Raw genomic sequence first — 53,952 nt, 5'->3', positions numbered from 1 at the left:
AAGATTGCCGCCAGGCTCGCGACCGGCCCGACCCGCTCCTATGCCGCGATCAAGGGCGCCATCAATGCGGCGGCCACGAATACGCTGGACCAGCAGCTCGACCTCGAACGCGACCATCAGCGCGAGCTCGGCAAGAGCGAGGACTTCAAGGAAGGCGTCGCGGCCTTCCTCGCCAAGCGCGCCCCCAATTTCACTGGCCGTTGATTGAGAGACAGATGACTTACGAGAAGATCCAGATCGCCAAGGAAGATGGGCTCGCCACACTGACCCTGAACGCGCCGGATCGGCTGAATGCCGTTTCACGTAAGATGATCGGCGAGCTGAAGCAGTGCTGGGAAGAACTTGCCGCCGACACCTCGGTGCGCGCCGTGCTGCTGACCGGCGCGGGCCGCGGCTTCTGCGCCGGCGCCGACTTGGCCGATCCCGACCGCGGCAACACGTCGGACTCGGGCGAGGCGCTCGACAAGTTCTTCAATCCGGTGATCCGCCTGATGCGCAGCGTGCCGAAGCCGATCGTGGCGGCGGTGAACGGACCGGCGGCCGGCGTTGGCATGAGCTTCGCGCTGGCCTCCGACATCGCCGTCGCGGGCAAGTCCGCCTCCTTCCTGCAGGCCTTCGCGCGCATCGGCCTGTTGCCCGATGGCGGCAGCACGTGGTTCCTGCCGCGCCTGGTGGGCGAGCAGCGGGCGCGGGCGCTGGCGATGCTGGCGCCGCAGATCACTGCGCAGCAGGCCAAGGACTGGGGCCTGGTCTGGGACGTGGTCGAGGACGCCGATCTCATGAAGACCGCGGGTGACCTGGCGCGGCGCATGGCCGACGGGCCGACGATGTCGCTCGCCCGCATCAAGGAGGCGATGAACCGCGCCAGCGGCAATACGCTCTCCGAACAGCTCGACGTCGAGCGCGACTTCCAGCGCGAGCTGGGCAAGAGCGAGGATTTCAAGGAAGGCGTCGCGGCCTTCCTCGCCAAGCGCAAGCCCGCCTTCAAGGGCAAGTAACGACAAGAAATACGGGAGAGACGACCATGACGACGCCGTTCAAGGAAATCACCTCGGGCCTCAAGTTCCCCGAAGGCCCGGTGGCCATGCAAGACGGCTCGGTCATCCTGGTCGAGATCGCGCGCGAGACGCTGACCCGCGTCACGCCCGACGGCAAGCAGCACATCGTCGCCAAGCTGGGTGGAGGACCGAACGGCGCGGCAATGGGACCCGGCGGCAAGATCTATGTGACCAACAATGGCGGCTTCAACTGGATCGAGCGGCCCGACGGCCGACTGTTTCCCGGCACGCAGCCCGCTTCGTACAAAGGCGGCTCGATCCAGGTGGTCGATCCCGAGACCGGCAAGTTCGAGACGCTCTACGACAGCTGCGACGGTCGCAAGCTGAACGGGCCGAACGACCTGGTGTTCGACGATGCCGGCGGTTTCTGGTTCACCGACCTCGGCAAGACGCGCGAGTACGACAACGATCGCGGTGCCGTCTACTACGCCAAGGCCGACGGTTCGAAGATCGAGCAGAAGGTGTTCCCGCTGGAGCGGCCCAACGGCTGCGGTCTCTCGCCCGACGGCAAGACGCTCTACGTCGTCGAAACGCCCACCGCGCGCCTCTGGGCCTTCGAGCTTTCCTCGCCCGGCACCATCAAGGATGCCAACGGCCCCTATCGCGGCGAGAAGGGTCGCGTGGTGACCGGTCTCGGCGGCTACCAGATGTTCGACTCGCTGGCCGTCGACTCCGCCGGCCATATCTGCGTCGCGACCCTGATCACCGGCGCCGTCTCCGATATCTCGCCCGACGGCCAGTCGGTGACACAATACAAATTCCCCGACGCGATGGTCACCAACGTCTGCTTCGGCGGAAAGGACCTGCGCACCGCCTACGCGACGCTGTCGATGACCGGCAAGCTCGTCAGCTTCGACTGGCCGCGGCCGGGGTTGAAGCTCGAGTATCTGAACAAATAGGTCGTGCTGGGGGCGCGCGCCCAGCGCTACCCCTTCGCCTGCGCCCGGACCTCGCGGCTGGCGACGACCTTGCCGTTCGAATAGGCCTCGTGGTTGGCGTCGACCTCGGAGAGCTTGTAGCGGTAGTTCACCATCATCGCGTAGGACTGCTTGAAGCCATTGGAGCTGGTGTCGCCCAGCCAGTTCAGCCGCTCGACGATGGCGCCGTTCCCGAGATGGAAGTGCGCCACCCGGTCGAGCGCGCGGCCTTTGTCTGTGGCGGTGAGGTAGACGGCGGCGAGGCGCGTCAGGATCGGGCGTAGCGACTTGTCGATCGCCGGCACCTCCCACCAGATCGGCCGGGCCAGCAGCTTCAGGACGGCCGCGGCACCACGCGCCTCGTCGATCACGGGGACCAGCGAGGCGATCTCGCTCTGGGTGAGGGCGCCATCGCCTTCGGTCTTCAGCCGGTGCTCGACATGCTGGCGCAGGCCGGGGATCGGCGAGAGGGTGGCGAAATCCTTGATGTTGGGCAGGTCGCGCGCAAGCTGGTTGGCCACGCGCTTGATCAGGAAGTTGCCGAAGCTGATGCCGGCAAGGCCCTGCTGGCAGTTCGAGATCGAGTAGAAGATCGCCGTATTGGCGCGCTTGGCGTCGTGCGTCTCGTCGCGCGCGTCGAGCAGGCGCTGGACGTTGCCCGCCATCCCGTCGACCAGCGCCACCTCGACGAAGATCAGCGGTTCGTCGGGCATGCGCGGGTGGAAGAAGGCAAAGCAGCGCCGGTCCGAATCGAGCCGGTTCTTGAGGTCACGCCACGAGCGGATGGCGTGGACGGCCTCGTAGGTCACCAGCTTTTCCAGCAGCGACGCGGGCGACCGCCAGTCGATGCGCACTAGGTCGAGGAAGGCCACGTCGAACCAGGCGCCCAGCAGTGATCGCAGGTCCTCGCTCAAGGCCTTGGCCGAAGCGTCGCTGCGGCCCAGCGCCAGCAGCTCGGCGCGCAGGTCGACGACGAACTTCACGCCCTGCGGCACGCCCACGAACTCGCGCAGCAGACGCACCGCCGGCGGCTCCAGCTCGCGGCGCAGCGACCGCGCGGGATCCTTGCCGGCGCGCCACTTGTCGACGGTCTTCATCGCCGCTTCGCGCGGCAGGCCGTAGTCGCGCGCCAGGGTCAGCAAGAACTTCTTGCGGCCCGCCGCCGACAGCGAGAGGTAGGCCTGTCCCAGCTCCGCCGCGCGCCCGCGTCGCGCCGTCTCGCCGCCCTTGCCTTCGAGGCAGGCGTCGATGCGGCTCTTCAGCCGCGGGATGTCGTCATCGGGAAGATCGGGGCGCAGCGGCGCGCCCACCGCTTCGCGGGCGCCACGGGCCGTGTCGACGAAGGCGGTGCGGAGACGTTCGAGGGTACGGTCGACGGTATTGGAAAAGAGCAGGGCCATGACCGGATTATGTCACAGCAAACGTGTCACTCCAGTGGCGCCTATTCCCCGCGCTGCCGGGCCGCAGCGCCGTCCCGGAAGGCCACTATCAGGTAGCCTATGGATCCGTCATAGGTGGCAAATGCCTTGTAGGCATTCGGTAGATCGCCGGCGCGAGCGAGCGTCGCGCCGATTATCTCCCTGCCGTACCGGGAGGGGGTCCTCGCATGGCTGAGATCGGACTCGGATGCGCGCTGAGGGATGGAAGCGGCAGCGGCGTGCGCCGCCTCGATCCTGCCGCTCATCGCCAGTGCCTCGGCGGCGAGGGCCATGAAAGCGTCGCGCGCGTGTTCGTTCCGGATCCGGTTTGCGATGGGCGAAGGATCGGCCGGTCGATCCGCCTGTAGCTGCGCGAGAAACAGCAGGCCGAGCCGCGCAGCCGCCTTGGCCACGTCGTAACCGGACTTGTCCTCCTCCGGGTCGACCGCGTTGATTTCAGCGACAGTCTGATCGATCAGCCGTTCGATGAGCGGCAGGACGTCAGCCGCCAACCCGGCGCGTACATAGTTGAGAAGCCAGACCGCTGAGCGCGGCTCATGGACATGCTCGGGCTTGTCGGCGGTGAGGTAGGTTTCCTGCAGCAGGGGGAACGCGACCTTGAGGGCCGCCGCGATCCTGTCGCGCGTCGCGGCCCTTCCCGGATCGGGAAGGTGCAGATGTATTTGATAGAGCGCGACCGTTGGATCCTTCAGGGTCGGCAGGAGCGCGGCCAACTCGTCGGCGCGGCCCGTTTCGGTCAATGCCGTGGCAAGGCCGAGCCGCAGGCTCTGTTCGGCGTCGGGCGAGGTAAAGGCTTTTGCCTGCAGCAGCCGATAGACCGAGGACGGTGCATCGAGCAGGGCCAGCATCCGGCCGATCTGCAGGGCCGTTCCTCCCTCGATCGGGCACGAATAGGCAAGATACTCGACATAGTCGAGCGTCGCCTGCTTCGCGCCGGCCTTCATGTAATGTTCCGAAAGCGTGTACGTCGGAAATGCGGGCGGGCAGGGTCTCGTGCCGCGCGGGGGATCGGTCGATTCACGGCCGCGGCCGAGCCGGAAAGAATAGTCGAGGATCACTTTGGCCAACCCGTCCTGGTGCGCCCGCGCAAGCGCGCCGCCGAGCGCCAGGGTCACCATATCGGTGCGCGTGAAGCTGCAGAAATCGTCGGGCGACGTGTACTGGTAGTAGCGGTCGAGCCTGAAGCCCGGGCGGCGCTTGTTCGTGCAAAGGCCGAAATCGCCGGCGGGCAGGTTCGATCCTTCCTTCAGCATAGTGTCGTCGGCCACGAAGAGTTCTGCGGCCCGAACGCCGCTCTCCACGTGCCCGCGCGCGAGACGTCGCAACGCGGTGAAGCCCAGCATCGACGCGCGCGTCTTGTCGTTCTTGACCAGAGCCGCAAGCGCTTCGAAACCGCTTTCATTGCCTTGCTCTTCGAGGCGCTCCACGGCGAGCGCGATTCCGCGATCGAATGCGTCGCGTCCGATCCAGTTCGCTCGCTGCGCCCAAGTCACGACCCCGCCGACGCGGTCGACGGCGACACCGGCCTGCAGGAGAGTCGCCAACACGAATGATGGCGCTATCGGCCAGGCCTGTTCCATGAGCATTGCCGCCAGCCCCTTATGAGGCTTCGCTGCTGCCTCGGCTTCTTGCTTGGCGGTAGCCACCATCTTGGGCAGTTGGTCGGCGGCTTGCATCGCCGCGTCCAGACCGTCGCGCTCGAATATGCCCTCGATGAAGGCCGCGAGGGCGTCGCGCGTGGTCTCGGGCACGACAGACTGCGGCTGTATCAATTCGCTCAGCAACCGATCCCTACCGTGAGCGCGCACCAGCGCGGGAATCGCCCAATAGGCCGTCGGATCCTGCGATGCCAGGCGCAGGACGGAAGCCGTGTCGCCATACTTGTTGTAGCTGTAGGACAAATAGCTCAGGGCGACCCTCTTCTCGATCGCATCGCGGGTCGATGCCAGCCGCTCGGTTTCGGCGTCCTTCAGCGCGCGAATGGCGCTGGGGTTGTCGCCCGCCGAAGCGTAGGCGCTCGCCAGCGCACTGAGCTGATTGGCCTGGTTCCGCGCATCACCGGTTTCACGGCCGGTCTCGCGGACCGCTGCCTCGAGCGTCCTCAGTGCGGGCAGGACGACCGCCGGATCCTGTGCCGAAGCGGTATTGCCGAACGCATTGATCGACAGCAGGCCAAGAAGGCCGAAGACAAAGCGTCTTGGATTTAGCGGAATCATCGGAGAGGAGCTGCGCGGTCAAGTTGCGGCATCGGAGAACGATACTACACTTGCCTGCGCGTGTGTCCGCTTCAGGGCAGGTCCAGCGCGCGCCACAGATACCAGCTTGCGACGGTGCGATAGGGGCGCCACTTCTCGCCGGCTTTCTCCAACGCTTTCGGCGACGGCAGCGCGCGCTTCCTGAACGCCTTCGCATAGGCCTTGCGCAGGCTGTAGTCGTCGAGCGGCAGGATGTCGGGGCGACCCAGGCGAAACATCAGGAACATCTCGGCGCTCCACCGGCCGATGCCGCGGACCTTCACCAGGCGCTCGATCAGCTCGGCGTCGGCGATCGTGTGCGCCGCATCGAGCGTCGGCAGCTCGCCGTTGTCGACGCGGCGCGCAAGGTCCTGCACGGCCAGCACCTTGGCACGCGACAGGCCGCAGCCGCGCAGATGTTCGTCCGGCGTCTTCAGGATGTGGCGCGGCGTGAAGCCGTCGGTCGCGCGCGGATAGAGCGCCTCGACCCGGCCGTAGATCGTGGCCGCTGCCTTGTTGGAGAGCTGCTGATAGACGATGGCTTCGGCCAGCGAGCCGAACAGGCTGCGCGAGACCTTGAGCTGCATGCGGAACGGGCCGACCGTTTCGATGATCGCGGCCAGCGCCGGATCGGCCGCCTTGAGATGTGCGACGGCCTTCGCGGGCTTGAAGGGAAATCCCGTCATCGGGCCGCGAAGAGGGGACCGGCGCCGACCTCAGGCGCGCCCTCGATCTCCAGCATGCGCCGCTTGGTCGAGACGCCGCCATTGGCCGAGAAGCCGCCCATCTTGCCGTCGGCGCCCAGCACGCGATGGCAGGGCACGATGATGGCGATCGGGTTCTTGCCCAATGCCTGGCCGACCTCGCGCGATTCGTGCGGCACGCCGAGGCGCTTGGCGATCTCGCCATAGGTCATGGTGCGACCGGGCGGGATGGTCCGCGCCACCTCATAGACCTTGCGATGGAATTCGGGGGCCGTTTCGAGGTCGAGAGGGATGTCGGCGAGGTCGACCGCGTCACCGGCCAGCAGGGCCTGCACTCTGTCCAGCGCGCGTTGCACACCGGCCGGCACGGATTCCGCCTCGACGACGCCCGGCCAGCGCCGCTTCACGCGGGCGCGCGTGGCGGCCGGATTCGGCTCGGGAAGCTGCAGGCCCGCGATGCCGTGCCCGCTCCAGGCGATGGCGCAGGTACCGATCGGCGTGTCGAACAGGGCAAAACCTTGGGCGCTCATGGGCTCAACCTTTCTACCTAACCTGTCATCCCGTCAAGTCACCGGATGAAGCCTGACCGGGGGACAAGTTGCGCAAGCGATTGTGTCAGTCGTCATCAAACTGGCACCAACCGTGGATAGTTTCAGACGGTCAAGGTTTGAGCCGGAGTCGTTGGTTGATCCATCCGCGGGCTGAGAGCAATTCGCTCCTGAAGCAGGCGGTGCGCCGCCATAAGGTCATGTCCCGGGAAGGGATGCTGGAAAAGCTGTTCGAGCGGCTGTTCCGTGGCCTCGTCTACGCCCAGATCTGGGAAGATCCCGAGGTTGATCTCGAGGCGATGGCGCTGACGCCTGATTGTCATGTCGTGGCCATCGCGTCCGGCGGCTGCAACATCCTGTCCTATCTCACCGCCGATCCCGCGCGCATCACCGCCGTCGATCTCAGCCGCGCCCATGTGGCCCTGAACCGGCTGAAGCTGACGGCGGCCCAGAAGCTGCCGTCCTGGTCGGACTACTACCGCTTCTTCGGCGCTGCCGACTCGGGCGCCAATCCCCGCGCCTACGATCGCGAGATCAAGCCGCATCTCGATGCCGAGAGCCGGGCCTATTGGGAAGGCCGCAGCCTGCACCGCGGCGGCCGCCGCCGCATCTCGATCTTTGCGAAGAACGCCTATCGCCACGGCGTGCTCGGCCGCTTCATCGGCGTGGCGCATGTCGCCGCCCGCGCCTACGGCGTCGACTTCACCAAGCTTCTCGCCGCGCGCACGATCGAGGAGCAGCAGCGCTTCTTCGATACGGTGCTGGCGCCGCTGTTCGACAAGCCGGCCGTGCGCTGGGCCACGTCGAGCCGCCTCTCGCTCTACGGGCTCGGCATCCCACCGGCACAGTATGAAGCGCTGGCCGGGGGCCGCGACATGGGCGCGGTGCTGCGCGACCGGGTCGAGCGGCTGGCCTGCGGCTTCAGCCTGTCCGACAACTACTTCGCCTGGCAGGCCTTCGGACGTGGCTATGCACGCGACGCCAGCGGGCCGTTGCCGCCCTATCTGCGGCAAGAGAACTTTGCCGCGGTGAAGCGCGGCGCCGAGCGGGTCGAGGTGATGAACCGCTCGGTGACCGAGTATCTCGCCTCCTGTCCCGCGGGCTCGCGCGATCGCTATGTGCTGCTCGACGCGCAGGACTGGATGACCGACGCGCAGCTCAACGCGCTGTGGAGCGAGATCACGCGCACCGCGAAGCCGGGCGCCCGCGTGATCTTCCGCACGGCCGCCGAGCCTTCGCTGTTGCCCGGCCGCGTGGCGCCGGAACTGCTGGACCAGTGGCACTACGAGGCCGACGCTTCGCTCGCCTTCACCGCGCGCGACCGGTCGGCGATCTACGGCGGCTTCCATCTCTACGTGCTGAAGCCGTGACGGGAATCTCCGGCGAAAGCGCGTCCGCGGGCAATCATGCCGGCCTGTTGGACGGGATCTATCGCCGCCAGCGCCACATCTACGATCTCAGCCGCAAATACTATCTCCTCGGCCGCGACCGGCTGATCGAGGGACTCGCGCCGCCGCCGGGCGGCCGCGTGCTGGAGATCGGCTGCGGCACCGCGCGCAACCTGATCGCGGTCGCGCATCGCCATCCCGCCGCGCCGCTGTACGGGATCGACCTGTCGCTGGAGATGCTCGACACGGCGCGCCGCCGCGTCGAGCGGGAAGGGCTGGGTAACCGCGTGCGGCTGGCCCATGCCGACGCCACGCACTTCGATCCGGCGCTGCTGTTCGGGGTGCCGGGCTTCTCCCGCATCTTCTTCTCCTACACGCTGTCGATGATCCCGGACTGGGAGAGGGCGCTCGCCCAGGCCGCCGTCTGGCTGCAGCCGGGCGGCGAACTGCATCTCGTCGATTTCGGCGGCCAGGAGCGGCTGCCGCGCTGGTTCCGCGGCGGCTTGCGCCAGTGGCTGACGATGTTCCATGTGACGCCACGCGACGCGCTGGAGGCCGCCCTGGCGCGGCTTCCCGCGGACATCGACGTCCGCACCTTCGAGCGGCCGCATCGCGGCTACGCCCAGTACGCCGTCTGCCGCCGCGCAGCCTGATCCGCCATACCTCCAAAGACATGGCGCCCCTGCCCCAGGGGCATTGGGGCCCCATTGGCAACCGCCCGCAGCCGGTGCTAACCCGACAGGAACGATTGCCTGAGTTGGGAGTACCCAAGATGACCGAAGCGTTCATTTGCGATGCGATCCGCACCCCCGTCGGCCGCTACAATGGTGGCCTGGGCGCCATGAGGGTCGACGATCTCGCCGCCCATCCGATCAAGGCGCTGATGCAGCGCAACGCCAATGTCGACTGGGGCTCGGTCGACGACGTGATCTATGGCTGCGTGAACCAGGCCGGCGAGGACAACCGCAACGTCGCGCGCATGGCGGGGCTTCTCGCCGGCCTGCCGGTCGAGGTGGCGGGCGCCACCGTGAACCGTCTCTGCGGTTCGGGCCTCGAGGCGGCGGGCCATGCTGCCCGTGCCGTGAAGCTCGGCGAGGCCGACCTGATGATCGCCGGCGGCGTCGAGGGCATGACCCGCTCGCCCTACGTGATGGGCAAGCCCGAGGGTGCCTTTGATCGCTCGATGAAGCTCGAGGACACGGTGCTGGGCTGGCGCTTCGTCAATCCGCGCATGAAGGCGGCCTATGGCGTCGACCCGATGGGCCAGACCGCCGAGAACGTCGCGACCGAGCATCAGATCAGCCGCACCGACCAGGACGCCTTCGCCTATCGTAGCCAGCGCCGCTGCAAGGCCGCCCAGGATCGCGGCTTCTTCGAGAAGGAAATCATCAAGGTCAGCGTGAAGAAGGGCAAGACCGAGATCGTCGTCGAGAAGGACGAGCATCCGCGCGGCGACACCACGATGGAAACGCTCTCCAAGCTCTCGGCCGCCTTCCGCGACGGTGGTTCGGTGACGGCCGGCAACTCGTCGGGCCTGAACGATGGCGCCTGCGCCATGATCATCGCCTCGGAAGCCGCCGCCAGGGCCAACGGCCTGACGCCGCGCGCCCGCATCCTGGGCACCGTGTCGGCCGGCGTGCCGCCGCGCGTCATGGGCATCGGCCCGGTGCCGGCGACGCAGAAGCTGCTGGCCAAGCTCGGCATGACCATCGGCGACTTCGACACGATCGAGCTCAACGAGGCGTTTGCCGCCCAGGCGCTGGCCGTGCTGCGCCAGCTGGGCCTGAGCGACGACGCCGAGAACGTGAACCCGAATGGCGGCGCGATCGCGCTCGGCCATCCGCTGGGCGCCTCGGGCGGCCGCCTGATGATCACCGCTCTCAACCAGCTCGAGGCCACCGGCGGCAAGCGCGCGCTCGCCACCATGTGCATCGGCGTCGGCCAGGGAATCGCCTTGGCGCTGGAGCGCGTTTAAGCCTGTCTTTTCTTAAGAGCGCTGCGCGAAGGCGCAGCGCTCAGGCTGTCGCGTTCAAATTGATCCCCGCGCGGCGCATGTCGCTCATCATGCGTTTGCGGCTATCGTCGAGGTCGATGGCGGCGGTCGCCTCGACCACGACGGCGACGTCGAAGCCCGCCTGCCGCGCGTCGATGGCCGACCAGGCGACGCAGTAGTCGAGCGCCAGGCCGCAGAAGATCAGCCGGGTGAAGCCGCGCGCCTTCAGGTAGCCGTCGAGGCCGGTGCGGGTCATGCGGTCGTTCTCGCGGAACGCCGAATAGGAATCGATACCGCTGTGGAAACCCTTGCGCACGATCATCTGCGCCTTGGTGATCTCCAGCTCGGGATGGAAGGCGGCGCCCGGCGTACCCTGCACGCAATGGTCCGGCCACAGGACCTGGTCGCCGTAAGGAAAGCGCACGGTGGAGAAGGGCTCCGCGTCCTGCCAGGAGCTGGCGAACGATGCATGGCCGGGCGGGTGCCAGTCCTGCGTCAGCACGACATGGTCGTGGCGGCCGATCAGGCGATTGACCAGCGGGACGATGGCGTTGGCGCCGGCAACGGCCAGCGCACCGCCCTCGCAGAAATCGTTCTGCATATCGACCACGATCAACGCCTCGTTCGGCATCCGTTACGCTCCGTTCTCTATCGGCGGGATGTCGCCCCGCGCCTGGTCGCTTTCGAACGACGCGATCCAGGAGTCCAGGGTCTTGCTTTCGATGGCGCCGCGCAGGCCGCGCATCACGTCCTGATAATAATGAAGATTGTGCCAGGTCAGCAGCATCGCGCCGAGGATCTCGTCGGCGCGGATGAGGTGATGCAGGTAGGCGCGGCTGTGATGCTTGCAGGCGGGGCAGGCGCAGTGCTCGTCGATCGGCCGCGGATCGTCGCGATGGCGGGCGTTGCGCATGTTGAGTTCGCCGCGCCGCGTGAAGGCCTGTGCCGTGCGGCCCGAACGAGTCGGCATCACGCAGTCGAACATGTCGATGCCGCGCTTCACCGCGCCCACGATGTCGCCGGGACGGCCGACGCCCATCAGGTAGCGCGGCCGGTCGGCCGGCAGCATCGGCACGGTGTAGTCGAGCGTCGAGAACATCAGTTCCTGGCCCTCGCCGACGGCGAGGCCGCCGACCGCGTACCCGTCGAAGCCGATGTCGATCAGCGCCCTGGCGCTCTCTTCGCGCAGGGCCGGGTAGGTGCTGCCCTGCACGATGCCGAACAGGCCGTAGCCCGGGCGCTCGGCGAAGGCCGTGCGGCCGCGCGCGGCCCACTTCATGGACAGCCGCATCGAGAAGGCGGCCTCAGGTTCCTCGACCGGCCAGCTCGTGCATTCGTCGAACGACATGGTGATGTCGGCATCGAGCAGACGCTGGATCTCGATCGAGCTTTCGGGCGTCAGGCGATGCTGCGAGCCGTCCTTCGGCGATCGGAAAGTCACGCCATCGGGATCGAGCTTGCGCAGCTCCTTGAGCGACATCACCTGGAAGCCGCCGGAATCCGTCAGGATCGGGCCCGGCCAGTTCATGAACGTGTGCAGGCCGCCCAGCGCCGCCACGCGCTCCGCGCCCGGCCGCAGCATCAGGTGGAAGGTGTTGCCCAGCACGATCTCGGCACCGGTCTCCGCGACCGACTGCGGCAGCATCGCCTTCACCGTGCCCGCCGTGCCGACCGGCATGAAGGCCGGCGTCTCGATCGTGCCGTGGGCGGTCGAAATCCGGCCGCGGCGGGCCGCGCCGTCGGTACCCAGCAATTCGTAGGAAAGGCTCATCGGCGCAACAGACAACAATCGCCGTAGGAATAGAAGCGGTAACGCTTCTCTATGGCATGGGCATAGGCCTGCTTCATGCGCTCCAGTCCGGCGAAGGCCGAGACCAGCATGAACAGGGTCGAGCGCGGCAGGTGGAAATTGGTCAGCAGCAGGTCGACCGCCCGGAACTGGAAGCCCGGCGTGATGAAGATGTCGGTCTCGCCGCTCCACGGCTTGATCGCGCCATCGTGGAGACGCGCCACCGATTCGAGCAGCCGCAACGAGGTCGTGCCGATCGACACGACCCTGCCGCCCAGGATGCGCGTCGCCTCGACCGCGCGCGCGGTGGCGGCGGAGACTTCGCCCCATTCGGCGTGCATCGTGTGCGCGTCGGTGTCGTCGACCCGCACCGGCTGGAAGGTACCCGCGCCGACATGCAGGGTGACGCCCGCCGTCGTGATGCCGCTGTCGGCAAGCGCTGCCATCAGCTCCGGCGTGAAATGCAGGCCGGCCGTGGGGGCGGCGACGGAGCCGTCGTGCTTGGCAAACAGCGTCTGATAGTCCTTCCGGTCCTGCGCGTCGGCGGTGCCGCCACGAATATAGGGAGGGAGGGGTACCGCGCCTTCCTGTTCAAGCAGTGTGAGAAAGGCGTGACCCTCCTGGTCGAATTCCAGCACCAGCGAGCCGTCTTCGTCCTTCGATTCGACTGTGGCGCCGAGGTCCCTGAAGACCAGCCTGTCGCCGGGCCGCAACCGCTTCCCGGGCCGCATGAAGGACCGCCAGCGACGGTCGCCGAGATCGCGGATCAGTAGCGCCTCGACGGCAACGTCCTGGCGCAAGCCGTTGCCCGGGCGAGTTCCCTTGAGGCGCGCGGGGATCACCTTGGTGTCGTTGAAGACGAGCAGGTCGCCGCGCCGCAGCAGGCCCGGCAGCGAACGCACCGTGCGGTCATGCAGCGCTTCGCCCGTGACGTCGAGCAGGCGCGCGGAGTCGCGCGGAGAGACAGGCCGCTGGGCGATCAGATCGTCCGGCAGCTCGAAATCGAAAAGGTCGACGCGCATTTAGAGGAGGGTAGCCTTCATCACGTCTGGCCGATGTCCATGACCACGCCGTCCGAATCGTCGGCGGGCGGCTGGGCATGCAGGTCGGCAAGGGCCACGAAACGATGCACGCCGTCGATCACGACTCGCTTCACGCGCGCACGGGTCTCGAGACAATGCAGGTGCGCCAGCGTCTCGCCGAAGGCGAAGACGATCTGGTTGTTGTCGAGATGGCGCGGGAACAGGATCGGCACCATGTCCCAGCCGGTCGCGCCTTTGGCGCCCATGCCGGCAATCGCGATCTCCATCTCGTTGAGGCGCGCATCGTGATGGGCCACGAGCTGGTCGAGGCGCGTATGCAGGCCGATGAAGGGGAAGCCGTGGCTCGGCAGGACCAGCGCGTCGGCCGGCAGGCGGCGGAAACGCGAGAAGCCGTCGAGGAACCAGGTGAGCGCATCGGCCAGCGGCTCGTTGGGCCACACGCCGACATTGGTGCTGATCTTGGGCAGCACCTGGTCGCCCGCGATCATCACGTTGAGCTCGGGGCACCACAGCGAGGCATGCTCGGGCGCATGGCCTCGGCCGACGATGACGTCCCAGCGATGGCCGCCGATGGTGATCGGGTGCGCATGGATCATGCGGCGGAAGGCGGTGGGCAGCGGCACCACGCCCTTGGCGTAGCCGCCCTTGTGGCGATGGAAGTTGGCGATGCGGTCGGGCGGCACGCCGTTGCGCGCGACGTGCGCGGCGCGGGTCTCCTCGCTCTCGACGAAATCGTTGCGCGCGGCCTGCGCGCTCATGTACTCGCCCAGCGTCATGTAGAGCGGCGCGTTCCAGCGCTCGCATAGCCAGCCCGCGAGGCCGATATGGTCGGGATGGAGATGCGTGCCGATCACGCGCACCACCGGCTTGCCCTGGAGCTTCTCGACGAAGATCTTTTCCCAGAGGGTTCGCGTGTCCTGCGAATTAATGCCGGTGTCGACGATCGTCCAGCCGTTTTCCTCTTCGATCAGCCACAGGTTGATGTGGTTGAGCTGGAAGGGCAGCGGCATGCGCAGCCAATGGATGCCGGGGGCGACGTTCTTGATGTCGCCGGGCTCCGGCACGTCACCACAGGGAAAGCGAAGCTGCGCCAGCAGGCGCTGGGACTCGGAGAGGGCGTCGGGCATGGGTTTGAAACTAAATGATTCTCCCGCCGCCGTCTCCGGGGGCGGGCGCATGCCAGCTTTACGTGGGTTTTAGCGCCCGCCAGGCGATGTCCTTGCGGTAAAAACCCTCCGGCCAGTCGATCAGGTCGACGGCGCGGTAAGCCCTCGCGCGGGCTTCCTCGACCGTGGGCGCCATGGCGCTCACATTCAGGACTCGGCCGCCGTTGGCCAGGATTTTCCCGTCGGGGCCGGCCTTGGTGCCGGCATGGAAAATCTGCACGCCCTCGACCTTGGCCGCCTCATCGAGGCCCCGGATTTCACTGCCCTTGGGGTAGGAATCGGGATAGCCCTTGGTTGCCATGATCACGGTGATCGCGGCGTCGGGCGACCAGCGCAGGTCGAGATGTTTTAGCCCGCCCTCGGCGCTCGCCAGCAGTGCCGGCACCAGGTCGGACTTCAGCCGCATCATCAGCACCTGCGTCTCGGGATCGCCGAAGCGGCAATTGTATTCGACCAGCCGCGGGCCGTTGGCGTCGATCATCAGGCCGGCATAGAGCACACCCTTGAACGGCGTGCCGGCCTTGGCGAGTGCCCGCACGGTGGGCAGAACGATCTCGTCCATCGTGCGCTGCTGCATGGCGGCGTCGAAGATTGGGGCGGGTGAGTAGGCGCCCATGCCGCCGGTGTTCGGCCCCTTGTCGCCGTCGAAAGCGCGCTTGTGGTCCTGCGCGCCGACCAGCGGCAGGACGTACTCGCCGTCGGTCAGCGCGAAGAAGCTCGCTTCCTCGCCCTGCATGAATTCCTCGATCACCACCGAGGCGCCGGCCGCGCCGAAGCGATTACCCGAAAGCATGTCGCGCACCGCCTCGATCGCCTGGTCGACCGTCTCGGCGATGATCACACCCTTGCCGGCCGCGAGCCCGTCGGCCTTGATCACGATCGGCACGCCCTGCGCCCTGATATAGGCCTCGGCAGGGGCTGCCTCGGTGAAGCGCTCGTAGGCGGCGGTCGGGATGTTGTTGGCGCGGCAGAGCTCCTTGGTGAAGCTCTTGGAGCCTTCTAGGCGGGCGGCCGCCTTGGACGGACCCCAGGCCTTGATGCCGGCCTCGGCGAAGGCGTCGGCCATGCCGGCCACCAGCGGCGCGTCGGGGGCGATCACGACGAAATCGATCTTTTCGCGCTGGGCGAGCGCCACCTGGCCGGGGATGTCCTCGGCGCCGACATCGATGCATTCGGCGACCTGGGCGATGCCGGCATTGCCGGGCGCACAGTAGAGCTTGGTGCAGAGCGGAGAGGCCGAAATCGCCCAGCACAGGGCATGTTCGCGGCCGCCGCCGCCCACCACGAGGATTCGCATGGCGAGGCTTTGACCACAGTTTGCGCCGGGGGCACAAGCCGCTAGGTTCGGCCGGACATGGATAACCTCGACGCCCCGGCCGCCCCCAGCAACGTCCCGGAATTCTCGGTTTCCGAGCTTTCCTTCGCCCTGAAGCGCGAGATCGAGACCGCCTTCCCGCGGGTGCGCGTGCGCGGCGAGATCAGCCAGCCCTCCTTCCCGCGCTCGGGTCACTGCTACTTCCGCCTCAAGGACGAGAACGCGGTGATCGACGGCGTCTGCTGGAAGGGTACGATCCCGCGACTCGGCATCAAGATCGAAGAGGGGCTGGAGGTCATCGCCACCGGCAAGCTCACCACCTACGCCGGATCCTCGCGCTACCAGATCATCGTCGACCGGCTGGAACTGGCAGGCGAAGGCGCGCTGCTCAAGCTGCTGGAGGACCGGCGCAAGAAGCTGCAGGCCGAGGGCCTGTTCGATCCGGACCGCAAGCGCGCGCTGCCCTACCTGCCGCAGACGGTGGGTGTCGTGACCTCGCCGTCGGGCGCCGTGATCCGCGACATCCTGCATCGCCTCAGTGACCGTTTCCCCTGCCACGTGCTGGTCTGGCCGGTGGCGGTGCAGGGCGAGAAGGCGGCGGGCGAGGTGGCCCGCGCCATCGAAGGCTTCAACCGGCTGACCGAGGACGGACCGGTGCCGCGCCCCGACGTGCTGATCGTGGCGCGCGGCGGCGGCTCGCTGGAGGACCTGTGGGCCTTCAACGAGGAGATCGTGGTGCGCGCCGCCGCGAACTCCGAGATCCCGCTGATCTCCGCCGTCGGCCACGAGACCGACACGACCCTGATCGACTTCGCCTCGGATCGCCGCGCCCCGACGCCGACCGCGGCCGCCGAGATGGCGGTGCCGGTGCGCGCCGACCTGATGACCGAGACGCTCGACTATGCCAAGCGCCTGGTCGGCGGCATGACGCGCCTGCTGCGCGAGCAGTCGATGGAGCTGGCTGGCCTCGCCCGCGGCCTGGGCGATCCGCGCCGCCTGATCGAGGAACGCCAGCAGAGGGTCGACGTGAGCGGCGAGCGCCTGGCGCTGGCGACCCGCCAGCTCGTCGAGCGGCGTGCGCATCAACTCTCCGCCGCGCGTCTCGTGAGCCCGCAGGCGGTGATCGCCGCCAAGGAACAGGCGCTGGTCGCCGAGGGCCGGGCGCTGACGCGCGCGATGGACCGCTTCAAGAGCGACGCCTTGCAGAAGTACGCCCGCGCTTTCGATCGCCTCGACCAGCTCGGTGACCGCCTGAAGCGCCACGGCAACGACCTGCTCCTGAATGGCCAGCGCCAGGTAGACCAGGCGTCGAAGCTGCTGGAAAGCTACTCCTTCCACTCCGTCCTGAACCGCGGCTTTGCGTTGGTGCGCGATCAGGAGGGCCAGCCCGTCCTTGCCGCCGAGGGCACGAGCGCGGGCCAGACGATCAGCATCGAATTCAACGACGGCCGCGTCGTTGCGCGTGTCACGGACGGCGCGGGTACGCCCAAGCCTGCTGTTGCGGCTCCAGCACCGCCTCGCCGCCGTGAAGATGGCGGCAGTCAGGGCTCGCTGCTTTAGCTGTCACTGCAAGCCCTATTGTCATCCCGAGCGCAGCGAGGGACCTTTACGGCCACACGAAAGGTCCCTCGGCTTCGCCTCGGGATGACAAGAATGAGGGAAGAAACATGACCAGCGGACCGCTGTCGGCCGAGACGATCAAGAATTTCCTGTACGCGAGCACGGCCACCGTCTCGATGCAGATGTTGAAGCGCGGGTTTCGCAACGTTGCGGTGAACGGCGTGAAGCCGCTTAATCCGGCGGCAGCGCGGATCGTCGGACCGGCCTATACGCTGCGTTACATCCCGAGCCGCGAGGATATCGACAAGGCGCCGAGCCCCAGTGATCCGCCCAACGCGCAGCGCACCGCGATCGAGGAGTCGCCGGCGGGCTCGGTGCTGGTGATCGGCACCGAGGGCAATACACGCTCAGGCACGCTGGGCGACATCCTGGCGCTGCGCCTCAAGGTGCGCGGGCTCGCCGGCGTGCTGAGCGACGGCGCGATGCGCGACTCGGCCGTCATCGGCAAGTTCGATTTCCCCGTCTACTGCTCGGCTGCGGCCGCGCCGCCCAGCATGGCCAACCTGCGGCCCGTCGAGGTGCAGGTGCCGGTCGGCATCTGCGGCGTGCCGGTTTATCCCGGCGACGTGATCGTGGCCGACGAGGACGGCGCCATCGTCGTGCCGCGGCATCTCGCCGACGAGGTGGCGCGCGATTCCTTCGAGCAGGAGCGGCTGGAGAAGTTCGTCGCGATCCGCGTGGGCCAGGGCCATCCGATCAGCGGCACCTATCCGCCGAACGACGAGACCAAGAAGCTTTACCAGGCGTGGATCCAGGCCGGCGAGCCGGCGGGCGGTTGAGGAGGTCGACCATGCGTGTTTCATCGATGGCCGTGCTGCTGATGCTCGGCCTTGCCGCCTGCGAGGGCTCGAACGTGGCGATGGCGCCGCCGGGCCAGGACGTTGCCGGCAAGCAGTTCGCGCCGCCGCCGCCCGGCATGGGCGCGGTCTATTTCTTCAATCCCTCGACGGCCAGCCCGGTGCTGAACGTCACGGCCAACGGCCAGGAGATCGGCCGGCTCGGAACGCAGACCTGGATGCGCACGGAGCTGGCGGCCGGCCCCTACACGATGCGCTGCCGCGGCGGCGGCTCGGCCAACGCCATCAACATGGACATCGCGCCCGGCAACATCCGCTATGTCGACGTCCAGATGCTGCCCGGACAATATGTCTGCACCATCCGCGAGACCGATCCCGGCTCCGGCCAAGCCGCCGTCATGAACGGCAGCCGCGCGGCGCAGTATTAGGCGGAAGCTGCCGGAATGCGGGCGATGACCTTGATCTCGAAATCGAAGCCCGCGAGCCAGGTCACGCCGACCGCCGTCCAGTTCGGGTAGGGCGCCTCGCCGATCTCCTCGCTACGCACTTCCATCACCGTGTCGAATTGCGCCTCGGGATTGGTGTGGAAGGAGGTCACGTCCACGACGTCGTCGAAGGTACAGCCGGCGGCCGCCAGTACCGCGCGCAGGTTGGCGAAAGCGCGCCTGACCTGGTCCTCGAACACAGGCTCCGGCGAGCCGTCGTCACGGCTGCCGACCTGGCCCGATACGAAGAGGAGATCGCCGGAGCGGATGGCCGGCGAATATTTGTGGGCGTCGTACAGCGCATGCCGGTTGTTGGCGGGGAAGACCGCGTCGCGCTTTGCCATGTCAGATTTCCTCTCAATGGAGCGCGCCACTCCAGTGGCGCTCGGACTTCACCGTGCAAGGCATGAGCGCAACTGGAGTTGCGCGCTCCGTTGATCAACCCGGATGCTCGCCGTAGGGCTTGGTGATCAGTTCGAGCAGATGGCCGCTCGGTTCTTCGAAGTAGACGCCGCGGCCGCCATAGAGGTGGTTGATCTCGCCCGGGCCGCTCTTGTTGGGATGGGCGTAGTAGGGGATGCCGGCCTTCCGGATCTTCGCGAACGAGACGTCGAATTCCGCGTCGTCGACGAGGAAGGCGTAGTGCGTCGTGCCGGGATTGGGCGTGCCGATGAAATCGAGGGTGACGCCGTTCGACGTCTGCACCGGGCGGAACGGGCCCCATTGCGGACCGGCCTCGACGCCCAGTATGTCGGCCAGGAATTCGGCCGACTCATCCTTGTCCTTCACATGGACGATCAAGTGATTGAGGGCTGGCATGGAAGTCTCCTGCGGGCTTCTCCTGACGTAGTCAGGCCCTGCGGGACTTCAAGCCGGGTTACCGGCTGGTGATCAGCCGCCGCCCTTCTCGCAGACGAAGGCCTTGAAGGTGATGATGTCGCTGGGGACGCCCTTCTTCTTGCAGTAGGCCTCGAACTCCTCCGGCGTCACCGGCACCATCTTGATGGCGTGCCGGCGGCTGCGCCAGTCGGCCATGCGGCTCATCTCCTTCATGTGCCAGTCGGCATAGGAGCTGAGCGGATAGTGCTTCACGAGACGCTGCAGGGCCTCATGATCGGATGCGGTCACCTTGGCGAAGTACTGAATAGCCATGCCGGTCTGCCCTCAGGAATGCGGACGCCGCATCTACTCTCCCTCGGGGGCCGGCCGCAACCCGAATGCGTGCTTAGGGCGCAGCGGCGTCGGGCACGACGCGATTGCGCATCGGTTGCCAATGGCTGCGCGGAATGACCTGCAGCGTGTCCACGAACTGCTGCGCGCAGCGTTCCCAGGTGAAGGTTTCCGCATGGCGGCGGCAATCCTCGGGATCGCGCGGGAAGGCGGCCAGACAGGCCGCGCGCAGGTCCTGGTCGAGGGCGCCGACCTTGGGATCGGTCACCACGTCGAGCGGTCCCGGCACGGGATAGCCGGCGACCGGCACGCCCGAGGCGAGGGCCTCGACCATGACGAGGCCGAACGTGTCGGTGACGCTCGGGAAGACGAAACAATCGGCCTGTGAATAACGATACGACAGTTCGTCGGTATCGACCGAACCGAAGAAATGCGCATTCGGATAGCGCTTCTGCAATGACTTGAGCTGCGGGCCGCCGCCCACCACCCATTTGCTGCCGGGGAGATCGAGCTCGAGGAAGGCCTTGATGTTCTTCTCGATGGCGACGCGGCCGGCATAGAGCCAGATCGGACGCGGCTCCTTGAACTGCTCGCGCGGCTGCGGCTTGAAGGCCGTGATGTCGACGCCGCGCGACCACGGCACGAGATTCTTGAAGCCGCGTTCCGCCAGCTCGTCGCGGATCGCGGGCGACACGACCAGCACGGCCGCCGACGGTGCATGGAAGCGGCGCACGAAGGCGTAGCTCCACGACAGCGGCGCGAAGATGCGTGCGCGGACATATTCGGGAAAGCGTGTGTGATAGGCGGTCGTGAAGGGAATGCCGCGGCGCCGGCAGAAGCCGCGGGCCGCCCAGCCGAGCGGACCTTCGGTGACGAGATGGATGGCGTCGGGCGCGAACAGCTTCAGCATGTGGCTGAGCCGGGCCGATGGGAACAGCGACAGCCTGATCTCGGGATAGGTTGGGCAGGGCAGGGTCCGGAAGCGGTCGGGGCCGAAGACCTCGACCTCATGACCCTCGGCACGGAGGATGCGCGCTACGGTTTCGAGAGTGCGGACGACGCCGTTGATCTGGGGCCGCCAGGCATCAGTAACGATGGCAATGCGCAAATGGCTACTCCGCGGCCAGCTGAACGTGGGATACGGGAAGACGCGACGAGCGGCGGGCCATTTCGTCGGCCCAGTGGACGATGCGCAGGCGGCCGTCGAAATCCTCGACCAGCGCCGTGCAGCTCTCGACCCAGTCGCCGTCGTTGCAGTAGAGCACGCCGTCGATCATGCGCATCTCGGCATGATGGATGTGGCCGCACACCACGCCGTCGACGCCGCGACGGCGGGCTTCGCTCGCCACCGCATTCTCGAAGTCGGTGATGAACTGCACGGCGTTCTTGACCCGGTGCTTCAGGAAGGCCGAGAGCGACCAGTAGGGCAGGCCGAGCTTGCGGCGTCCCCAGTTGAAGATCGTGTTGAGGCGCAGCGCCGCGGCGTAGGCCCAGTCGCCGAGGATGGCCAGCCAGCGGGCGTAGCGCACGATGCCGTCGAACTGGTCGCCGTGGATGACCAGCATCTTCTTGCCGTCGGGCATCTCGTGGATCACCTCATCCTCGACGCGCACGTCGCCGAAGGTGAGCTGGCAATATTGCCGCGCCGCCTCGTCGTGATTACCGGGGATATAGACCACGTTGGTGCCCTTGCGGGCCTTGCGCATGATCTTCTGCACGACGTCGTTGTGGCTCTGCGGCCAGTACCACCAGCGCTTCAGTCTCCAACCGTCGACGATGTCGCCCACAAGGTAGAGATGCTCGCTCTCATTGTGCTTGAGGAAGTCGAGCAGGATGTCGGCCTGACAGCCGCGCGTGCCGAGATGGATGTCGGACAGGAAGATCGCGCGGTGGCGCGCGGGTTGGTTTCGATCGTGGATTGTCATGATGAGGGCACGGTCATGTGAGTAATGTCGGCCGACACAAAATCTGTTGTGCGAGATTGCACGGTACGCTCTGGATTGTGTATGTGAGCCGTTGCGTGGAGGTGTATTGGTTGTGACAGTCCTATGACATTCGCCCAAGAAACTGACCCGGCTACATCCGTGCTTCTCATCCTCAACCCGACCGCAGGCCGCCGCCGTCGCGGCCTGGTCGATGCCGTCGTGCGCCGGGTGCGTTCCCAGGGCTGGACGGTCGATGTCGTGGAGACCACGGCATCGGGCGACGCGCGTCGCTACGCCGAAGCGTGCGATGCCAAACGTTACGGGGTGATTGCGGTCGCCGGCGGCGACGGCACGATCAACGAGGTGGTGAACGGGTTGGCCGCGCGCGCCGCCACGGCGCCGCCGCTCGCCATCGTGCCGCTGGGAACCGCCAACGTGCTGGCGCACGAGCTGGGGCTCGGCTCGAGCGCCTCGTCGCTCGCCCAGGTGGTGACCGCCGGCCGACAGGTGCTGATGCATCCGGGGCAGGCCAATGCCGCCGGCCGGCCGCGCTGCTTCTCCCTGATGGCCGGCGCCGGCTTCGACGCCAAGGTGGTGGCCGGCGTCAGCGCGCCGCTGAAGCGCCGCTGGGGCAAGGGGGCTTATGTCTGGCGCTCGCTGATCGAGGCGCGCCGCTACCGACCGGTGCGCTACGCCGTGGAAATCGACGGGGCCAGCTACGAGGCGTCGTCGGTCATCGTGACACACGCCCGTCACTATGCCGGCCCCTACGTGGTGGCGCCGGAAGCGTCCCTCGACGCGCCGCTGCTGCATGTCTGCCTGTTCGAGCGCTGGGGCTGGATGCATGCCCTGCGCTTCGGCGCCGCTCTCCTGCGCGGCGCGCTGCCGCGTACGGCCGGCTATCGCGTCGTCTCGGGCCGTGAGGTGAAGATTTCGGTGCTGAACGATGCCGGCGAAAGCCGCCGCCAGCCGGTTCAGATCGATGGCGACGACGCGCTCACCCTGCCGGTGTCGATCGGTCTCTCGACCGAGGCGGTGAGGTTGCTGCGGCCGTCCTAACGCCGGGCGTACAGCGCGGCGACGTCGTCGAACGACAGGCCGAAAATCTGCGCGAGCCTGTCGATCTCTTCGGTCGGCAGGCTGACGAGGTTCGAGGTCGCCTCGAGATCGGCCAGCATGAGTTCTTCCATGGCAACGAACTTGATCGCCCGCCGGGCCCGCGGTGTCTTGGGCCTGGGCGCGGCCTCGACCGTTCGCGCACGTTTAGGGGCGGCATAAGCCGCCGTCACAAAATCGGTAACAGTGGGAGCCGGTTTCTTCGTCATGGCACCACCCCAATGCGCTTCAGGTATATAAGCACAGAGGGGCCGTCAGAAAAGTCCAGTTCTCCCTTCCACTCGGTTCCCATCAACAGATGCTTGCCGAGAGTCTTGTCGCCGATCGGAATGGCGCTGCCGGCGATGGCCCGCAGCGCCAGCGGGTCCGGGGAGGCGAGCAGCTTCTGGACGGCGTCGAGCTCCGCCGGCTTGAGCTGGGAGGCGACGGCCAGCAGTTTCCGCCGCAGCACGCCCGCCAGACGCGCCCATTCCGCGGCGGTTTCCGGCAGGAAGCCGTAGATCGCCCAGACATAGCCGCCATGGGTCAGGCTGGCTGTGAGGCTGATCCGCGTGATGCCGCAATCCCGCAGGACCAGCAGGATATTCTGCAGGATGTGCTTGAAGGCGCCGGTCCGCTGCGTCGCCGGCGTCAGCACGGTCCAGCTCAGGAACGCCCGCTGCTTCTGCGGATCGATGCGGAAGGCGACGTTGGCGATCCGGGTACCCGCCTGGAAGATCTGCATACGGACGAGCAGCCGCTCCCCCGAGATCAGCCGGAGGACCATGTTCGCGCCGTTGAAGCGCATCGTCAGCGTCTGCGCGAAGTGGATCAGGTCGCGCTTGAACCACGTCGTGCACCAGCGATTGACGTGGGCGAACTGGGTACCGCCGAAGCTGCGCAGGCCTCCCCGGCTGCCGATGCCGATGAAGGCGGTCATGGGGAACCGGCCTTTACCGCACGGCCTGCAGGCGCCGTACCGACTCCTGCGTCGGATGGCCGTCAGCGGGCAGGGCCTGCTGCTGCTGGAAGAGGCGCAGCGCCGAGCGCGTCTTGGGGCCCAGGAGCCCGTCGGCTTCGTCCTTGTAGAGGCCGAGGCGGGCGAGGCGGTTCTGCATGTCGATGACGGTGTCGCGCGAGATCGGCGCGTCGTCGGCGGGGGCCTGCTGCTGCACCGGCGGGCCACCCGCGATCTGTCGGGCGAGGATACCGACCGACAGCGCGTAGAGCGTCGAGCGGTTCCAGTTCATCACCGCCTTGAAGTTCGGATAGATGATGAAGGCGGGGCCGCGGAAGCCGGCGGGCAGCAGGATCGAGGCGGCATCGTCGACGGCCGGCAGCGCGCCGCCGTTCATCTTCTTCACGCCCATCGCCGCCCAGGCCTTGACCGGCTTCTCGACCGTCGTGTCGGCCTGGTCGAGCGGGAAGCCGGCCGGCAGCATCACTTCCTCGCTGGACGGCAGGCCGGGCTTGAAGCCGATGCCGCGCAGGAAATTTGCCGCCGAGGCAAAGGCGTCGGGCAGGCTGTTCCAGATGTCGATGCGGCCGTTGCCGTCGCGATCGACCGCCCACTTGGTGAAGGTGGACGGCATGAACTGCATGTTGCCCATGGCGCCGGCCCACGAGCCGCGCATCTGGTCGCTGGTCATGTGGTTGGTGTTGAGGATGCGCAGCGCCTGCACCGTCTCGTTGCTGAAGAATTCGCGGCGCTTGGTCATGCAGGCGAGCGTCGCGACGGAACGCACGACGCGGAAGTCGCCCATGTAGGTGCCGTAGTTGGTCTCGATGCCCCAGAAGGCCATCAGATATTGCGGCGGCACGCCGTATTCGGCCTGCAGCTGGTCGAGCAGGGCGCGATGCTGCGCCATCTTCTGCTGGCCCTTCTGGATGCGGTCGAGCGACACGCTGCCGCCGACATACTTCGCATAGGTCAGGGAGAATTCGGGCTGGCGGTTGTCGAGGTCGATGACCTTCTGGTCGGGCGTCAGGCCCTGGAAGGCGCGATCGGCGACCTGCGCCGGCACGCCCTGCTTCAGCGCGTCGGCCTTGATGCTGTTCAGGCAGTCGCGGAAGCCGCCATCCTGGGCCTGCGCGATATCGGCCCCGAGAAACGCGGAGCTGCAGAGGAGCGCCGTCGTTGCGGCGAGAGTTCTTGCATTGGGCATGAGGGTCATGCCCCGGAGTTTATCACGAGCCGGCGACGGTCAGCCCTTCAATTCTCACGGTCGGGGCGTTGGTCGAACTCTTGAACTGCAGGTCGTTGGCGGCCGTCATGTTGAGGAACATGTCTTTCAGGTTACCGGCGACGGTGATGCCGCTCACGGGCCAGGCCAGTTCGCCGTTCTCGATCCAGAAGCCTGAGGCGCCGCGGCTGTAATCGCCGGTCACGCCGTTGACGCCGAAGCCGATCAGGTCGGTGATGTAGAGGCCGCTCTTGATGTCGCCGATCAGCTCGGCGACCGAGAGCTTGCCCTTCTCGAGATAGAAATTCGACGTGGTGGGCGAGGGCGGGCCCGAGACGCCGCGCGAGGCGTGGCCGGTCGGCGCGAGGTTGAGTTGGCGCGCCGCCGCGAGATCGAGCAGCCACGTCGTGAGCACGCCGTCGTCGATCACCGCGCGGCGCGAGGTCGCGAGGCCCTCGGCGTCGAACGGCCGGCTGCCCAGCCCGCGCTTGCGCAGCGGGTTGTCGAGGATGCGGATGCCCTCGGCGAACACGCGCTCGCCCATCTTGTCCTTGAGGAACGAGGTGCCGCGCGCCACGGCGCGGCCGTTGATGGCGCCCGCAAGATGACCGACCAGGCCGCCCGAGACGCGGCGATCGTAGATCACCGGCACGCGCGCGCTCTGCGCCTTGCGTGGGTTGAGGCGGCGCACCACGAACTTGCCGGCGTTGCGGCCGACCTTGCCGGGCGCCATCAGGTCCTCGAGATGGACGGCGCTGGTCCATTCGTAGTCGCGCTCCATGCCGGTGCCTTCGCCGCCCAGCACCGAACAGGACAGCGAAAAGCCGCTGCGGCGATAGCCGCCGGAGAAGCCGTTGCTGGCCGCCAGCATCACCGAGGTGCGGCCCCAGCCGGCCTCGGCGCCTTCGGAATTGGTGACGCCCTTGACGGCGCGCGCCGCATCCTCGGCCTCGCCCGCCATGGCGAGCAGCTTCTTGGCCGAGGGGCGCGTCTTGTCGTCGAGGTCGAGGTCAGGCCACGTGTGGACCAGCAGTTCCTCCGGTGCGAGGCCGCAGGTCGGGTCTTCCGGCACGGCGCGCGCCATGTCGACGGCACGGCTCGCCAGTTCCCGCAGCGCCTTCGGGTCAAAGTCGGTCGAGGAGACGAAAGCCTGTTGCTTGCCCACGAAGACGCGCAGGCCGAGGTCGCGGCCCTCGCTGCTCTCGAGCTTCTCGCGCTTGCCCAGCCGCTGCGCCACCGAGATCGACTCGCCGTTGACGTAGAGCGCGTCGGCAGCGTCGGCACCGAACCCCTTCGCCCATTTCAGCAGGTCGGACAGGAGGTTCGGGTCGGGTGCGCCGGCGACGCTCTTCTTCGCCGGCTTCTTCGACTTACTTGCGGACTTCTCGGAGGACTTCTTCTTCGATTTGGCCATGCCGCCGTTCTACGGCGAACCGGTCGTGTCGTCGAGATAGTAGGAAAAGAACAACACACCGGTCGCGGCGATGCCGAGTGTCCAGAACAGGGCGCGCACGAGGTCGGCGAGCATCGCCTGGTCGGGCCACAGGCGGGCCACGGCATCGGCGGCGAACTGGTGGCCGAGGATGCCGATCATCGCACCCAGCATGAGAGAGAGCGCGGCGTTCCATATGTGACGAACGCCGCGCCGGATCGGGCCCTCCTGCCGCCGCAATGAAGCTGTCGGTTCAGGAGGCAGCATCTGCTTAGTCGCCAGCGTAGGAGATGCCGGCCTCGGTCTCGTTGATCGCCGCGTTGACCAGGTTGATGGCGCGCTCGCGATGGCCGCCCTTGTTGGGACGCGCCTGGATGAGCTCGGCGCGGGCCGCCTGCAGCGAGCCGAGAGCGGCCTGCATGTTGGGCTGGTTGGCGCCGGCGGCGCAGGCTCCGATGACGCCGCCGATGAGGAGGCTGACGGCGGAAATCTTGACGGACGAACTGATCATCTCTCACTCCAGACGGAAACGGGCGGGAAAATCCCGCCCGCGATGCTAAACGTTCGCAATGCCTGCATGCACCTTATTTCGCGGCAGCAGCCCTTTCTGCAGCCGAGGTGACGCATTACTCGCGCCGACCAAAAGCCTCCGGATCGTAGGCCTTGTAGAAATCGGGAAAGCGGGCGCGAAGATCTGACGGGACCCTTCGGCGCCCTTCAGCAATCTGATTTGCCAAACGAAAGAGAGCAGCGCGGGTCAACAGAGGGTCGATATCGCGAAACAGTGCATACTGTTTGGGTTTCCAGACGCGTTCGTAGTCTCGGCCATAAACATTTTCCAACAAACCGTGGAAGCTCAGCAAGCCTTCGCTCATTGCTTGAAGGCCAGCTGCGAATCTCGGGTCCTTCATGTATTCGGATATTTGAGCTTCCGAGCGGGCGAGCCAGTAATCGAACATAGGCTGCTTGATCTGCCGTTCGGGCGAATACGAACGACGTCAGGCGCAAGGGATGCTCCGTCGCAAAGGACGCCATCGCGGACAGCATCTTTTTCCGCAGATCCAAATTCCTGGGATCACCTATCCGTGTCTCCGGGAAGATGTCGGAGAAATCTGTTTTCAACCGGTCGGCTGAAAGCGAAAAACTGCGGGGATCAGCCGCCGGCAGAGTCCGGCGGTAGGATGCCAACCTGACATAGTCCACCGCTTGCACGTGGGTGGTGATCGGCGAGTTGGTTCTGCGGCGCTCGAAAAAGCAGTGCGCCGCATAGCCCAGACAAATCATTCCGCTCGACACATAACGGGCGACGCTCGCGAGAAAGACCTCTTCTCGCGTCACCTCCTCGAAAACCGAATGATTCAGGTCGCATACGGCATGGATATAGTCGACGAAGTCGAGCAAGGGGCGATCTGGAAGTGCCGCCTGACGTTTCAGGGATTGCTCGGTGTGGCTGTTTTCAAACATGCCGGTCCAGTGCCCCACGGATGCCATCGCGCCGTGGGGCACTTTACCGTTATTTGATCGCCGCTGCGCGGTTGGCGGCGCTGGTCACGGCCTTGAGCGAGGCGGCCACGATGTTCGAGTCCATGCCGACGCCCCACAGGACCTTGCCGCCGGCGGTCTCGGCCTCGATGAAGCTCACGGCCTGGGCGTCGGAGCCGGCGCCGGTCGCGTGCTGGTGGTAGTCGCGGACCCGGATCTGGATGCGGCAGTTCTTGCCCAGCGCATCGACATAGCCCGCGATCGGGCCGTTGCCGCGGCCCGAGATGGTGGCCGGCTTGCCGTTGAAGGTCACCTTGGCATCGAGAAGACGCACGTCGGGATGGTCGGAATCGGGCACCGTGGTGTGGCTGTCGAATTCCACCGGCGAGGTGTTCTCGAGATACTCCTTGCGGAACGTGTCCCAGATCATCGCCGGCTGGATCTCCTTGCCGGTCTCGTCGGCGATCTGCTGGATCACCTTCGAGAACTCGACCTGCAGAAGGCGCGGCATGTCGATGCCGTAGTCGCTCTTCAGGATGTAGGCGATGCCGCCTTTGCCCGACTGGCTGTTGATGCGGATGATCGCCTCGTAGCTGCGGCCGAGATCGGCCGGATCGATCGGCAGGTAGGGCACTTCCCAGACCTTGCTGTTCGACGCTTCGAGCGACTTGAAGCCCTTGTTGATCGCATCCTGGTGCGAGCCCGAGAAGGCGGTGAACACGAGGTCGCCGCCATAGGGATGGCGCGGATGCACCGGCAACTGGTTGCAGTACTCCACGGTCTGGCGGATCTCGTTGATGTTCGAGAAGTCGATCTCGGGATCGACGCCCTGCGTGAACATGTTGAGGCCCAGGGTGACCAGGTCGACGTTGCCGGTGCGCTCGCCGTTGCCGAACAGGCAACCCTCGATGCGGTCGGCGCCGGCCATGTAGCCGAGCTCGGCCGCCGCCACGCCGGTGCCGCGGTCGTTGTGCGGGTGCAGGCTGAGGATCATCGAATCGCGATACTTGAAGTTGCGATGGCACCATTCGATCTGGTCGGCATAGACGTTGGCCGAGGACATCTCGACGGTGGCCGGCAGGTTGATGATCATCTTCTTCTCAGGCGTCGGCTTGTAGACGTCGCCGACGGCGGCACAGATGTCGCGCGCGAATTCGAGTTCGGTGCCGGTGAAGCTCTCGGGCGAATACTCGAACACCCATTCGGTCTTCGGATCGGCGTCGGCCATCTGCTTGACCAGCTTGGCGCCTGAAACCGCGATGTCGATGATGCCGGCGAAGTCGGTGTTGAACACGACCCGTCGCTGCAGGGTCGAGGTCGAGTTGTAGAGATGGACGATGACGCGCTTGGCACCGCGGCAGGCCTCGAAGGTGCGCTCGATCAATTCGGGCCGGCTCTGCGTCAGCACCTGGATGGTGACGTCGTCGGGGATCGTCTTCTTCTCGATGAGCTCGCGCACGAAGTCGAAGTCGGTCTCGGAGGCGGCGGGGAAGCCGATCTCGATCTCCTTGAAGCCCATGTCGCAGAGCAGCTTGAACATCCGGGTCTTGCGGTCGGAGTCCATCGGTTCGATCAGCGCCTGGTTGCCGTCGCGCAGGTCGACCGCGCACCAGATCGGCGGCTTGGTGATGACGGCGTTCGGCCACTTGCGGTCGGGGAGCGGCACGGGCTTGAAGGGCACGTACTTCTCGGCCGCGGACGGCATCATGGGCTTCTGGGGATTCTGGGATGACATGACGTAGCTCCTCGCGCCGCGCACGGCCGTATGGCTCAAACGAACACTGCGATGGATGAAAGGGAGGCGGCGACTGGTTGGGTAAGAACAGAGACGAACGACAAGCGATCCGCAGGGCCCTTCCGGTGTGACCGGTCGGGCGGCGGATCAGCCAATAAGTCGTAGCGTCGTCAGTCGCAGCATGTTGGGCGGACAATCGTCGATTTGCCGCCGGCCGTCAACCCGACTTCGTCTCTCCTCCCCTTGGCGGAGTCCGCCAAGGGGAGGTGTCGGCGTCTCGCGGCTTGTAACCAAGCCGCCCAGCCGACGGAGGGGTAAGGGCATCCGCACGGTCGCTCGCCCCCTCCGCCCGCGGTTACGCGGGCACCTCCCCCCCGATGCGGGGGAGGTAGAACAATTAGCGCAGCGGGACGTCGACGCCGATGCTGAGGTTGCCGCCGCGCGGATAGACCGGGCCGTACATCGGCGCGTAGGCGACCGGCGGAGCATAGACGGGAGCGGGATAGACCACGACGGGGCGCGGCGCGTAATAGACCGGCCGCGCCGGCTGCACGACGATGACCTCACCGCCATGATAATGATGGTGGTGGTGCTTGTGGTGCCCGCGGCCCTTCTTCCAGTCGCCGGCCATGGCAGCAGAGGCGCTCAGCATGACGGCACCCGCCATCGCGAGCGAACCGGCCAGACGCAAGACCTCGAAGTTCATTTTGGGCTCTCCTTTGCTGCAGGGTGAAACGCCTGCAGGAGAAGGATGTTGCCTGTGAATTCGCCCTCGGAGGGTGACCAACTTGTGGTAAGCGGGAATCCTGAAGTGGAGGAAATTCAAGATGGCAGGTCCGTTGGACGGCGTTCGCATTCTCGACTGCACGACCGTCGTGCTGGGTCCGTGGGCGGCGCAGCAATTGGGCGATCTCGGGGCGGACGTGATCAAGATCGAGCCGCCGGAAGGCGACACGACGCGCGTGCTGGGACCGGCGCGCAATCCCGGCATGGCCGCCTTCTATCTCGGCTGCAACCGCTCCAAGCGCTCGATCGTGCTCGACCTCAAGCAGGAGGCCGGCCGCGCCGCCCTGTTCAAGCTCGCCGAAACCGCCGACGTCATCATGCACAACTACCGGCCCGGCCCCGCCAAGCGCCTCGGCGTCGAGTACGAGAAGTTCGAGAAGATCAATCCGCGCCTCGTCTACCTCGCGACCTACGGCTATCGCGCCGCCGGCCCGATGGGCGCCAAGGCCGCCTACGACGACATCATCCAGGCCGGTTCCGGCCTTGCCGCCCTTCAGACCGTGGTGGCGGGACAGCCGCGCTTCCTGCCGACCATCGTGGCCGACAAGACCAGTTCCAACGGCGTCGTCTCGGCGCTGCTGGCCGCCCTGTTCGCGCGCGAGCGCACCGGCAAGGGCCAGGCGGTCGAGGTGCCGATGTACGAGACGCTGGTCTCGTTCGTCATGGTCGAGCATCTCTACGGCGAAACCTTCCGTCCGGCGCTCGACACCGCGGGCTACAAGCGCGTGCTCAACAAGGAGCGCCGGCCCTACCCGTCGAAGGACGGCTACTTCGCATTGCTGCCCTACACCGATGGCCACTGGAAGGAGTTCTGCACCCTCGTCGGCCGTGAGGATCTCGCCGCGGACGAGCGCTTCCAGGGCATGGCCAACCGCCTGAAGAACGTCGAGCAGTATTATTCGACCCTGGCCGGCCTCTGCGCCGAGCGCACCAATGCCGAGTGGGTCGAGCTGCTGAAGAACTCCAACGTGCCGCACGGGCCGGTGAACACGCTCGACGACCTGTTCGTCGATCCGCAGCTCGAGGCGACCGGCTTCTGGAAGGAAGTCGACCATCCGACCGAGGGCAGGCTGCGCATGCCCGACATCCCGCCGCGCTTCAGCAAGACCCAGCCCGAGATCACCCGCCTGCAGCCGCGGCTGGGCGAGCATAGTGTCGAGGTCCTTCAGGAGGCCGGCTTTACCCAGGGCGAAATCGACGCCATGCTCAAGTCGGGCGCGACCAGGACGGCTTAAGCCGCCCCGACAACGAGTCGCCGCCCGATCGGGAGGCGACCATGATCATCCGTGCAACACGGCGTGACTTGCTGCGCTACGGATCTCTGACGGCGCTGGCGTCGTTGCCGGCGCCTGCCATAGCCCAGGCGTGGCCGACCAAACCGATCCGCATCGTCTGCACCTATCCGGCCGGCGGGCTCACCGACATCTTCTCCCGCGCCTATGGCGAGTACGTGGCCGAGAAGACCGGCCAGACGGTGATCGTCGAGAACAAGGCGGGCGCTGCCGGCGCCATCGGCGCCGAGATCGTCAAGCAGTCGCCGCCCGACGGCTACACGCTGATGTTCACCAACTCCACGACGATGGTGCAGAACAAGGTGCTGTTCAAAAAGCTGCCCTACGATCCCGACAAGGACTTCGCTTTGGTGGCCTGGTTCAACACCGGCCACCTGCCGACCATGGTGAACAAGGACATTCCGGTGAAGAACATTGCCGAGTTCGCTGCCTGGGCGCAGGGCCGGAAGGTCTCGCTCGCCACCTACGGCATCGGCTCCTTCGCCCATATCGTCACCGAGACGCTGAACCGCCACTACGGGCTGAAGATGGAGGCGGTGCATTATCGCGGCGAGTCGCTGATGTGGCAGGACGTGGCCTCCGGCGCCGCCCAGGGCGCGACCGGCAGCTACGCCTCGGGCGCGGCGGTGCTGCAGGCCGGCAGCGTGAAGCCGATCGCCGTGCCCACGATGGTGCGCATGAAGAAGATGCCCGACGTCGCGACCTTCTACGAGCAGGGGTTGACGGAGAAGGCGTTCCAGATCCGCGGCTGGGTCGGCTGCGCCGCGCCCGCCGGCACGCCGCCGGAGGTGGTGAAGAAGTTGTCCGCGCTGATGGTCGAGGCCGGCAAGACCGAGCGCGTCCAGAAGGTCAACGACACCTTCGCCATCGACGAGGGCGCCCGCGACGCCGCCTACTTCCGTCAGGTACTTGACGAAGAGGGCCCGGTGTCGCTCGAGGTGATCAAGAGCCTGGGGATCGAGCCGCAGTAAGCTCACGCCTTTGCCGATACCGGGTTTCGGCTCGGTTGTCCTGCGAGTGGCCTTTACGCCCTGCGAAATCGCCGCCATGCTCATGTGAGGCGCGACCTGACAGCCTGGACTGTCGCAAAAAATTACCGCGCCGCAGGGAGGCAATCGATGATCGTGCGTGCGTCGCGACGTGATGTGCTGCGTTATGGGTCCGCCGCTGCCGCTGCAGCCGCTCTGCCAGCCCCCGCCATCGGCCAAGGTGCCTGGCCCAGCAAGCCGATCCGCATCGTCTGCGGCTATCCGGCGGGCGGTCTCACCGATACGTTCGCCCGCGCCTACGGCGAGTATATCGCCCAGAAGACCGGCCAACCCGTGTCGGTCGAGAACAAGTCCGGCGCCAGCGGTGCGATCGCGGCCGAGCAGGTGAAGGCCGCCGCGCCCGACGGCTACACGCTGATGTGGACGATCTCGACCACGATGATCATGAACAAGGTGCTGTTCAAGAAGCTGCCCTACGACCCGGACAAGGACTTCGTGCTGATCTCGTGGATGGACGCGGGCCATCTGCCATTGATCGTGAACAGCAAGCTGCCGGTGAAGAACCTGGCCGAGTTCGCCGACTATGCGCGCGCCAACAAGGTCAGCCTCGGCACCTATGGTGCCGGCTCCTACAGCCATGTCGCCGTCGAGGCGCTGAACCGTCACTACAAGCTCGGCATGGAGGCCGTGCATTATCGTGGCGAAGCGCCGATGTGGCAGGACGTCGGCTCGGGCGCGGTACAGGGCGGCAGCGGCAGCGTTGCCGCTGCCTCGGGCGTGCTGCAGTCGGGCAGTGGAAGGCCGATTGCGGTGCCGACCCGGCAGCGCATGAAGAAGCTGCCCGACGTCGCGACCTTCCATGAGCAGGGGGTTACCGACAAGGCTTTCCAGGTTCAGGGCTGGATCGGTCTCGTCGGTCCGGCCGGAATGCCGAAGGAGATCGTGCAGCGACTCTCGGACATGATGGTCGAGGGCGGCAGGAGCGAGCGCATCCAGAAGATCCTCGCGACCTTCGGCATCGACAATGCCGCGCGCGATCATGTCTTCTTCGAGAAGATCGTCGCCGAGGAAGGGCCTGTCTGGATCGACCTGGTGAAAGGCCTGAACATCGAACCGCAATAGTCGTGCCTGCATATATTGTGCAGCACTCGGGCAGGTTGTTCCGATAAACCGTATCGCAGGCCGAGTTCGAGAAGTCTTCCGTCTCTCTTTGCGATTGCTTATTTGCACGCAAAAATTGTAGGTTCATGTTAATTGCAAGCGTCAAGGCGCGCCGGCCTGCGTGCCCGAGAGAAAGGACCGCCTCGTTCATGGCCCTCGACGTCTATGTCGGGTCGCTTACGCGTTACTACGCCGGTGGCTGGGAGAATCTGGTCGAGAAGGCGTTGCGCGAGCGTGGGATACCCCAGCCCGTGCGGGCGAGCCGTCCCGCGGATGCCGCCAAGGCCCAGGACCGCATTCGTCCGACGGTGCTCGCATGGCGCACGACGCTGGCGAAGGCGCTGGGCGAGCGCATCACAGTGCCGCTCGATTGGGACGAGACGATGGAGGCGCCCTGGTTCACCAATCGCCCGGGCTGGGACGGGTTCGGCTCTCTGGTCCTGTGGGCCGCCTATGCCGAACATCCGTCGTTGCGGCGGCCCGAGATCCTGCCGGAGGAGTGGGATCACGACGTCGCATTGACGCGGTCGACGGCCCCAGGCTTTCGCTCGCGCTATTCGCATCTCGTCCGCAATGTTGAAATGTGGCTGCCGGTCACATTCGAGATCACGTTCGAGGGCGAGGATGTGGGCGGGCGGCGGGTCGTGATGGGCTCGGTGACGACGCTGCGCCGCCAGCTGGCCGACCTGAACGCAGCGACCTGGAAGGCATCGACCGCCGACATCGCGGCGTGGGGCCGGGGGCAGTCCGAGCAGGGGCCGATGGAAGCCCGTGCACGCTACGCCTTCGCCGTCATGACCGATCTGGCACAGCGGGCGCATGAGGAGCGCCTGCCGATGAAGCTCGATCACTGAATCGAAAACGCCCGCGGCAGTGCCGCGGGCGTCTCGTCGAACAGGCCTTGTCCTGAAGTTAGGCCGCAGTCGGGGCCGGCGGCGGCTCGGTCGCCGGACGGTTGCGACGGTCGGCCATGAACTGGTCGAACTCGGCGCGGTCCTTGGCGGCGCGCAGCTTGTCGAGGAAGTCGCGGAACTCGCGCTGTTCCTCGTCGAGGCGGTTCAGCGTCTCTTCGCGATATTCGTCGAAGGCAACGTTGCCGCTCGAGCTGGAACGGCCCCAGCCGCTGCGGCGCTTCCAGCCGCGGAATTCCTCACGGCACGAACGGCCGTCCGGCATGTTCCAGTGACCGTAGCGCTTCGAGCAAAACATGCGTCCACTCCCTTTGAGATAGATGAGCAGGGCCAGGCCAACCGGCCAGAACAGGATGAAGCTCAGCACCGTCAGGGCGATCCATGCCGGCTTGCCGAGGTCGTCTATTTTTTCGATCAGGCCCATACGGAGCCCCCTTTTGCTGATGTTAACGATGTGAATGTTAACGACATTTACATTGGGGTCGGCGACCCGGGGAGTCAAGGGCTGGCGGAAAAACTTTCAGCGCGGAGAGGGAAAACCCAGTCCCTGCAGGTAGATGAGGACTTCCGATTCCAGGAGTTCCTCGGCCGACATGGGCAGCGGGCGCCGCCCGGCATCGCCGCGACCGAACAGGGAGGCGATGCCGTGCGACATCGACCAGATGTGTAGGCTCATCATCAAGGCCGGCGGGCGCCCGGCGGCGGGCAGCAGGGTCACGAGCTGGTCGGCAGCGGCGCGCAGCACGGCAAAGGCGCGCTCCGACGCGGCGCGCAGCTCGGCATTGAGCTCGGGCGAGATGCCCGCTTCGAACATGGCGGCGTAGTAGGCGGGCTCGGACCGCGCGAAGGTGAGGTAGGCCTTGCCGATATTGTGGAAAGCCGTGATCGGGTCGGGTCGTCCATTGGCCCAGCCGGTCGACAGCATCGCGGCGAAGCGCTCGAAGCCCTCGCGCGCCACATCGGCCATCAGCGCGTCGCGGTCGCGGAAATGGCGGTAGGGCGCGGCCGGGCTGACGCCGGCGGAGCGCGCGGCATCGGCGAAGGTGAAGCCCGCCGGCCCCTTTTCCTTGATGAGCTCGCGGGCAGCCTTGATCAGCGCCTCACGCAGACTGCCGTGATGATACTTCCGCTCCTCGCCGTCGTTACGCTTCCAGCTCATGTTAAGGGAGTTTACATCGCCTTCCCCCCTCCATTCAAATGGCGAGGAAATGACAGGGGATATGCGGAGATGCGGCGTGTCCCGCGCCGCAAAACTTTCTACCCTGTATCTGCCTGAAAGCGAGAGCGGGGGCTCCCATGCATCATGGCGACGTGTCACCGGAAATTGCTGCCGGCCTGCTGGCCCTGAAAAAGCGCATCGCGGCGGCGGAGATCCCGTCCTCGAAGCTCGACGAGACGATCAACGTCGCCGTCTGGAACATCCGCGAATTCGGCAGGAAGCGGCGCACGGTGGCGGCGCTGCACTACATCGCCGAGATCCTGGGCCAGTTCGACCTGATCGCATTGGTCGAGCTGCGCGACAATCTCGAGGATTTCGGCAGGGTCTGCCAGTTCCTGGGCCCGAGCTGGGACCTCGTCTATTCCGACTGGATGTCCGATGCCGGCGGCAACCGCGAGCGCACCGGCTTCCTCTACGATCGCCGCGCCGTCACCTTCAACGGGCTGGCCGCCGAGGTCGACGCGCCGCGCGCCAAGAAGGACACCGAGTATCTCGCCAGCCAATCGTTCTGGCGGGCGCCCTATATGTGCTCGTTCCGCGCCGGCAATTTCGACTTCATCGCCATCGCCACCCATACGCGCTGGGGCGACAGTCTCGAAGGCCGCGAGGCTGAGCTCGGCATGCTGGCCGACTGGATCGACGATCGGCAGAACGACAAGTCGGTCGAGGATCATGACCTGATCGTGATGGGCGACTTCAACACGCCGAGCCTCGACGACAAGACCTTCAAGGCGCTGACGCGGCGCGGTTTGCAAGTGCCCGCTTCGCTGCTCGAGCTGAAATCGGGCGACGTCACGGTGAAGGGATCGAACCTCGGCAAGACGATGCGCTACGACCAGATCCTGCATCTGCCGACGGCGAAGAAGCGTTTCACCAATTTCGGCGGCACGCTCGACTTCCATGTCTCCGACGCGTCGATCAGGCAGCTCTTTCCGGGTCAAGAGATGACGCGCACCCAGTTTACCTATCAGCTCTCCGACCATTTCCCGGTCTGGGTGCAGATCAAGACCGACATCGACGGCGAGCGGCTGACGCAGATCGTACAGAACGCCAAGAAGGGCTGAGCCTCAGCGCGAAACCTCGCCGACCAGGATGTCTTCCGTCACCTTGCCGGCGATTTCTTCTTCCGGCTCGATCAGGCGCTTCTTCTTCCAGTCGCCCTTGGCATAGATGCAGAGCGTGATCAGCGCCGTCACGACATTGGAGATGGGCAGCGCCCACCAGATGCCCTGCTCGTGCAGGTCGGTGTGCTTGGAGAGCACGTAGGCCAGCGGGAACTGCACGACCCATTGCGACACCAAGGTCAGCATCATGGTCAGGACCATGTTGCCCGAGGCACGGAATACACCGGTCAGCGCGAACTGCAGGCCGAGGAAGCCCCAGGCGAGCGACATGATGCGCAGGAAGCCCGCGCCGGCGGCGATCACGGCGGGATCGCCCGGCACGAAGAAGGCCACGAGCTGCGGTGCGAACAGGAAGACCACGACTCCGAAGAAGCTGAGGCTGGCGAAGCCCAGCAGGGCGCCCAGCCGGCCGATCTGTGCCGCGCGCTCGATGTTGCCGGCGCCGATGTTCTGGCCGACCAGGGTCGAGATCGCCATCGACAGGCCCATCGCCGGCACCATGACGACCTGCAGGATGTTCGAGCCCACGCCATAGGCCGCGATCGTGAGCGTGCCGAAGCTCGCGATCAGGAAGGTCATGACCATGAGGCCGAGCGCCCGCGCCGACAGTTCGACGGACGCCGGAAGACCCAGGAAGAAGGCGCGCTTCACATAGGAAAAGTCGGGAATGAAGTCGCGCCGCCGCACATGGATGCCGTGCATGCCGAGCCGCAGGATGGCGATGCCGATGATGGCGGCGATAGCCTGCGTGACCAGCGTGGCGATGGCTGCGCCCATCACGCCGTAGCCCGGCACGGGACCCCAGCCGAAGATCAGCAGCGGGTCGAGCACGAAGTTCAGGAACACCGTGCCCAACACGATATAGACCGGCAGGGTCGGCCTGCCGATGCCGCGCATGATCGCCTGAAAGACGAAGAAGGTGAAATTGAAGACGATGCCGATGAACGACACGCGCATGAAGCCCAGCGCACCGGGATAGACGTCCGGGCCCACGCCCATCAGCCGCAGCAGCGCGGGTGAGGAGAAATAGCCGATCGTGCCCAGCACGATCGAGGCCAGCATGACCATCAGCAAGGTCTGGCCCGCGACATGCGCGACCATCTTGTCGTTACGCGCGCCGACATATTGCGCGATCAGGGTGGAGCCGGCGAGCGACAGGCCCGAGCCGATGGCGAAGGTGAGGAACAGCACCGGAAAGCTGATCGACACCGCGGCCACCGCCGCCCCGCCCAGCCGCCCGACCCAGAAGGCGTCGATGATCTGGTAGGCCGACTGCAGCACGTTCGCCGCCACGATCGGCACGGCAAGCGTCAGCAGCGAGCGGAGGATGGGTCCTTCGAGGAGGGCGTTCTTTGCGGGAGGCACGAGGCTACTTTAACAGCGCAATGAGACTTTTCTGCGAGCCTCAACGTCGGAGCGCCGGTTGGGCTCCCGTCACATCAAGTGCGGGAAATGTCCCTCGCTACAGGACGGCCCGTTAACGTCATCGAACTTGCTCGGCGTCGCGCCTTGTGGCTCTCTTCAAGCATGATGACTGCGTTCGAACTCCGCCCTGCCGCCAAAGCCGATTTCACCTTCTGCTGGCCGATCTATCGCGATGCCGTCCAGCCGCTCACGGCCAGCTGGAACGAGGCAGAACACCAGCGCCTCGTCGAGCGAGCGGTCGCCCACGCCGGCACCTCCATCTTGTGTTCGGACAAGGCCGACAAGGGCTGGATCGAGGTCGTGGAGAGCAAAGGGTCGGTTGAACTGAAGCAGTTCTTCATCCTGGCCGATGCGCTCGACGGCGGCCTTGGCACAAGCTTCCTGAGCTGGATGAAGGAACGGGCAGACCGCAAGCGCAAGGATCTCTTGCTCGACGTGCTGGCCGATAGCCCGGCACGCGCTCTTTGCGATCGCCTCGGCTTCAAGCCGGTCACGACCGCCGACAACAGGGTGACGATGCGCTACTAGCCTAGCGCCAGATCTTCTTGCCGCTGCCCGGCAATCCCAGTTCGCTCCACATCGCATCGACCTTCTCGATCACCGCCTGGTCCATGCGGATCTGCCGTCCCCATTCGCGGTTGCTCTCGCCGGGGAACTTGTCGGTCGCGTCGAGGCCGATCTTGGAGCCGAGGCCCGACACCGGGCTGGCGAAGTCGAGATAGTCGATCGGCGTGTTCTCGATCACCGTGATGTCGCGCGCCGGGTCCATGCGGGTCGAGAGCGCCCACATCACGTCCTTCCAGTTGCGCGCATCGATGTCGGCGTCCACGACGATCACCCACTTGGTGTACATGAACTGCCGCAGGTAGCTCCACACGCCCATCATCACGCGCTTGGCGTGGCCGGCATACGCCTTCTTCATCGACACAACGGCGATGCGATAGGAGCAACCTTCGGGCGGCAGCCAGAAGTCGACGATCTCGGGGAACTGCTGCTGGAAGAGGGGAATGAACACCTCGTTCAGCGCCTCGCCCAGCACCGAGGGTTCGTCGGGCGGACGGCCGGTGAAGGTCGAGAGGTAGATCGGCTTGCGCCGCATCGTGATGGCGCTGATCGTGAAGACCGGGAACTGCTCGACGCTGTTGTAGTAGCCGGTGTGGTCGCCGTAGGGGCCCTCGTCGCCATACTCGTCGAGGCTGACATGACCCTCGAGCACGATCTCGGCCTCGGCCGGCACCTTGAGCGGCACGGTCTTGCACTCGACCAGCTCGACCTTCTTGCCCCTGAGGAGGCCAGCGAACTGATACTCCGACAGCGTGTCGGGCACGGGCGTCACCGCCGCGAGGATCGTGCCGGGATCGGCGCCGATCACCACCGCGGCCGGCAGCGGCTCGCGCTTGCCGGACTTCTGCCAGCGCTGGTGATGTTGCGCGCCGCCGCGATGCTTCAGCCAGCGCATCAAGGTCGTGTTCCTGCCCGTCACCTGCAGGCGATAGATGCCGAGATTGAAACTGTCCTGCTTGTCGCCTTTGGGATTGGGGCCCTGCGTCACCACCAGCGGCCAGCTGATGAGCGGCGCCGGCTCGCCCGGCCAGCAGGTCTGGATGGGAAGCTTGGCGAGATCGATGTCGTCGCCGGTGAGCACGATCTCCTGGCAGGGCGCCGAGCCGACCGTCTTCGGCTTCATCGCCATGACGGTCCGCACCATCGGCAGCATCTCGAGCGCCTCGCGCCAGCCGCCCGGCGGCTCGGGTTGGCGCAGGAAAGCCAGCGTCTCGCCGACGCCGCGCAACTGGCCGGGTTCGCGATCCATGCCCCAGGCCACGCGCTCGACCGTGCCGAACAGGTTGACCAGCACCGGGATGTCGGAGCGCGTGCCGTCCGCGCGCACCACGTTCTCGAACAGCACCGCCGGGCCTTTCTCGGCCAGCAGGCGGGTCTGGATCTCGGTCATTTCCAGGTGCGGCGAGACCGGCGCGGTGACGCGCACGAGACGGCCGCTCTTCTCCAGCCGGTCGATGAAGTCGCGAAGCGAGGCGTAAGGCATGCTAGGGACGTCGTTTAGAGGGGCGGACCGATGAGATCAAACGGCATTCCGGCCGAGTTCGAGGACCTGCTGAGCCGTGCCGGCAAGCGCGTGCTGGCGGGCACGCATCCTTTGTGCGGAGCGCTGGCCAATCCGCGCACGCGCTTTCTCAGTGCCGGGGACCTGCTCGACCGCGCCAAGGCCGCGCGCGTCCGGCGCACGCTGGAGGCGGAGCTGCCGGACGTGCTGGAGCCGATCGAAAAGCCGATTCCGCCCGATACGATCTTCGAGATGACGCACGACTATGCCGAGCTGCTACCCAAGAGCAGCCGCGCCCGCACCATCTATTTCGAGGACCGCCGCGAGCCCGGCGTGAAGGCGGCTGAACGGATCGGCCTCGCCCGCATGATGCGGTCGCAAAGCTTCCGCGCCTTCGCCGAGGCGCTGTCGGGCCGCAAGCTCAAATCGGGCTGGGGCCTGCAGGTGCTGCGCTACGGGCCGGGCGACTATGCCGGACCGCACAACGACCATCATCCCGAGAACAAGGAAGCGGTCGGCGGCTATATCGACTTGCATCTCAGCCTGTGCAGTCCTGGGGTCGAGCACCAGTGGCTGGTCTACAGCCGCGCCGGCCATTTCAGCGAGATCGTGTCGGTGGCGCGACCGGCCACGGTGACCGCCTATCGCCTGCCGTTCTGGCACTACACCACGCCGCTGGTCGGCACGCCGAAGGCCGGCCGCTGGGTGCTGCTGGGGACGTTCCTGTATCGATAAGGTGAGGTGCGTTAGTCCCGGTCCGGGGCACCTAGCGGAAACAGCGGGCGGAACTGTCTCGCATCCTCGACGCAGCGCGCGAAGGAGGGCCTCGCCAGCAGGCGCGAGCGGTAGGCGCGGAGCACCGGATACGACACCGGAATCCGGTGCACCCAGTCGGCGTAGAACAGCGACGGCGCGGCGGCGCAGTCGGCCATCGTGAAATCGTCACCGGTGGCCCAGGTGCGGCCGGCCAGCTCATTGTCGAGCCAGGCATAGGAACGCTCCAGCTTCGCGATGGACTCGTCGTGACCCTCCTTGCGCTTGACCGGATCGCCGGTCAGTGCGCCATTCACTGCGATCTGCATCATGTTCATCACATGCAGGTCGAAGAACCGGTCGAGGAAGCGCACGTCGAGCGCCTTCATCGGAGCGGCGGGGATCAGGCGGACTGGACCGGGATGCGTGAGCTGCAGGTATTCGATGATGATGCTGGTTTCGACGACGGTGCGATCGCCATCCACCAGCAGCGGGAACTTGGCGATTGGCCAGCGCTTCAGCCATTCGCCGACATGCTCGGGCGTGTCCTGCCCGATGGCGCGGAACTCGAACGGCGTGCCGTTCTCGTAGAGCGCCATCAGGACCTTCTGCGTGTACGAGGAGAAGAAGTGGCCGTAGACCGCGAGCGACATGTCGGCGTTCCCTTGGTTAGCTGGCTTTCTTCCACGACGCCGCCCGCGCGAGCAGTCGCTCCGCGCGGATGACGATCGGCAGGTCGACCATGCTGCCCTCGAAGGCGACGGCGCCCTCGCCATTGGCCTTGGCGACCTCGAAGGCGGCGAGCAGGCGGCGGGCGCGGTCGAGCTCGGCGTCGGAGGCGCCGTACTCCTCGTTGATGATCGGCACGTGCGCGGGATGGATGCACGAGGCCGTGGTGAAGCCCAATTCGCGGCCGCGCTTCAGGCCGGCGCGATAGGAGTCCAGGTCGTCGATCTTGGCGAGCTGGCCCATCGAGCCCATCGGCAGGATGCCGGCGGCGCGGCAGGCCGCCAGCCCGTGCATGGCGAAGACGTACATGCTGTCGGCCGAGGGCGTGGCGCCCATGTCGGTCGCCATGTCCTCGCCGCCAACCGACATGCCGGCCATGCGCGGCTCGGCGGCGATGGCGAAGAGATGCGGCAGCGCCGCCGTCGTCTCGATCAGCACGAGGAAACGCGTGTGGCCGATCTCCATGCCGAGCTGCGTCTCGCGCTCGGTCACCAGCTCGGCCAGCAGACGCACATGTTCCGGCCCCATCACCTTGGGCAGCATCAGCGCCGAGACGCCGGGCATCACGGCGGCTTCGATGTCGGGCACGGCCAGTTCGAGCGGGCGGTTGATGCGGACCACCACGTCGGCACCGTTCTGCGCGACCCGCGGCACGGCGGCGGCGAGGGCAGCGCGGGCCTCTGCCTTCTTGGACGGGATGATCGAATCCTCGAGGTCGAGGATCAGCGCATCGGCGCCGCGTGTATGGGCCTTGGCGATGAAGCGCTCGGCCAGCACCGGCACGAACATCAGCGAGCGCCAGTTGGGCTGGGGACGGGTGGTCATTTCATTACTCTCCGGAGAAAAAGTCAGCGTAGGCCGACGGGCACGACGCTGATCGAGTTCTGGGGACTGCCCTCGATCACGCGGTCGGTATAGGTGAGATAAATCAGGGCGCGGCGCTTCGGGTCGTAGAAGCGGACGACCTGGGTGGTCTTGAAGATCAGCGAGGCGCGCTCGCTGAACACTTCGTGCGGGCTCTTGAGCTTCTCGGCCTTGTCGCCGTCGATCGGGCCGACCTGGTGGCAGGAGATCGAGGCGTAGGGCGGATCTTCCGCCAGGCCGACCATGCCCTTGAGGCCGCCGGTGCGGGCGCGCGCCAGATAGCAGGTGATGCCTGCGAGATCGGGATCATCGAAAGCCTCGACCACGATCTTGTCGTTGGGGCCCAGCCACTTGAAGCGGTAGCCGACCGAGCCGATTTCTTCCGCCGCAGCGGGAAGGGCGACGAGGAGGGCGAGGACGGTGAGGATCGCGCGGACCATGTCAGACTCCTTTGGTGGACGCAGGCGCAGGTGGGCGGGTTGCGAGGAACAAGCCGGGGAGCACCAGCATGGTTCCCATCAGATGATACCATTGCGGCGCTTCGCCGAGGACGATCCAGGCGAGGATGCCGACATAGAGCGGGCCGAGATACATCGACACGCTGGTGACCGAGGGCCCCAGCTCGCGCACGCAGTAGGCGAAGGCGCCGTAGGCGCCGACGCCGGGAATGATGGCCAGCACGATCCAGGCGAGCCAGGTGCGCCAGTCGGCAAGGTCCGGCGCCTGCCACAGCAGCGCCTCGCCAATCGTGAACGGCAGCAGCACGAGCGAACCGGCAAAGGAGATGGCGCAGAGCCGCGTCAGCGGATCGAGCGTGCTGGGACGGGCCTTCAGCAGCACCGAGTAGAGGCCCCAGCAGGCCGAGGCGGCGGCGATCCAGAGATCGCCCTCGGTGAACTGCACCGACAGGAGGTTTTCGATCCGGCCCTTGGCGAACACCGCCGCGACCCCGGCCAGGCAGAGCACGATGCCCGCGATGCGGCCCATGGTCAGCCGCTCGCCATAGAGCAGGCGGCCCAGCGCCACGACCAGGATGGGCGAGGCGGCATAGATCAGGCCGATGTTGAGGGCCGGCACGGAGCGCGCGCCGATATAGACCCAGGCGCCGCAGATCCACATGCCGATCGCGCCGAGTATGAACAGATCGCGCCATTCGCGGCCGAGCGCATGGCGATGGCGCACCAGGCGGGTCCAGACGAAGGGCAGCAGCAGCACGGCGACGAGGAACCACCGCCCCAGCGCCAGCGCATTCGGCGGCACGAACGTGGCATAGCGCGCGCCCAGCATGTTCACGGCGAACATCGCGGGCGTCAGCAGCAGCAGCGCCCAGGCGATGCGACGGCGGGTGAAGAACGACACGGCGGGGTTCTAGCACGACGCAGCCGGCACCGAGGAAGGATCCCTCGCTACGCTCGGGATGACACGGATACTGGGGGAAGCGCCGTGCCCTGCAAAAACGGTGTCATCCCGAGCGTAGCGAGGGATCCTTGAGCGGCCCTCGCGACAAACGACGCTTCAGGTCGGACGCAAACCGTCCTTGGGATACTCGCCGCCGGCGTCCTTGATGGCCTGCTTGTAATTCTTCTCGGAGTTGAAGGGCTCCATCTTCGGAAAATCCTTCGACTTGCCGGGGCGGATCTCGCCGGTCGAGGGAGTCACGATCAGCAGCTCGCCCTTGCGGCCGAGCAGCGGGATCTCGCGCTTCCAGCGCGAGAAGGTCCGCCGCGCCGTGGCCGAGAAGGTGACGTAGGTGTCGAACTCGTCCTTGTCCTTGATGAACAGCGCCTCGTAGGTGGCGACGAACTCCTCGACGAACTTGCGGTCGACGATCTCGAGGTTGGACATCATCCAGCAGCGGTCCTCGAACACCCAGTAGGTGCCGACGCCGACGAATTCCTTCTGACGCGTCAGGTAGGGATAGAAGGGAAAGCCGCGGCAGGCGATCGTGCGGTTGTCGCGCTCGCAGTGCCGCGCGCCCTTGCAGTGGATGGCCATGCAGTCGGAGGTCAGCTCCTCGACGATCATTCGGGTGGAATAGTCGTAAGGCTTGAACTTGGACCACAGGTCGGTGCGGGTCTTGAGCAGGTCCCATTCGACCTTGTGCACCACCGGTATGGCGTTCTGCGTCGAACAGCAGACCGGCTCGCCCTCGTTCAGGGGCGCGCACTTGCGGCCGCAATCGAAGCGCGAGACCGGCGCGTTGAAGCCGTCATACAGGCTCGCGAAATCGGCCGAGCTTATCTTTGATTTCTTGGTGGCAGGGGGCATGCTGATCTGTACCCCGATCCGTCTGTGAAAGAACAGTTACGGAATTATAACACGCTCTTGGAGGATAACCTCAGGAAACCGGCAGCACCCGCCAGACGACGGTCTCGCGCATGCCCCGGTTCTCGAGCTGCAATGAGGTCGGAATCTCGTAGCGGGCGCGTTCTTCCAGGCCCTGGGCGCTGAAATAGTTGCGGCCGGGGTCGCCCAGCAGGACCAGACGGCCCTTTGCAGCGTGACTGCGCAGCCAGCCCAGCGCGTGGACCGACATTTCGCGCTCGTAACAGACGTCGCCCGCGATCACCACGTCGGCCTCGGGGCTTCCTGGTGTGCCGGCCAGCCAGTCCTCGTTGCTCGTGTCGATGGACAGGCCGTTGGCCACCGCGTTGAGACGAGCTGCGACCAGCGAGAGCTTGTCGATGTCGTTGGCGATAACCGAGGCCGCGCCCGCACGCGCCGCAGCCATGGACGAGACGCCCGAGCCGGCCGCAAAATCGATCACGCGCTTGCCGGCCACCGTTTCCGGATTATCGAGGAGGTAGCGCGCGACCGCCTGGCCGCCCGGCCAGCAGAAGGCCCAGTAGGGTGGGTCGACGTTCTTTTCCTCCAGCCACGATTCAGTCGCCTGCCAGATCGGCACGTATTCGCTGGCCAGCCACAGCTTGAACTCGGGCACCATCGCCGGTGTTTCGAGCGCGGTGTTGGCGCGGATGAAGCCTTCGGAATCCTCGGGCACTCTCGACATCAGTGGACCTTGTCCACGACCAGGGCCAACAGCATCAGCCAGCCGACCAGCCGGTTGGACTTGAAGCGCATCAGGCAATCGGCCTGGTTGTCGGGTTTCAGCAACGCGATCTGCCAGACGAAGTGGGCGGCGATGCAGGCCAGCACCACGAAGTAGCCCGGCCCCAGCGGCGCCAGCAGGCCGGTCGCGGTCCACAGTGCGATGGCCAGCACGGCAAAAAGCGTGAGCCAGCGGCGCGGCGCGGCCGCAAAGCGGCGCGCCGTCGACTTCACGCCGACCACCGCATCGTCGCGCTGGTCCTGCATGGCGTAGATCGTGTCGTAGACCATCGTCCAGGCGACGCCGCCGAGATAGAGCGCGACGGTGGCCCAGGAGAGCGTCTCGGTGACGGCGGCGTATCCAACGAGAGCGCCCCAGTTGAAGGCGAACCCCAGCACCACCTGCGGCCAGGAGGTGACCTTCTTCATCGCCGGATAGATCGCGACCAGCAGCAGCGACAGCAGCGCGACGCCGCCCGCGAACTTGTTGAGCTTGAACAGCACGGCGGCGCCCACCGCACCCTGCAGCGCCATCCAGATCAGCGCATGGTGCAGCTTCAACTCGCCGGAGGGCAGCGGCCGGCCGCGCGTGCGCTCGACGCCGGCATCGACCTTGCGATCCACGATGTCGTTCCAGGTGCAGCCGGCGCCGCGCATGGCCAGCGCGCCGAGGGCAAACAGCGCCATCAGGCCGGCGAGCCGGCCCCAGTTGGGCGCGGCGGCCAGCGCCAGCGACCACCAGCAGGGAAAGAGCAGCAGCCAGATGCCGATCGGCCGGTCCCAGCGCGCCAGCCGCCCATAGGGCCGCGCCCACGGCGGCAGGAAGCGCAGCGTCCAGTGCGTGGTGTCGATATCGGTGAAGCCGGTTGTCCGTCCGGTGGTCATGGCGTCATCATGGGCGACATCATGCAGCTATGCGCGACAATGATCCATGAAGGCAAATAGATGAGTGCAGCACGTCTTTTCGTCGAGGCCGGGCTCGCCGCGGGCATCGAGGCCGCGCTCGACGACAACCAGGTTCATTACCTGAGGAATGTGATGCGTCGCCCCGACGGCGCGCCGCTGCTGTTGTTCAACGGCCGCGATGGCGAATGGCGCGGCACCTTGTCGTTCCGCGGTAAGAAGTCGGCCGTTGCCGAAGTGGGCGAGCGCACGCGCGAGCAGGTGCCGGAGCCCGACATCTGGCTGTGCTTCGCGCCGGTGAAGCGCGCGCGCATCGACTATATCGCCGAGAAGGCGACCGAGCTGGGGGTCTCCGTCCTGCAGCCGGTGGTGACGCGCCACACGGCGGTGGAGCGGGTCAATGTCGAGCGGCTGCGCGCCAATACGGTCGAGGCGGCGGAGCAGACCGAGCGTCTCACCGTGCCGGAGGTGCGCGAGCCGGTCGATCTCGGAAAACTGCTTGGCGGCTGGCCCGAGGGGCGGAGGCTCATGATGTGCGACGAGACCGGCGGCGGTCCGCCGATCGTCGAGGCTTTGTCGCAGCTCGACGAAGCGGCACGGTCGGCACCCTGGGCCATCGTGATCGGACCGGAGGGCGGCTTCGCCGAAGTCGAGCTGCAGGCGCTGCGTCGCATAAAGGATGTAACGTCGGTGGGCCTTGGTCCGCGTATCCTGCGGGCCGATACCGCGGCGCTGGCGGCGCTGGCATGCTGGCAGGCGCTGCTGGGCGATTGGCGGCGTCCGACACCGCGTCTCATCGGCGATTATCGCACGTCCAAGGGCGTCGTCTGAGCGCTTGCGCAGGCCCCCGGCGATGTGGGACAGAGCGAATCGAACAGGATGAACCAGACGCAGGCTCGCGTGAGGATTCCTCATGCGACCGCGCCGCTCCACCAGCCCTGACACGGCGCGGAGCGATCAGGGAGAGTTGATCGTATGTCCGCACCTCCGTCGGGCGGCGGCGCGCCGATCGAAAATCGGCGGCAGCTGATTGAGTATTTCGCGGCCGGTAACAAGCCTCGCGCGCAATGGCGAATGGGGACCGAGCATGAGAAGTTCGGCTACCACACCAAGACCCTGAAGCCGCTGGCCTATGACGGGCCGGATGGCATCCGCGCCATGCTCGAAGGGTTGACGCGCTTCGGCTGGGAGCCGGTTATCGAGGGCAACAACCCGATCGCGCTGCTGCGTGGAAAAGCCAGCATCACCCTGGAGCCGGGCGGCCAGTTCGAACTGTCGGGCGCGCCGCTCGAGACGCTGCACGAGGCGGCGGCCGAGAACGGCCAGCATATCGACGAGGTGAAGGAAGTTGCCGGCGAGATCGGCGCGTCGTTCATCGGCCTTGGCTTCGCGCCCGAATGGACGCGCGAGGACATGCACTGGATGCCCAAGGGCCGCTATAAGATCATGCGCGACTACATGCCCAAGGTCGGCAAGCTCGGCCTCGACATGATGCTGCGGACCTGCACCGTGCAGACCAATCTCGACTTCGACTCCGAAGCCGACATGGTGAAGAAGTTCCGCGTCTCGCTGGCGCTGCAGCCGATCGCCACGGCGCTGTTCGCCAACTCGCCCTTCAAGGAGGGCAAGGAGGCCGGCTTCAAGAGCTACCGCAGCCACATCTGGACCGACACCGATCCCGACCGTTGCGGCATGCTGCCCTTCGTGTTCGAGGACGGGTTCGGCTTCGAGCGCTACGTCGACTACATGCTCGATGTGCCGATGTACTTCGTCTATCGTGACGGCAAGTACATCGATGCGTCCGGTCAGAGCTTCCGCGACTTCCTGAAGGGCAAGCTGCCGGCGCGGCCGGGCGAGCTGCCCTCGATCAACGACTGGGCCGACCACATCACCACGGCCTTTCCCGAGGTGCGGCTGAAGCGCTACCTCGAGATGCGCGGCGCCGATTCCGGCCCGCTGGGTGCACTGAACGCGTTGCCGGCGCTGTGGGTCGGGCTGCTCTACGACCAGAGCGCGCTCGACGCCGCGTGGGACCTGGTAAAGGACTGGAGCACTGCCGACCACGACTTCCTGCGCGCCGAGACGCCGAAGTCGGGCCTTGCCACCCAGTTCCGCGGCCGTGTCCTGTCGGAGCTGGCGCGCGACGTCGTCGAAATCGCCCATGCCGGCCTGCGCGCCCGCAAGCAGCTCAATGCCGACGGTGCCGACGAGACCATGTACCTCGCGCCGCTCGACCGTGCCGTCGCCAGCGGCCAGGCACCGGCCGATGAACTCCTCGCCAAGTGGAACGGTGAGTGGAAAGGATCCTTCGCGGCGCTGTTCCGCGACTACGCCTACTGAGGTAAGGTCGGGCCATGCTCGACCGTTGCGACCGAGTCCAGATCGCCGTGCACGACGCCGCCAAGGCGGCGCAGCGCTTCGGCCAATTGCTCGGCAGCCAGGTGTCGCGGCACGACCATAGCCGCCATCTCTCGGCCAAGCGCACGATCCTCGCGGTCGGCGAGAGCGAGTTCGAACTCTGCGAGGCCGACGGTGCGGGCCTCACCCAGGATTTCCTCGGCAAGCGAGGCGAGGGGCTGATGACGGCGGGCTACTGCACCGCCGACCTCGACCGCATGGTAAAGCGCTGGGAAGGGCTCGGCATTCCCTACGATCTCGACAACGAGCAGCTCTATCTCTCGACCGAGGCGACCTTCGGCCTGCCGATTGTGATTTCCGAGAGCACATACCGGCCGCGGGTCGGCCCGGTGTCCTTCCTCTACGAGACGACCAACACGCTGATGAGCGACTGGCGCCGCGTCGCCGCGGTCTACGCTGGCCTGTTTGGGCTCGATCCCGCGCGCTTCAGCGAGATCGGCAGCGAGCGTTTCGGCTATATCGGCACGCTGACCCTGTTCGATCCGCCCAACCGGCTCGATCGCATCGAACTCAGCCAGGTCACCGACAACGTCCATTCGATGGGCCGTTACGCCCACAAGCACGGCGACTCGCTCTATATGTGTTACGTCGAGGTTCACGACTGGCCCAACGTCCGCCAGCGCCTGCTCGACGCCAATGCACGCTACACGCCGCGCGGCTCCGACCCCGTGACCGACCCCGACGGCGGCTGGATCCATCCGAAGGAACTGCACGGCGTGCTGCTTGGCGTCTCACGCACCGGGCTGGCCTGGGACTGGTCGGGCCGCGAAGAATTGGTGCCTCCCGTATGAGTTTGTTCAAGAGTATCGGCATGACCCGTCGTTCGTTTGTTTTCACGGCTCCGGCCCTGTCGGCGGTGCCGACGGTCGCATATGGCCAGCCGGCAGAATGGCAGACGGTGGTCGGACCCGACCTGCGCTTTCGGCTGGAGATGCCGACGCCGGTCAACAAGACCTCGGCGGCCGAGAAGGAAAAGGGCCATGCCGGCGAGAGGATCGCCTGGGCCTCCAAGCGCAACGACGAGATGTTCGACTTCGATTATGTCGACTATGAGCCCGGCTGGTTCTCGTCCAAGGACAGCAAGGCGATGGCGCGCGAGCTCGGACGTGGCGAGGCCGAAAAGGCTTTCCCGCGCGCCAAGTTCACCTATGTGCTCGACGAGCCGGTGACCCTGCAGGGTTGGGACGGCTACGCGCTCGATATCGCCGATCAGGAACATGCGCTGGTCATGATGCGCACCTACATCGTGAAGGACCGGCTCTATCGCCTGCTGGTCACGGCGAAGAACGACGTCGAGGCCAAGGCAGCGGCCAACCGCTTCCTCAGCTCGCTGCGATTTTCGGAGACTAGAAGTTAAGATGCGTATCTGTGTTTTCGGCGCCGGCGCGATCGGCGGCAACTATGCGACGCGCCTCGCGGCGGCCGGCAACGAGGTCTCGGTCGTGGCGCGCGGGCCTCATCTCGAGGCGATCCGTAAGAACGGACTCACACTGCTGACCGGCGACAAGACGATCGTCGCCAAGGTGAAGGCCAGCGACAAGCCGGCCGATCTTGGCCCGCAGGACGTGGTGATCTCGACCCTGAAGGCCTCCAGCCTCTCGGCGGTCGCTGACACTGTGGCGCCTCTACTGGGGCCGGACACGCCCGTCGTCTTCGCGCAGAACGGCATTCCCTGGTGGTACGGGCACGGACTCGGCAAGGATCGGCCCAAGGCGCCCGACCTGTCGCGCCTCGATCCTGGCGGCGCGCTGCTCAAGGCCGTCGGCTTCGACCGCACGCTGGGTGGCGTCATCACCTCGTCGAACCACGTGATCGAGCCCGGCGTGGTGCGCAACATCTCGCCCGACCGCAACGTGCTGTGGGTCGGCGAGCCCGACGACCGGCAGACGCCGCGCATCACCAAGCTGCGTGAGACTCTGATCGCCGCCGGCATCGCCTCGCCCTCGACGACCGACATCCGCTACGACATCTGGCACAAGCTGATGGCCAACTTCACCGGCTCGACGCTGTGCCTCATCCTGCGCCAGCCCACGACCATCCAGGCGACGCCGATGGTCAATCGTCTGGCGCGCCGCGCCCATGCCGAGGCGCTGGCCATCGCCGCCGCAAACGGCGTCGTGCTCGACGATTCGCCCGAGGTCCGCTACGGGCCCAAGCGCGTCTATCCCGACCACCGCCCGTCGATCCTGCAGGATTACGAAGGCGGCCGGCCGATGGAGGTCGAGGCGATCGTGCGCGCGCCGCTCGCCTTCGGGCGCAGCGCCGGCATCGACACGCCCACGCTCGACGCCATCGAATCGATCTGCGTCAGCCTCGCCGAATCGAAGCAGCTCTATCAGTCCTGAGCATGAGTGCCGCCGCGTCCGCCAACATCGACAAGCGCATCGCGGAGCTGGGCGATTGGCGTGGCGAAACGCTGGCCCGCGTGCGCAAGCTGATCCACGACGCCGATCCCGAGATCGTCGAAGAGTGGAAGTGGCGCGGCGTGCCGGTCTTCGAGCATGACGGCATCGTCTGCACCGGCGAGACTTACAAGCAGGTCGTGAAGCTCACCTTCGCGCGCGGTGCGGCCTTGCCGGATCCGAAGAAGCTGTTCAACTCCAGCCTCGACGGCAATGTCCGTCGCGCCATCGATATTCCCGAAGGCGGCAAGCTGAACGAGACGGCTTTCAAGGCCCTGATCCGCGCTGCTATCGCCGCTAACAAGGCAGCGCTGGCCGAGCGGGCTGCCAAAAAGAAGAAGCGGTAGTTCCTCCGCATCACACGACGCAAGGGTCCTTCGCTTCGCTCAGGATGACAACTTTTTCTGCATCAGCGCACTGCGCCAATCTCAGCAAAATTGTCATCCTGAGCGAAGCGAAGGACCTTTAAGGCTCAGGTCGCGGTGCCGCCCACCGTGAGGGCGTCGATGCGCAGGGTCGGCTGGCCGACGCCGACGGGGACGCCCTGGCCGTCCTTGCCGCAGGTGCCGATGCCAGGATCGAGCGACATGTCGTTGCCGACCATGCCGACACGGGTGAGCGCGTCGGAGCCGGCGCCGATCAGGGTCGCGCCCTTCACCGGGCGGCCGAGTTTGCCGTCCTCGATCAGGTAGCCCTCGGTCACGCTGAACACGAACTTGCCCGACACGATGTCGACCTGGCCGCCGCCGAAATTGGCGCAGTAGAGGCCTTTCTTCACCGAGCCGATGATCTCTTTGGGGTCCTTGTCGCCGCCCAGCATGAAGGTGTTGGTCATGCGCGGCATCGGCGCGTAGGCATGGCCCTGCCGGCGGCCGTTGCCGGTCGGCTTCACGCCCATCAGGCGGGCGTTCATGCGGTCCTGCATCAGGCCGACCAGGCGGCCGTTCTCGATCAGCACGTTGCGCTGGGTCGGCGTGCCCTCGTCGTCGATGGTGAGCGAGCCGCGGCGGTCGTTCAGGGTGCCGTCGTCGACCACGGTGACGCCCGGCGAGGCGATCATCTCGCCCATCAGGTGGCTGAACATCGAGGTCTTCTTGCGGTGGAAGTCGCCTTCCAGCCCATGCCCGACCGCCTCGTGCCACAGCACGCCCGACCAGCCGGCGCCCAGTACCACCGGCATCTCGCCAGCCGGCGCATCGATCGAGTCGAGGTTGACCAGCGCCTGGCGGATCGCCTCGTCGGCCTCCTTCTGCCAGTAGCCCGGCAGGAAGATGTCGCCATAGGCGGCGCGACGGCCGCTGCCGGTGCTGCCGGCTTCCATGCGCGTGCCGTCGGCGCAGACCACGCTGACGTTCAGCCGCACCAGTGGCCGCACGTCGGCGGCGCGCCAGCCGCCGGCGCGGATGATCTCCACGACCTGCCACGAGCCCGACAGCGAGACCGAGACCTGGCGCGCCTTGGGCTCCTTGGCGCGGACATAGGCGTCGATCTCCTGCATCAGCGCGACCTTCTGGGCGAAGGGCACGCCGTCGATCGGATTGTCGTCGGCATAGAGAAGGTGGTTGGTGCCGCGCGGCGACTCGTCGGACTTGCCGCCGCGGCCCGCACGCACGGTCTTCACCGTCTCGGTTGCCCGCTTCAGCGCCTGCTCGTCGAGCGCCGAGGCGTGCGCGAAGCCGGTCACGTCGCCCGCCACGGAGCGCAAGCCGAAGCCCTGCGAGGTGTCGAACGACGCGCTCTTCAGCTTGCCGTCGTCGAACGACAGGCTCTCGCTCTGGACATATTCGAGGAACAGCTCGCCGTCGTCGGTGCCGGCCAGCGCATCGTCGACCATCTTGGTCGTCTTGCGCTGGTCGAGGCCGCCCTTGCCGAAGAAAAGATTATCGGCGGTGGCGAGATGGTTGATCGACTTGCTCATTGCGGACCTGCCTTTTTCTCGCCCTCAGACGACGAGGACGATCTTGCCAAAATGGGCATTAGCCTTCATGTGCGCAAGCGCGGCGGCGGCCTCGGACAGGGGGAAGGTCTTGTCGATCGGCAGGCTGAGCTTGCCGTCCTCGATGGCCGGCCACAGGTCCTTGCGGGCGGCCTGCACGATATCGCGCACTTCCTCGGGGCTGCGGGTGCGGAAGGTGACGCCGATATAGTCGATGCGCTTCAGCGCGTGCAGGTCGAAGTTGAACTCGCCCTTCATGCCGCCCAGGCGTCCGACATTGACGATGCGGCCGAGGATGGCGGCGGCTTCCATGTTCTGGTTCATCACGCCGCCCGAGACCTGGTCGACGATCAGGTCGACGCCCTTGCCGCCGGTCGCTTCCTTGACCTTCTCCGGCCACTTCGGATCG

At 66.3% G+C, this 53,952-nt stretch carries 59 protein-coding genes (2 of these 59 cut by a window edge); 23 read left to right on the top strand and 36 right to left on the bottom strand.

The window, feature by feature from the left end; genetic code table 11:
* The 3 genes in view from paaG to AC1ROX_RS20445 are tightly spaced (at most 26 nt apart) and all read left to right on the top strand, a layout consistent with a single transcriptional unit that may run on beyond the window.
* Positions 1–204, top strand: partial view of a 2-(1,2-epoxy-1,2-dihydrophenyl)acetyl-CoA isomerase PaaG gene (gene paaG, locus AC1ROX_RS20455; RefSeq protein WP_493128515.1) — the 3' portion only. The gene continues 606 nt to the left of window position 1, outside the view; the window shows 204 of its 810 coding nt (coding positions 607–810); the start codon falls outside the window, past its left edge; the stop codon is at positions 202–204.
* 11 nt (positions 205–215) lie between these two features.
* Complete coding sequence (locus AC1ROX_RS20450; protein WP_493128513.1) at positions 216–998, top strand: enoyl-CoA hydratase-related protein; 783 nt, start codon at positions 216–218, stop codon at positions 996–998.
* A 26-nt stretch (positions 999–1,024) separates the two neighbouring features.
* Positions 1,025–1,957, top strand: a complete 933-nt coding sequence (locus AC1ROX_RS20445; RefSeq protein WP_493128511.1) for an SMP-30/gluconolactonase/LRE family protein — start codon at positions 1,025–1,027, stop codon at positions 1,955–1,957.
* Positions 1,958–1,983: 26 nt separating this feature from the next.
* On the opposite strand, the gene AC1ROX_RS20440 is transcribed toward AC1ROX_RS20445, so the two are convergent.
* The 4 genes from AC1ROX_RS20440 to AC1ROX_RS20425 all read right to left on the bottom strand — a co-directional run bounded on the left by AC1ROX_RS20440 (position 1,984) and on the right by AC1ROX_RS20425 (position 6,882).
* A complete protein-coding gene (locus tag AC1ROX_RS20440; protein ID WP_493128509.1) occupies positions 1,984–3,375 on the bottom strand; it encodes a malonyl-CoA decarboxylase domain-containing protein in 1,392 nt (463 codons plus the stop codon).
* Positions 3,376–3,416: 41 nt separating this feature from the next.
* Positions 3,417–5,630 (bottom strand): hypothetical protein, encoded by a 2,214-nt coding sequence (locus AC1ROX_RS20435; RefSeq protein ID WP_493128507.1) that lies wholly within the window; start codon positions 5,628–5,630, stop codon positions 3,417–3,419.
* A 71-nt stretch (positions 5,631–5,701) separates the two neighbouring features.
* A complete protein-coding gene (locus AC1ROX_RS20430) occupies positions 5,702–6,334 on the bottom strand; it encodes a DNA-3-methyladenine glycosylase family protein (RefSeq protein ID WP_493128505.1) in 633 nt (210 codons plus the stop codon).
* Positions 6,331–6,882 carry a methylated-DNA--[protein]-cysteine S-methyltransferase gene (locus tag AC1ROX_RS20425; RefSeq protein ID WP_493128503.1) on the bottom strand — a complete coding sequence of 184 codons (552 nt, stop codon included), beginning with the start codon at positions 6,880–6,882 and terminating at the stop codon, positions 6,331–6,333. Before AC1ROX_RS20425 ends, AC1ROX_RS20430 begins: the two co-directional genes overlap by 4 nt.
* Positions 6,883–7,040: 158 nt before the next feature.
* Between AC1ROX_RS20425 and AC1ROX_RS20420 the strand changes: the two genes are divergently transcribed.
* The 3 genes from AC1ROX_RS20420 to pcaF all read left to right on the top strand — a co-directional run bounded on the left by AC1ROX_RS20420 (position 7,041) and on the right by pcaF (position 10,263).
* Positions 7,041–8,270 carry a BtaA family protein gene (locus tag AC1ROX_RS20420; protein ID WP_493128765.1) on the top strand — a complete coding sequence of 410 codons (1,230 nt, stop codon included), beginning with the start codon at positions 7,041–7,043 and terminating at the stop codon, positions 8,268–8,270.
* Positions 8,267–8,941 (top strand): class I SAM-dependent methyltransferase, encoded by a 675-nt coding sequence (locus AC1ROX_RS20415; RefSeq protein WP_493128501.1) that lies wholly within the window; start codon positions 8,267–8,269, stop codon positions 8,939–8,941. The genes AC1ROX_RS20420 and AC1ROX_RS20415 overlap by 4 nt, the downstream gene beginning before the upstream one ends.
* 119 nt (positions 8,942–9,060) lie before the next feature.
* Complete coding sequence (gene pcaF / locus AC1ROX_RS20410) at positions 9,061–10,263, top strand: 3-oxoadipyl-CoA thiolase (protein ID WP_493128499.1); 1,203 nt, start codon at positions 9,061–9,063, stop codon at positions 10,261–10,263.
* A 40-nt stretch (positions 10,264–10,303) separates the two neighbouring features.
* Here pcaF and pncA read toward each other — a convergent pair whose 3' ends face one another.
* The 5 genes from pncA to purD are packed head-to-tail and all read right to left on the bottom strand — an operon-like array spanning position 10,304 to position 15,576.
* The gene (pncA, locus tag AC1ROX_RS20405) at positions 10,304–10,912 is read right to left on the bottom strand and encodes a bifunctional nicotinamidase/pyrazinamidase (protein WP_493128497.1); all 609 of its coding nucleotides are present in this window, start codon (positions 10,910–10,912) and stop codon (positions 10,304–10,306) included.
* A 3-nt stretch (positions 10,913–10,915) separates the two neighbouring features.
* On the bottom strand, positions 10,916–12,052 hold the full coding sequence (gene tgt, locus AC1ROX_RS20400; protein ID WP_493128495.1) for a tRNA guanosine(34) transglycosylase Tgt: 1,137 nt from the start codon (positions 12,050–12,052) through the stop codon (positions 10,916–10,918).
* On the bottom strand, positions 12,049–13,092 hold the full coding sequence (queA, locus tag AC1ROX_RS20395) for a tRNA preQ1(34) S-adenosylmethionine ribosyltransferase-isomerase QueA (protein WP_493128493.1): 1,044 nt from the start codon (positions 13,090–13,092) through the stop codon (positions 12,049–12,051). Before queA ends, tgt begins: the two co-directional genes overlap by 4 nt.
* Positions 13,093–13,112: 20 nt before the next feature.
* Positions 13,113–14,240 (bottom strand): MBL fold metallo-hydrolase, encoded by a 1,128-nt coding sequence (locus AC1ROX_RS20390; protein WP_493128491.1) that lies wholly within the window; start codon positions 14,238–14,240, stop codon positions 13,113–13,115.
* A 58-nt stretch (positions 14,241–14,298) separates the two neighbouring features.
* Positions 14,299–15,576: a phosphoribosylamine--glycine ligase gene (gene purD / locus AC1ROX_RS20385; RefSeq protein ID WP_493128489.1), complete on the bottom strand. Its 1,278-nt coding sequence runs from the start codon at positions 15,574–15,576 to the stop codon at positions 14,299–14,301.
* A 57-nt stretch (positions 15,577–15,633) separates the two neighbouring features.
* Here purD and xseA point away from each other — a divergent pair, with 57 nt between their 5' ends.
* The 3 genes from xseA (at position 15,634) to AC1ROX_RS20370 (ending at position 18,439) form a co-directional block, all read left to right on the top strand.
* The gene (xseA, locus tag AC1ROX_RS20380; RefSeq protein ID WP_493128487.1) at positions 15,634–17,154 is read left to right on the top strand and encodes an exodeoxyribonuclease VII large subunit; all 1,521 of its coding nucleotides are present in this window, start codon (positions 15,634–15,636) and stop codon (positions 17,152–17,154) included.
* A 107-nt stretch (positions 17,155–17,261) separates the two neighbouring features.
* Entirely contained in the window at positions 17,262–17,993 is a 732-nt protein-coding gene (locus AC1ROX_RS20375) for a ribonuclease activity regulator RraA (protein WP_493128485.1), read from the top strand.
* Positions 17,994–18,004: 11 nt separating this feature from the next.
* Positions 18,005–18,439: a hypothetical protein gene (locus AC1ROX_RS20370; RefSeq protein WP_493128483.1), complete on the top strand. Its 435-nt coding sequence runs from the start codon at positions 18,005–18,007 to the stop codon at positions 18,437–18,439.
* Here AC1ROX_RS20370 and AC1ROX_RS20365 read toward each other — a convergent pair.
* From AC1ROX_RS20365 to AC1ROX_RS20345, 5 genes are all read right to left on the bottom strand, one after another.
* Entirely contained in the window at positions 18,436–18,840 is a 405-nt protein-coding gene (locus AC1ROX_RS20365; RefSeq protein WP_493128481.1) for a RidA family protein, read from the bottom strand. The two genes, AC1ROX_RS20370 and AC1ROX_RS20365, sit on opposite strands and share 4 nt — an antisense overlap.
* A 94-nt stretch (positions 18,841–18,934) precedes the next feature.
* The gene (locus AC1ROX_RS20360; RefSeq protein WP_493128479.1) at positions 18,935–19,315 is read right to left on the bottom strand and encodes a VOC family protein; all 381 of its coding nucleotides are present in this window, start codon (positions 19,313–19,315) and stop codon (positions 18,935–18,937) included.
* A 72-nt stretch (positions 19,316–19,387) separates the two neighbouring features.
* Positions 19,388–19,648 carry a hypothetical protein gene (locus AC1ROX_RS20355; RefSeq protein WP_493128476.1) on the bottom strand — a complete coding sequence of 87 codons (261 nt, stop codon included), beginning with the start codon at positions 19,646–19,648 and terminating at the stop codon, positions 19,388–19,390.
* A gap of 73 nt (positions 19,649–19,721) precedes the next feature.
* The gene (locus AC1ROX_RS20350) at positions 19,722–20,774 is read right to left on the bottom strand and encodes a glycosyltransferase family 4 protein (protein WP_493128474.1); all 1,053 of its coding nucleotides are present in this window, start codon (positions 20,772–20,774) and stop codon (positions 19,722–19,724) included.
* A gap of 4 nt (positions 20,775–20,778) precedes the next feature.
* Positions 20,779–21,591 carry a UDP-2,3-diacylglucosamine diphosphatase gene (locus AC1ROX_RS20345; RefSeq protein WP_493128472.1) on the bottom strand — a complete coding sequence of 271 codons (813 nt, stop codon included), beginning with the start codon at positions 21,589–21,591 and terminating at the stop codon, positions 20,779–20,781.
* 159 nt (positions 21,592–21,750) lie between these two features.
* Here AC1ROX_RS20345 and AC1ROX_RS20340 point away from each other — a divergent pair, with 159 nt between their 5' ends.
* Positions 21,751–22,650, top strand: a complete 900-nt coding sequence (locus tag AC1ROX_RS20340; protein WP_493128470.1) for a diacylglycerol/lipid kinase family protein — start codon at positions 21,751–21,753, stop codon at positions 22,648–22,650.
* On the opposite strand, the gene AC1ROX_RS20335 is transcribed toward AC1ROX_RS20340, so the two are convergent.
* The 9 genes from AC1ROX_RS20335 to AC1ROX_RS20295 form a co-directional block, all read right to left on the bottom strand.
* Positions 22,647–22,916, bottom strand: a complete 270-nt coding sequence (locus AC1ROX_RS20335; protein WP_493128468.1) for a hypothetical protein — start codon at positions 22,914–22,916, stop codon at positions 22,647–22,649. The two genes, AC1ROX_RS20340 and AC1ROX_RS20335, sit on opposite strands and share 4 nt — an antisense overlap.
* Positions 22,913–23,626: a hypothetical protein gene (locus AC1ROX_RS20330; protein ID WP_493128466.1), complete on the bottom strand. Its 714-nt coding sequence runs from the start codon at positions 23,624–23,626 to the stop codon at positions 22,913–22,915. The genes AC1ROX_RS20335 and AC1ROX_RS20330 overlap by 4 nt, the downstream gene beginning before the upstream one ends.
* 13 nt (positions 23,627–23,639) lie before the next feature.
* Positions 23,640–24,860: a lytic murein transglycosylase gene (locus tag AC1ROX_RS20325; RefSeq protein ID WP_493128462.1), complete on the bottom strand. Its 1,221-nt coding sequence runs from the start codon at positions 24,858–24,860 to the stop codon at positions 23,640–23,642.
* A gap of 13 nt (positions 24,861–24,873) precedes the next feature.
* Positions 24,874–26,283, bottom strand: a complete 1,410-nt coding sequence (locus AC1ROX_RS20320) for a TldD/PmbA family protein (RefSeq protein ID WP_493128460.1) — start codon at positions 26,281–26,283, stop codon at positions 24,874–24,876.
* 9 nt (positions 26,284–26,292) lie between these two features.
* The gene (locus AC1ROX_RS20315) at positions 26,293–26,568 is read right to left on the bottom strand and encodes a hypothetical protein (RefSeq protein WP_493128457.1); all 276 of its coding nucleotides are present in this window, start codon (positions 26,566–26,568) and stop codon (positions 26,293–26,295) included.
* A gap of 4 nt (positions 26,569–26,572) precedes the next feature.
* Positions 26,573–26,812, bottom strand: coding sequence for a hypothetical protein (locus tag AC1ROX_RS20310; protein WP_493128455.1), 240 nt, complete (start codon positions 26,810–26,812; stop codon positions 26,573–26,575).
* 206 nt (positions 26,813–27,018) lie between these two features.
* Entirely contained in the window at positions 27,019–27,783 is a 765-nt protein-coding gene (locus AC1ROX_RS20305) for a hypothetical protein (protein WP_493128453.1), read from the bottom strand.
* A 31-nt stretch (positions 27,784–27,814) separates the two neighbouring features.
* The gene (gene leuA / locus AC1ROX_RS20300; protein ID WP_493128451.1) at positions 27,815–29,518 is read right to left on the bottom strand and encodes a 2-isopropylmalate synthase; all 1,704 of its coding nucleotides are present in this window, start codon (positions 29,516–29,518) and stop codon (positions 27,815–27,817) included.
* A gap of 397 nt (positions 29,519–29,915) precedes the next feature.
* Positions 29,916–30,224 (bottom strand): hypothetical protein, encoded by a 309-nt coding sequence (locus AC1ROX_RS20295; RefSeq protein ID WP_493128449.1) that lies wholly within the window; start codon positions 30,222–30,224, stop codon positions 29,916–29,918.
* 121 nt (positions 30,225–30,345) lie between these two features.
* Here AC1ROX_RS20295 and AC1ROX_RS20290 point away from each other — a divergent pair, with 121 nt between their 5' ends.
* From AC1ROX_RS20290 to AC1ROX_RS20275, 4 genes are all read left to right on the top strand, one after another.
* Entirely contained in the window at positions 30,346–31,539 is a 1,194-nt protein-coding gene (locus AC1ROX_RS20290) for a CaiB/BaiF CoA transferase family protein (protein WP_493128447.1), read from the top strand.
* Positions 31,540–31,580: 41 nt separating this feature from the next.
* Entirely contained in the window at positions 31,581–32,567 is a 987-nt protein-coding gene (locus AC1ROX_RS20285) for a Bug family tripartite tricarboxylate transporter substrate binding protein (RefSeq protein WP_493128445.1), read from the top strand.
* 147 nt (positions 32,568–32,714) lie between these two features.
* Positions 32,715–33,707: a Bug family tripartite tricarboxylate transporter substrate binding protein gene (locus AC1ROX_RS20280; protein ID WP_493128443.1), complete on the top strand. Its 993-nt coding sequence runs from the start codon at positions 32,715–32,717 to the stop codon at positions 33,705–33,707.
* 188 nt (positions 33,708–33,895) lie between these two features.
* The gene (locus AC1ROX_RS20275) at positions 33,896–34,600 is read left to right on the top strand and encodes a hypothetical protein (RefSeq protein ID WP_493128441.1); all 705 of its coding nucleotides are present in this window, start codon (positions 33,896–33,898) and stop codon (positions 34,598–34,600) included.
* A 58-nt stretch (positions 34,601–34,658) separates the two neighbouring features.
* Here the strand turns inward: AC1ROX_RS20275 and AC1ROX_RS20270 are convergent, their stop codons facing one another.
* Both AC1ROX_RS20270 and AC1ROX_RS20265 read right to left on the bottom strand, forming a co-directional pair.
* A complete protein-coding gene (locus AC1ROX_RS20270; protein ID WP_493128439.1) occupies positions 34,659–35,081 on the bottom strand; it encodes a DUF2852 domain-containing protein in 423 nt (140 codons plus the stop codon).
* 96 nt (positions 35,082–35,177) lie between these two features.
* A complete protein-coding gene (locus AC1ROX_RS20265; protein ID WP_493128437.1) occupies positions 35,178–35,816 on the bottom strand; it encodes a TetR/AcrR family transcriptional regulator in 639 nt (212 codons plus the stop codon).
* A 137-nt stretch (positions 35,817–35,953) separates the two neighbouring features.
* Here AC1ROX_RS20265 and AC1ROX_RS20260 point away from each other — a divergent pair, with 137 nt between their 5' ends.
* Entirely contained in the window at positions 35,954–36,940 is a 987-nt protein-coding gene (locus AC1ROX_RS20260; RefSeq protein ID WP_493128436.1) for an endonuclease/exonuclease/phosphatase family protein, read from the top strand.
* A 3-nt stretch (positions 36,941–36,943) separates the two neighbouring features.
* Here the strand turns inward: AC1ROX_RS20260 and AC1ROX_RS20255 are convergent, their stop codons facing one another.
* Positions 36,944–38,365, bottom strand: coding sequence for an MATE family efflux transporter (locus AC1ROX_RS20255; protein WP_493128434.1), 1,422 nt, complete (start codon positions 38,363–38,365; stop codon positions 36,944–36,946).
* A gap of 162 nt (positions 38,366–38,527) precedes the next feature.
* On the opposite strand from AC1ROX_RS20255, the gene AC1ROX_RS20250 reads away from it, so the two are divergent.
* On the top strand, positions 38,528–38,953 hold the full coding sequence (locus tag AC1ROX_RS20250) for a GNAT family N-acetyltransferase (protein ID WP_493128432.1): 426 nt from the start codon (positions 38,528–38,530) through the stop codon (positions 38,951–38,953).
* Position 38,954: 1 nt separating this feature from the next.
* Here AC1ROX_RS20250 and AC1ROX_RS20245 read toward each other — a convergent pair whose 3' ends face one another.
* Positions 38,955–40,472, bottom strand: a complete 1,518-nt coding sequence (locus tag AC1ROX_RS20245; RefSeq protein ID WP_493128430.1) for a UbiD family decarboxylase — start codon at positions 40,470–40,472, stop codon at positions 38,955–38,957.
* A gap of 30 nt (positions 40,473–40,502) precedes the next feature.
* Between AC1ROX_RS20245 and AC1ROX_RS20240 the strand changes: the two genes are divergently transcribed.
* Positions 40,503–41,225 carry a hypothetical protein gene (locus AC1ROX_RS20240; RefSeq protein ID WP_493128428.1) on the top strand — a complete coding sequence of 241 codons (723 nt, stop codon included), beginning with the start codon at positions 40,503–40,505 and terminating at the stop codon, positions 41,223–41,225.
* Between the two features lie 11 nt (positions 41,226–41,236).
* On the opposite strand, the gene AC1ROX_RS20235 is transcribed toward AC1ROX_RS20240, so the two are convergent.
* From AC1ROX_RS20235 to ubiA, 7 genes are all read right to left on the bottom strand, one after another.
* A complete protein-coding gene (locus tag AC1ROX_RS20235) occupies positions 41,237–41,896 on the bottom strand; it encodes a glutathione S-transferase family protein (RefSeq protein ID WP_493128426.1) in 660 nt (219 codons plus the stop codon).
* Between the two features lie 16 nt (positions 41,897–41,912).
* Positions 41,913–42,797, bottom strand: a complete 885-nt coding sequence (locus tag AC1ROX_RS20230; RefSeq protein ID WP_493128424.1) for an HpcH/HpaI aldolase/citrate lyase family protein — start codon at positions 42,795–42,797, stop codon at positions 41,913–41,915.
* A 23-nt stretch (positions 42,798–42,820) separates the two neighbouring features.
* On the bottom strand, positions 42,821–43,276 hold the full coding sequence (locus AC1ROX_RS20225) for a CreA family protein (RefSeq protein ID WP_493128423.1): 456 nt from the start codon (positions 43,274–43,276) through the stop codon (positions 42,821–42,823).
* A 1-nt stretch (position 43,277) separates the two neighbouring features.
* Positions 43,278–44,195, bottom strand: coding sequence for a DMT family transporter (locus tag AC1ROX_RS20220; RefSeq protein WP_493128421.1), 918 nt, complete (start codon positions 44,193–44,195; stop codon positions 43,278–43,280).
* 156 nt (positions 44,196–44,351) lie between these two features.
* On the bottom strand, positions 44,352–45,104 hold the full coding sequence (locus AC1ROX_RS20215) for a hypothetical protein (RefSeq protein ID WP_493128419.1): 753 nt from the start codon (positions 45,102–45,104) through the stop codon (positions 44,352–44,354).
* Positions 45,105–45,174: 70 nt separating this feature from the next.
* Complete coding sequence (locus tag AC1ROX_RS20210) at positions 45,175–45,846, bottom strand: class I SAM-dependent methyltransferase (protein ID WP_493128417.1); 672 nt, start codon at positions 45,844–45,846, stop codon at positions 45,175–45,177.
* Complete coding sequence (ubiA, locus tag AC1ROX_RS20205; RefSeq protein ID WP_493128415.1) at positions 45,846–46,769, bottom strand: 4-hydroxybenzoate octaprenyltransferase; 924 nt, start codon at positions 46,767–46,769, stop codon at positions 45,846–45,848. Before ubiA ends, AC1ROX_RS20210 begins: the two co-directional genes overlap by 1 nt.
* Before the next feature lie 60 nt (positions 46,770–46,829).
* On the opposite strand from ubiA, the gene AC1ROX_RS20200 reads away from it, so the two are divergent.
* The 6 genes from AC1ROX_RS20200 to AC1ROX_RS20175 all read left to right on the top strand — a co-directional run bounded on the left by AC1ROX_RS20200 (position 46,830) and on the right by AC1ROX_RS20175 (position 51,954).
* Positions 46,830–47,618, top strand: a complete 789-nt coding sequence (locus AC1ROX_RS20200; protein WP_493128413.1) for a 16S rRNA (uracil(1498)-N(3))-methyltransferase — start codon at positions 46,830–46,832, stop codon at positions 47,616–47,618.
* Positions 47,619–47,762: 144 nt separating this feature from the next.
* Positions 47,763–49,127 (top strand): glutamate--cysteine ligase, encoded by a 1,365-nt coding sequence (locus tag AC1ROX_RS20195; protein WP_493128411.1) that lies wholly within the window; start codon positions 47,763–47,765, stop codon positions 49,125–49,127.
* A 14-nt stretch (positions 49,128–49,141) separates the two neighbouring features.
* On the top strand, positions 49,142–49,996 hold the full coding sequence (locus tag AC1ROX_RS20190) for a VOC family protein (protein ID WP_493128409.1): 855 nt from the start codon (positions 49,142–49,144) through the stop codon (positions 49,994–49,996).
* A gap of 20 nt (positions 49,997–50,016) precedes the next feature.
* Positions 50,017–50,562, top strand: a complete 546-nt coding sequence (locus tag AC1ROX_RS20185; protein WP_493128408.1) for a hypothetical protein — start codon at positions 50,017–50,019, stop codon at positions 50,560–50,562.
* Position 50,563: 1 nt separating this feature from the next.
* Positions 50,564–51,550 (top strand): ketopantoate reductase family protein, encoded by a 987-nt coding sequence (locus tag AC1ROX_RS20180; protein ID WP_493128406.1) that lies wholly within the window; start codon positions 50,564–50,566, stop codon positions 51,548–51,550.
* A 2-nt stretch (positions 51,551–51,552) separates the two neighbouring features.
* The gene (locus tag AC1ROX_RS20175) at positions 51,553–51,954 is read left to right on the top strand and encodes a DUF1801 domain-containing protein (protein ID WP_493128404.1); all 402 of its coding nucleotides are present in this window, start codon (positions 51,553–51,555) and stop codon (positions 51,952–51,954) included.
* A 125-nt stretch (positions 51,955–52,079) separates the two neighbouring features.
* On the opposite strand, the gene tldD is transcribed toward AC1ROX_RS20175, so the two are convergent.
* Both tldD and AC1ROX_RS20165 read right to left on the bottom strand, forming a co-directional pair.
* Positions 52,080–53,441, bottom strand: a complete 1,362-nt coding sequence (gene tldD, locus AC1ROX_RS20170) for a metalloprotease TldD (RefSeq protein ID WP_493128763.1) — start codon at positions 53,439–53,441, stop codon at positions 52,080–52,082.
* A gap of 108 nt (positions 53,442–53,549) precedes the next feature.
* Positions 53,550–53,952, bottom strand: the 3' portion of a protein-coding gene (locus tag AC1ROX_RS20165) for a zinc-binding dehydrogenase (RefSeq protein WP_493128402.1). 569 nt of this gene lie beyond the right edge of the window; 403 of the gene's 972 nt are visible here — the last part of the coding sequence; its start codon lies beyond the right edge, outside the window — the gene reads right to left on this strand; its stop codon occupies positions 53,550–53,552.

The organism is Reyranella sp. GW821-FHT14A01, from assembly GCF_058803965.1.
Note: the sequence above shows the minus strand (reverse complement) of the source record. Positions and strands in the feature narration are given on the sequence as shown.

Excerpts from the sequence above, each read along its gene's own strand:
- AC1ROX_RS20450 (WP_493128513.1), top strand. The coding sequence starts at position 216 with ATGACTTACGAGAAGATCCAGATCGCCAAGGAAGATGGGCTCGCCACA.
- AC1ROX_RS20445 (WP_493128511.1), top strand. The coding sequence starts at position 1,025 with ATGACGACGCCGTTCAAGGAAATCACCTCGGGCCTCAAGTTCCCCGAA.
- AC1ROX_RS20440 (WP_493128509.1), bottom strand. The coding sequence starts at position 3,375 with ATGGCCCTGCTCTTTTCCAATACCGTCGACCGTACCCTCGAACGTCTC.
- AC1ROX_RS20435 (WP_493128507.1), bottom strand. The coding sequence starts at position 5,630 with ATGATTCCGCTAAATCCAAGACGCTTTGTCTTCGGCCTTCTTGGCCTG.
- AC1ROX_RS20430 (WP_493128505.1), bottom strand. The coding sequence starts at position 6,334 with ATGACGGGATTTCCCTTCAAGCCCGCGAAGGCCGTCGCACATCTCAAG.
- AC1ROX_RS20425 (WP_493128503.1), bottom strand. The coding sequence starts at position 6,882 with ATGAGCGCCCAAGGTTTTGCCCTGTTCGACACGCCGATCGGTACCTGC.
- pcaF (WP_493128499.1), top strand. The coding sequence starts at position 9,061 with ATGACCGAAGCGTTCATTTGCGATGCGATCCGCACCCCCGTCGGCCGC.
- pncA (WP_493128497.1), bottom strand. The coding sequence starts at position 10,912 with ATGCCGAACGAGGCGTTGATCGTGGTCGATATGCAGAACGATTTCTGC.
- tgt (WP_493128495.1), bottom strand. The coding sequence starts at position 12,052 with ATGAGCCTTTCCTACGAATTGCTGGGTACCGACGGCGCGGCCCGCCGC.
- queA (WP_493128493.1), bottom strand. The coding sequence starts at position 13,092 with ATGCGCGTCGACCTTTTCGATTTCGAGCTGCCGGACGATCTGATCGCC.
- AC1ROX_RS20390 (WP_493128491.1), bottom strand. The coding sequence starts at position 14,240 with ATGCCCGACGCCCTCTCCGAGTCCCAGCGCCTGCTGGCGCAGCTTCGC.
- purD (WP_493128489.1), bottom strand. The coding sequence starts at position 15,576 with ATGCGAATCCTCGTGGTGGGCGGCGGCGGCCGCGAACATGCCCTGTGC.
- xseA (WP_493128487.1), top strand. The coding sequence starts at position 15,634 with ATGGATAACCTCGACGCCCCGGCCGCCCCCAGCAACGTCCCGGAATTC.
- AC1ROX_RS20375 (WP_493128485.1), top strand. The coding sequence starts at position 17,262 with ATGACCAGCGGACCGCTGTCGGCCGAGACGATCAAGAATTTCCTGTAC.
- AC1ROX_RS20370 (WP_493128483.1), top strand. The coding sequence starts at position 18,005 with ATGCGTGTTTCATCGATGGCCGTGCTGCTGATGCTCGGCCTTGCCGCC.
- AC1ROX_RS20365 (WP_493128481.1), bottom strand. The coding sequence starts at position 18,840 with ATGGCAAAGCGCGACGCGGTCTTCCCCGCCAACAACCGGCATGCGCTG.
- AC1ROX_RS20360 (WP_493128479.1), bottom strand. The coding sequence starts at position 19,315 with ATGCCAGCCCTCAATCACTTGATCGTCCATGTGAAGGACAAGGATGAG.
- AC1ROX_RS20355 (WP_493128476.1), bottom strand. The coding sequence starts at position 19,648 with ATGGCTATTCAGTACTTCGCCAAGGTGACCGCATCCGATCATGAGGCC.
- AC1ROX_RS20345 (WP_493128472.1), bottom strand. The coding sequence starts at position 21,591 with ATGACAATCCACGATCGAAACCAACCCGCGCGCCACCGCGCGATCTTC.
- AC1ROX_RS20335 (WP_493128468.1), bottom strand. The coding sequence starts at position 22,916 with ATGACGAAGAAACCGGCTCCCACTGTTACCGATTTTGTGACGGCGGCT.
- AC1ROX_RS20330 (WP_493128466.1), bottom strand. The coding sequence starts at position 23,626 with ATGACCGCCTTCATCGGCATCGGCAGCCGGGGAGGCCTGCGCAGCTTC.
- AC1ROX_RS20325 (WP_493128462.1), bottom strand. The coding sequence starts at position 24,860 with ATGACCCTCATGCCCAATGCAAGAACTCTCGCCGCAACGACGGCGCTC.
- AC1ROX_RS20320 (WP_493128460.1), bottom strand. The coding sequence starts at position 26,283 with ATGGCCAAATCGAAGAAGAAGTCCTCCGAGAAGTCCGCAAGTAAGTCG.
- AC1ROX_RS20315 (WP_493128457.1), bottom strand. The coding sequence starts at position 26,568 with ATGCTGCCTCCTGAACCGACAGCTTCATTGCGGCGGCAGGAGGGCCCG.
- AC1ROX_RS20310 (WP_493128455.1), bottom strand. The coding sequence starts at position 26,812 with ATGATCAGTTCGTCCGTCAAGATTTCCGCCGTCAGCCTCCTCATCGGC.
- leuA (WP_493128451.1), bottom strand. The coding sequence starts at position 29,518 with ATGTCATCCCAGAATCCCCAGAAGCCCATGATGCCGTCCGCGGCCGAG.
- AC1ROX_RS20295 (WP_493128449.1), bottom strand. The coding sequence starts at position 30,224 with ATGAACTTCGAGGTCTTGCGTCTGGCCGGTTCGCTCGCGATGGCGGGT.
- AC1ROX_RS20290 (WP_493128447.1), top strand. The coding sequence starts at position 30,346 with ATGGCAGGTCCGTTGGACGGCGTTCGCATTCTCGACTGCACGACCGTC.
- AC1ROX_RS20285 (WP_493128445.1), top strand. The coding sequence starts at position 31,581 with ATGATCATCCGTGCAACACGGCGTGACTTGCTGCGCTACGGATCTCTG.
- AC1ROX_RS20280 (WP_493128443.1), top strand. The coding sequence starts at position 32,715 with ATGATCGTGCGTGCGTCGCGACGTGATGTGCTGCGTTATGGGTCCGCC.
- AC1ROX_RS20275 (WP_493128441.1), top strand. The coding sequence starts at position 33,896 with ATGGCCCTCGACGTCTATGTCGGGTCGCTTACGCGTTACTACGCCGGT.
- AC1ROX_RS20270 (WP_493128439.1), bottom strand. The coding sequence starts at position 35,081 with ATGGGCCTGATCGAAAAAATAGACGACCTCGGCAAGCCGGCATGGATC.
- AC1ROX_RS20265 (WP_493128437.1), bottom strand. The coding sequence starts at position 35,816 with ATGAGCTGGAAGCGTAACGACGGCGAGGAGCGGAAGTATCATCACGGC.
- AC1ROX_RS20260 (WP_493128436.1), top strand. The coding sequence starts at position 35,954 with ATGCATCATGGCGACGTGTCACCGGAAATTGCTGCCGGCCTGCTGGCC.
- AC1ROX_RS20250 (WP_493128432.1), top strand. The coding sequence starts at position 38,528 with ATGATGACTGCGTTCGAACTCCGCCCTGCCGCCAAAGCCGATTTCACC.
- AC1ROX_RS20245 (WP_493128430.1), bottom strand. The coding sequence starts at position 40,472 with ATGCCTTACGCCTCGCTTCGCGACTTCATCGACCGGCTGGAGAAGAGC.
- AC1ROX_RS20240 (WP_493128428.1), top strand. The coding sequence starts at position 40,503 with ATGAGATCAAACGGCATTCCGGCCGAGTTCGAGGACCTGCTGAGCCGT.
- AC1ROX_RS20235 (WP_493128426.1), bottom strand. The coding sequence starts at position 41,896 with ATGTCGCTCGCGGTCTACGGCCACTTCTTCTCCTCGTACACGCAGAAG.
- AC1ROX_RS20230 (WP_493128424.1), bottom strand. The coding sequence starts at position 42,797 with ATGACCACCCGTCCCCAGCCCAACTGGCGCTCGCTGATGTTCGTGCCG.
- AC1ROX_RS20225 (WP_493128423.1), bottom strand. The coding sequence starts at position 43,276 with ATGGTCCGCGCGATCCTCACCGTCCTCGCCCTCCTCGTCGCCCTTCCC.
- AC1ROX_RS20215 (WP_493128419.1), bottom strand. The coding sequence starts at position 45,104 with ATGCCCCCTGCCACCAAGAAATCAAAGATAAGCTCGGCCGATTTCGCG.
- AC1ROX_RS20210 (WP_493128417.1), bottom strand. The coding sequence starts at position 45,846 with ATGTCGAGAGTGCCCGAGGATTCCGAAGGCTTCATCCGCGCCAACACC.
- ubiA (WP_493128415.1), bottom strand. The coding sequence starts at position 46,769 with ATGACCACCGGACGGACAACCGGCTTCACCGATATCGACACCACGCAC.
- AC1ROX_RS20200 (WP_493128413.1), top strand. The coding sequence starts at position 46,830 with ATGAGTGCAGCACGTCTTTTCGTCGAGGCCGGGCTCGCCGCGGGCATC.
- AC1ROX_RS20195 (WP_493128411.1), top strand. The coding sequence starts at position 47,763 with ATGTCCGCACCTCCGTCGGGCGGCGGCGCGCCGATCGAAAATCGGCGG.
- AC1ROX_RS20190 (WP_493128409.1), top strand. The coding sequence starts at position 49,142 with ATGCTCGACCGTTGCGACCGAGTCCAGATCGCCGTGCACGACGCCGCC.
- AC1ROX_RS20185 (WP_493128408.1), top strand. The coding sequence starts at position 50,017 with ATGACCCGTCGTTCGTTTGTTTTCACGGCTCCGGCCCTGTCGGCGGTG.
- AC1ROX_RS20180 (WP_493128406.1), top strand. The coding sequence starts at position 50,564 with ATGCGTATCTGTGTTTTCGGCGCCGGCGCGATCGGCGGCAACTATGCG.
- AC1ROX_RS20175 (WP_493128404.1), top strand. The coding sequence starts at position 51,553 with ATGAGTGCCGCCGCGTCCGCCAACATCGACAAGCGCATCGCGGAGCTG.
- tldD (WP_493128763.1), bottom strand. The coding sequence starts at position 53,441 with ATGGTCGACGATGCGCTGGCCGGCACCGACGACGGCGAGCTGTTCCTC.